This is a genomic window from Mycobacterium triplex (assembly GCF_000689255.1).
GTDB classification, from domain to species: Bacteria; Actinomycetota; Actinomycetes; order Mycobacteriales; family Mycobacteriaceae; genus Mycobacterium; species Mycobacterium triplex.
In genome coordinates this window covers 55582-113252 of the sequence record NZ_HG964447.1, presented here as the reverse complement: position 1 = coordinate 113252, position 57671 = coordinate 55582, and the positions used below count along the sequence as shown (strand labels likewise).

50 protein-coding genes and 1 pseudogene (2 of these 51 only partly in view) are annotated in these 57671 nt (G+C 65.4%); 22 read left to right on the top strand and 29 right to left on the bottom strand.

The annotated features are described in order from the left end of the window. Positions 1-623, bottom strand: partial view of a ParB/RepB/Spo0J family partition protein gene (locus tag BN973_RS28010; RefSeq protein ID WP_036474044.1) — the 5' end (the start) only. It extends 1018 nt beyond the left edge of the window; 623 of the gene's 1641 nt are visible here — the first part of the coding sequence; the start codon lies at positions 621-623; the stop codon falls past the left edge of the window. A gap of 576 nt (positions 624-1199) precedes the next feature. Here BN973_RS28010 and BN973_RS30830 point away from each other — a divergent pair. The 10 genes from BN973_RS30830 (at position 1200) to BN973_RS27965 (ending at position 14314) form a co-directional block, all read left to right on the top strand. Further along, the gene (locus tag BN973_RS30830) at positions 1200-1430 is read left to right on the top strand and encodes a hypothetical protein (RefSeq protein WP_081284089.1); all 231 of its coding nucleotides are present in this window, start codon (positions 1200-1202) and stop codon (positions 1428-1430) included. After that, the gene (locus tag BN973_RS28005) at positions 1405-2253 is read left to right on the top strand and encodes an ESX secretion-associated protein EspG (RefSeq protein WP_225337319.1); all 849 of its coding nucleotides are present in this window, start codon (positions 1405-1407) and stop codon (positions 2251-2253) included. Before BN973_RS30830 ends, BN973_RS28005 begins: the two co-directional genes overlap by 26 nt. Before the next feature lie 33 nt (positions 2254-2286). Beyond that, complete coding sequence (locus BN973_RS28000) at positions 2287-3864, top strand: MinD/ParA family ATP-binding protein (protein ID WP_036473488.1); 1578 nt, start codon at positions 2287-2289, stop codon at positions 3862-3864. Positions 3865-3867: 3 nt separating this feature from the next. Then, complete coding sequence (eccD, locus tag BN973_RS27995; RefSeq protein WP_036473487.1) at positions 3868-5283, top strand: type VII secretion integral membrane protein EccD; 1416 nt, start codon at positions 3868-3870, stop codon at positions 5281-5283. Then, entirely contained in the window at positions 5283-6662 is a 1380-nt protein-coding gene (gene mycP, locus BN973_RS27990) for a type VII secretion-associated serine protease mycosin (RefSeq protein WP_036474042.1), read from the top strand. The genes eccD and mycP overlap by 1 nt, the downstream gene beginning before the upstream one ends. Then, complete coding sequence (locus BN973_RS27985; RefSeq protein ID WP_225337320.1) at positions 6643-8253, top strand: hypothetical protein; 1611 nt, start codon at positions 6643-6645, stop codon at positions 8251-8253. The genes mycP and BN973_RS27985 overlap by 20 nt, the downstream gene beginning before the upstream one ends. Positions 8254-8605: 352 nt before the next feature. After that, positions 8606-10000: a site-specific integrase gene (locus BN973_RS27980; protein WP_081285079.1), complete on the top strand. Its 1395-nt coding sequence runs from the start codon at positions 8606-8608 to the stop codon at positions 9998-10000. A gap of 71 nt (positions 10001-10071) precedes the next feature. After that, complete coding sequence (locus BN973_RS27975; RefSeq protein WP_081285078.1) at positions 10072-11760, top strand: hypothetical protein; 1689 nt, start codon at positions 10072-10074, stop codon at positions 11758-11760. A gap of 320 nt (positions 11761-12080) precedes the next feature. Continuing rightward, entirely contained in the window at positions 12081-13904 is a 1824-nt protein-coding gene (locus BN973_RS31865; protein ID WP_051641679.1) for a hypothetical protein, read from the top strand. Next, a complete protein-coding gene (locus BN973_RS27965; protein WP_036473482.1) occupies positions 13901-14314 on the top strand; it encodes a hypothetical protein in 414 nt (137 codons plus the stop codon). Before BN973_RS31865 ends, BN973_RS27965 begins: the two co-directional genes overlap by 4 nt. Before the next feature lie 24 nt (positions 14315-14338). On the opposite strand, the gene BN973_RS27960 is transcribed toward BN973_RS27965, so the two are convergent. Next, a complete protein-coding gene (locus tag BN973_RS27960) occupies positions 14339-15034 on the bottom strand; it encodes a TetR/AcrR family transcriptional regulator (protein ID WP_036473479.1) in 696 nt (231 codons plus the stop codon). 781 nt (positions 15035-15815) lie between these two features. On the opposite strand from BN973_RS27960, the gene BN973_RS27955 reads away from it, so the two are divergent. The 3 genes from BN973_RS27955 (at position 15816) to BN973_RS27945 (ending at position 20324) form a co-directional block, all read left to right on the top strand. Continuing rightward, positions 15816-18893: an MMPL/RND family transporter gene (locus tag BN973_RS27955; RefSeq protein ID WP_081285076.1), complete on the top strand. Its 3078-nt coding sequence runs from the start codon at positions 15816-15818 to the stop codon at positions 18891-18893. 79 nt (positions 18894-18972) lie between these two features. Continuing rightward, the gene (locus tag BN973_RS27950) at positions 18973-19374 is read left to right on the top strand and encodes a PaaI family thioesterase (RefSeq protein WP_100882369.1); all 402 of its coding nucleotides are present in this window, start codon (positions 18973-18975) and stop codon (positions 19372-19374) included. Positions 19375-19430: 56 nt separating this feature from the next. Further along, complete coding sequence (locus BN973_RS27945) at positions 19431-20324, top strand: alpha/beta fold hydrolase (RefSeq protein WP_023870467.1); 894 nt, start codon at positions 19431-19433, stop codon at positions 20322-20324. 116 nt (positions 20325-20440) lie between these two features. Here the strand turns inward: BN973_RS27945 and BN973_RS27940 are convergent, their stop codons facing one another. Both BN973_RS27940 and BN973_RS27935 read right to left on the bottom strand, forming a co-directional pair. Next, the gene (locus BN973_RS27940) at positions 20441-20863 is read right to left on the bottom strand and encodes a DUF6188 family protein (protein WP_036473472.1); all 423 of its coding nucleotides are present in this window, start codon (positions 20861-20863) and stop codon (positions 20441-20443) included. A 74-nt stretch (positions 20864-20937) separates the two neighbouring features. Continuing rightward, positions 20938-21543 (bottom strand): TetR family transcriptional regulator, encoded by a 606-nt coding sequence (locus BN973_RS27935; RefSeq protein ID WP_225337321.1) that lies wholly within the window; start codon positions 21541-21543, stop codon positions 20938-20940. Positions 21544-21877: 334 nt separating this feature from the next. On the opposite strand from BN973_RS27935, the gene BN973_RS27930 reads away from it, so the two are divergent. The 3 genes from BN973_RS27930 to BN973_RS27920 all read left to right on the top strand — a co-directional run bounded on the left by BN973_RS27930 (position 21878) and on the right by BN973_RS27920 (position 24814). Beyond that, positions 21878-22477, top strand: coding sequence for a TetR family transcriptional regulator (locus BN973_RS27930; RefSeq protein ID WP_023870462.1), 600 nt, complete (start codon positions 21878-21880; stop codon positions 22475-22477). 268 nt (positions 22478-22745) lie between these two features. Further along, positions 22746-23330, top strand: a complete 585-nt coding sequence (locus BN973_RS27925; RefSeq protein WP_036473470.1) for a hypothetical protein — start codon at positions 22746-22748, stop codon at positions 23328-23330. After that, positions 23327-24814 carry a coiled-coil domain-containing protein gene (locus BN973_RS27920; protein WP_036473468.1) on the top strand — a complete coding sequence of 496 codons (1488 nt, stop codon included), beginning with the start codon at positions 23327-23329 and terminating at the stop codon, positions 24812-24814. The genes BN973_RS27925 and BN973_RS27920 overlap by 4 nt, the downstream gene beginning before the upstream one ends. 141 nt (positions 24815-24955) lie before the next feature. Here BN973_RS27920 and BN973_RS27915 read toward each other — a convergent pair whose 3' ends face one another. From BN973_RS27915 to BN973_RS27805, 23 genes are all read right to left on the bottom strand, one after another. Further along, positions 24956-25243, bottom strand: a complete 288-nt coding sequence (locus BN973_RS27915) for a WXG100 family type VII secretion target (protein ID WP_036473467.1) — start codon at positions 25241-25243, stop codon at positions 24956-24958. A 56-nt stretch (positions 25244-25299) separates the two neighbouring features. Then, positions 25300-25590, bottom strand: a complete 291-nt coding sequence (locus tag BN973_RS27910) for a WXG100 family type VII secretion target (RefSeq protein ID WP_036473466.1) — start codon at positions 25588-25590, stop codon at positions 25300-25302. Between the two features lie 97 nt (positions 25591-25687). After that, positions 25688-27007 (bottom strand): PPE family protein, encoded by a 1320-nt coding sequence (locus BN973_RS27905; RefSeq protein WP_036473464.1) that lies wholly within the window; start codon positions 27005-27007, stop codon positions 25688-25690. Positions 27008-27034: 27 nt separating this feature from the next. After that, positions 27035-27352 (bottom strand): PE family protein, encoded by a 318-nt coding sequence (locus BN973_RS27900; protein WP_036473460.1) that lies wholly within the window; start codon positions 27350-27352, stop codon positions 27035-27037. Between the two features lie 205 nt (positions 27353-27557). Next, the gene (gene eccCa, locus BN973_RS27895) at positions 27558-31721 is read right to left on the bottom strand and encodes a type VII secretion protein EccCa (RefSeq protein ID WP_051641677.1); all 4164 of its coding nucleotides are present in this window, start codon (positions 31719-31721) and stop codon (positions 27558-27560) included. Between the two features lie 15 nt (positions 31722-31736). Continuing rightward, positions 31737-33260 (bottom strand): type VII secretion protein EccB, encoded by a 1524-nt coding sequence (gene eccB / locus BN973_RS27890; protein WP_036473459.1) that lies wholly within the window; start codon positions 33258-33260, stop codon positions 31737-31739. Continuing rightward, positions 33257-35197 (bottom strand): type VII secretion AAA-ATPase EccA, encoded by a 1941-nt coding sequence (eccA, locus tag BN973_RS27885; RefSeq protein ID WP_081285072.1) that lies wholly within the window; start codon positions 35195-35197, stop codon positions 33257-33259. Before eccA ends, eccB begins: the two co-directional genes overlap by 4 nt. Further along, a complete protein-coding gene (locus tag BN973_RS27880) occupies positions 35194-35502 on the bottom strand; it encodes a YbaB/EbfC family nucleoid-associated protein (protein ID WP_036473458.1) in 309 nt (102 codons plus the stop codon). Before BN973_RS27880 ends, eccA begins: the two co-directional genes overlap by 4 nt. 176 nt (positions 35503-35678) lie before the next feature. Continuing rightward, positions 35679-37283, bottom strand: a complete 1605-nt coding sequence (locus BN973_RS27875) for a PPE domain-containing protein (protein ID WP_036473456.1) — start codon at positions 37281-37283, stop codon at positions 35679-35681. Between the two features lie 13 nt (positions 37284-37296). After that, positions 37297-37530 (bottom strand): hypothetical protein, encoded by a 234-nt coding sequence (locus BN973_RS27870; protein WP_036473454.1) that lies wholly within the window; start codon positions 37528-37530, stop codon positions 37297-37299. 10 nt (positions 37531-37540) lie between these two features. After that, a complete protein-coding gene (locus tag BN973_RS27865; protein ID WP_036473453.1) occupies positions 37541-39439 on the bottom strand; it encodes a hypothetical protein in 1899 nt (632 codons plus the stop codon). Positions 39440-39460: 21 nt separating this feature from the next. Next, positions 39461-40339 carry a hypothetical protein gene (locus tag BN973_RS27860; RefSeq protein WP_036473452.1) on the bottom strand — a complete coding sequence of 293 codons (879 nt, stop codon included), beginning with the start codon at positions 40337-40339 and terminating at the stop codon, positions 39461-39463. Further along, complete coding sequence (locus tag BN973_RS27855; protein ID WP_036473449.1) at positions 40339-40533, bottom strand: hypothetical protein; 195 nt, start codon at positions 40531-40533, stop codon at positions 40339-40341. The genes BN973_RS27860 and BN973_RS27855 overlap by 1 nt, the downstream gene beginning before the upstream one ends. Next, a complete protein-coding gene (locus BN973_RS27850) occupies positions 40533-40946 on the bottom strand; it encodes a hypothetical protein (protein WP_036473446.1) in 414 nt (137 codons plus the stop codon). Before BN973_RS27850 ends, BN973_RS27855 begins: the two co-directional genes overlap by 1 nt. Positions 40947-40963: 17 nt before the next feature. Beyond that, positions 40964-43708, bottom strand: a complete 2745-nt coding sequence (locus tag BN973_RS27845) for an FtsK/SpoIIIE domain-containing protein (RefSeq protein WP_036473444.1) — start codon at positions 43706-43708, stop codon at positions 40964-40966. Next, positions 43708-44355, bottom strand: a complete 648-nt coding sequence (locus tag BN973_RS27840; RefSeq protein WP_133259259.1) for a hypothetical protein — start codon at positions 44353-44355, stop codon at positions 43708-43710. The genes BN973_RS27845 and BN973_RS27840 overlap by 1 nt, the downstream gene beginning before the upstream one ends. 28 nt (positions 44356-44383) lie before the next feature. Continuing rightward, entirely contained in the window at positions 44384-45520 is a 1137-nt protein-coding gene (locus tag BN973_RS30160; protein ID WP_051641675.1) for a C40 family peptidase, read from the bottom strand. A 16-nt stretch (positions 45521-45536) separates the two neighbouring features. Further along, complete coding sequence (locus BN973_RS27830; protein WP_225337322.1) at positions 45537-47366, bottom strand: hypothetical protein; 1830 nt, start codon at positions 47364-47366, stop codon at positions 45537-45539. A gap of 15 nt (positions 47367-47381) precedes the next feature. After that, positions 47382-49880 (bottom strand): ATP-binding protein, encoded by a 2499-nt coding sequence (locus tag BN973_RS27825; protein ID WP_036473441.1) that lies wholly within the window; start codon positions 49878-49880, stop codon positions 47382-47384. Between the two features lie 36 nt (positions 49881-49916). Next, positions 49917-50417: a hypothetical protein gene (locus BN973_RS27820; RefSeq protein ID WP_036473440.1), complete on the bottom strand. Its 501-nt coding sequence runs from the start codon at positions 50415-50417 to the stop codon at positions 49917-49919. A 15-nt stretch (positions 50418-50432) separates the two neighbouring features. Further along, positions 50433-50750, bottom strand: a complete 318-nt coding sequence (locus BN973_RS27815) for a hypothetical protein (protein WP_036473439.1) — start codon at positions 50748-50750, stop codon at positions 50433-50435. 3 nt (positions 50751-50753) lie between these two features. After that, the gene (locus tag BN973_RS27810) at positions 50754-51776 is read right to left on the bottom strand and encodes a hypothetical protein (RefSeq protein WP_036473437.1); all 1023 of its coding nucleotides are present in this window, start codon (positions 51774-51776) and stop codon (positions 50754-50756) included. Then, a complete protein-coding gene (locus BN973_RS27805) occupies positions 51770-51970 on the bottom strand; it encodes a hypothetical protein (protein ID WP_051641674.1) in 201 nt (66 codons plus the stop codon). Before BN973_RS27805 ends, BN973_RS27810 begins: the two co-directional genes overlap by 7 nt. A 570-nt stretch (positions 51971-52540) precedes the next feature. Here BN973_RS27805 and BN973_RS27800 point away from each other — a divergent pair. Genes BN973_RS27800 through BN973_RS27790 form a run of 3 tightly spaced genes read left to right on the top strand, consistent with a single transcriptional unit; the run spans position 52541 to position 55002 of the window. Next, positions 52541-53260, top strand: coding sequence for a hypothetical protein (locus BN973_RS27800; RefSeq protein ID WP_036473435.1), 720 nt, complete (start codon positions 52541-52543; stop codon positions 53258-53260). After that, a complete protein-coding gene (locus tag BN973_RS27795; RefSeq protein ID WP_036473434.1) occupies positions 53257-54624 on the top strand; it encodes a cutinase family protein in 1368 nt (455 codons plus the stop codon). Before BN973_RS27800 ends, BN973_RS27795 begins: the two co-directional genes overlap by 4 nt. 51 nt (positions 54625-54675) lie before the next feature. Continuing rightward, positions 54676-55002 (top strand): hypothetical protein, encoded by a 327-nt coding sequence (locus BN973_RS27790; RefSeq protein WP_036473432.1) that lies wholly within the window; start codon positions 54676-54678, stop codon positions 55000-55002. 993 nt (positions 55003-55995) lie between these two features. Here the strand turns inward: BN973_RS27790 and BN973_RS27785 are convergent. Next, the gene (locus tag BN973_RS27785; protein WP_036473430.1) at positions 55996-56292 is read right to left on the bottom strand and encodes a hypothetical protein; all 297 of its coding nucleotides are present in this window, start codon (positions 56290-56292) and stop codon (positions 55996-55998) included. 98 nt (positions 56293-56390) lie between these two features. Here BN973_RS27785 and BN973_RS32235 point away from each other — a divergent pair. Together BN973_RS32235 and BN973_RS30825 are read left to right on the top strand one after the other, a co-directional pair. Further along, positions 56391-56486 (top strand): annotated as a pseudogene (locus BN973_RS32235) (helix-turn-helix domain-containing protein); the annotation flags it as partial. Beyond that, positions 56468-56866, top strand: a complete 399-nt coding sequence (locus BN973_RS30825; protein ID WP_308012934.1) for a transposase — start codon at positions 56468-56470, stop codon at positions 56864-56866. The pseudogene BN973_RS32235 and the gene BN973_RS30825, both read left to right, overlap by 19 nt. 30 nt (positions 56867-56896) lie before the next feature. Here BN973_RS30825 and BN973_RS27780 read toward each other — a convergent pair whose 3' ends face one another. Beyond that, positions 56897-57388: a hypothetical protein gene (locus BN973_RS27780; RefSeq protein ID WP_036473429.1), complete on the bottom strand. Its 492-nt coding sequence runs from the start codon at positions 57386-57388 to the stop codon at positions 56897-56899. A 206-nt stretch (positions 57389-57594) separates the two neighbouring features. On the opposite strand from BN973_RS27780, the gene BN973_RS27775 reads away from it, so the two are divergent. Further along, a protein-coding gene (locus tag BN973_RS27775) for a type II toxin-antitoxin system Phd/YefM family antitoxin (protein WP_196771116.1) crosses the window boundary here: on the top strand, positions 57595-57671 show its 5' end (the start). It continues 166 nt past the right edge of the window; the window shows 77 of its 243 coding nt (coding positions 1-77); its start codon is at positions 57595-57597; the stop codon falls past the right edge of the window.

The window sequence follows — 57671 nt, the reverse complement described above, 5'->3', positions numbered from 1 at the left end:
CGCTCGGCAATGGCGCGTTGGGAAAGTCCAATCTCGGAGTAGCGCGCGTACAACTCGCCCTCGGCAAGGTCGGAGAGGTCTTGGCGGCCAAGGTTTTCGGTAGCCATCGAGTCCAGATCGCCGTCGTCGACCATGATGGCGTCGTCGACGACGGCTGGGACGGTGTCTCTGCCGGCTTCGATCGCCGCGACGCGCCGGCGGTGACCGTAGACCAGTACGTAGCGCGCAGTGGCAGCGATGTCGGCGGCCGATGGTCGCGCCGCCATGAACGCATCGCGGGTGACCACCAGCACGGGCAGCCGTACGCCGCTGGCACGTACCCCGTTGAGGAGGTCTTCCCATTTGGGATCGCCAGGCTGCGGCTGTGATCGCCGGGGATCGTTGAACGGGTGCGGTGCGATCTCGGCCACGTGGATCTGGACGACCCGGTGCGCTTCGTTGGCGACCATGGCTGACATGCCCGCGATAAGGCCGGTTTCTTCCTCCGACGCCGCGGAGTCGGTAGCGGGGGAGGGGTCTGTGCTTGGTGCGGCGTCTCCGCCGGCCAGGGCCGCGAATCGGTTGGCGGTTTTGCGTCCGGCTGGCTTGGCTCGGCGGGCGGGGCGGGCTGTCGTTTGGGCCACGAGCACTCCTTTCTAAATACCGGTATTAGAGTAATAAATCGCGCGGCGCCTCAGCAAGCCTTTTGGCGCCTTTGCACGCTTGACCAAAGTGCTGCGGCCGTGATGCAGCGTGCATCACCCAACCCTCGAAGGCCACCGCAAACAAATCCTTCGTGTCACGTGACGATTTGGGGAGCGGGGGATTGGATAGCACGCGGTAGGGGCCTGGAAGACTCTGACGGGTTCACTCGCGTGGTCCCCATCATGGCAGCTCTTCGCGACACTGGCGAGACATGGGCCGCGCGCCCTGCGGTCATCGGGGAAAACGCATAGCGCATACCGAGCGCATACCGGGCGATGCGCCTCGCGCATACTCGCAGACTGCCTACCGGCATCGGCGGCTCGCGCATTGTGCTTTGGTGCGCGCGGTTGTCGCGCTGACTTCTTCGCTTCCCGAATTCTGCGGGGTGCGAACCTTCGCGATGGCTGCGCGAGGGCATGATTGGCGAACGGGATAGGCGATCTATTTGCCGTGTCCGCTTTATGTGCTCTACTGCGAGCGCGCGGGCAAAAGACCCATTGCGAAAGGGGTGACCGATGGCTGAATCAGACCTGGTACGGGAGTTGAGTGCCCGCGTTCTCGCCCAGGACGACAAGGTCCCGACTACCTTCCGTCTCAACCGGCGGACCCTCAAACGGCTTCGGACTCAAGAGAAACGCTGGTCGACATCGATGTCGTTCATCGTCGAGCGCGCCCTGGAACCGGTGCTGACCCAATTGGAGGAAGCCAAGCTGCCCACCGATGGAGCCGGTGCCGATGACGAATAGGTACGACGCGGTCGAGGTCGATGCGCACCAGGCCTGGTTTCTCGCCGACCACCTGCGCGTGGGGGCCTATCCGTGGATGCTGGCGATCACCGCCCCTTATGTCGATCCAGCGGAGCGGGAACCATTCAACCAGCGCTGCCTCGCGGAGCTGGCTGAGGCCGGCGTCATTGACGCAGAGGGGGACATCAAACCGTCTGTCGCGCAGGCGGTTAAGACCGTATGCCAGCCGCGCCAGTGGCTGGAATGGCGCACGATGATCGATCCCGAGCAGATTTTGCGGGGGGTGCTGGCGCGCACCTCACCGCCAGATGCCGTGGTCGCGTTGCGCTACGCGCAGATGGTGACGCTCACGCCGCTGCAGCTGACCCACAGCGAAGCGATCGTGCCGATCATCACCGCGGGATTGCCCCCCGATCAGCCGCCGGCTCGCTTCGAGGAGTTCTCACTGCCGATGGACACCGGCAAAGCCATCGACGACCGTGTCGCTCGTGGCGCTGACTTGATGGAAGCCCTCGTCGAGCTGGGCATCCCCGAACGAGAAGCTGAGATCATGGAAGTGGCCCGTGCTGGCGATCGCATCACCGTCGAACTGACCGCCCATGAGGCCACCAACGGCGCTCACCATCACACCGATGTCAGTGTCAACATCATCAGCACCGAGGTCGGGCAGATCCTCGTCAGCCCCACACCGGGGCAGCCTCGTGCCGGCGGGGTGTCCATTTTCGCTCCCGCTGAACCGTTTTCGATCGCCATGGCGGTGCGCGACCTCACCGAACGCCTCCCCTCGGGCTCGTGGTTCCCCGACGAAAACTTCAGTATCTGACCCTCTACCAACCCGAAAGTAGAAACCGAAGCGATGAGCACACCTTCTGATTCCTTCCCCCAAGACGACACCCCCCACCACGAACAGCCCACCTCAGACCAGCGCTACCCCTATCCTTCTGGGGCCGCCCCCCAGGAGGACGGCAGGCAGCCCAGCAACGGGCCAGACACCGGGCCAGGGCAGCGTGTGCGGTGGCCGGCGGCACCGCCTCCGCAGCAGGGGTCTACTCCCGGCGGCGAGGCGCCGCATCAGCCGCTGCCTCCTCCGCCGACCCGCGCGCCAGTGCCGCCGCCGTCGCGGCCACAACATGCGGCAGCGCACGGAGCGCCAACGTTCAAGCTGCCTGAACCGGCGCGGCCCAATGCCGAACCGCGCCAGCCGGATCCCGCTTGGCAGGCTGTCGAGGAGACGTCTAACGACAAGACCGCCGAGATCTCACTCGACCAGATCGCCGCGCACCGCGGCCAGCCCCCGCAGCACGAGCAAGGCCTTGACGGCTTTTTCACTGACACGCCGCTGCCGCATGAGCAGCACCTGCCGGCGGGCTGGCCTTCGACCGGGCCCTCGCAGCCGCCGGCCGCTGACCCGCACCAGCCGCTGTTCGGAGACCAGCCAAGCTCACCGGCAGCCTTCGCGCCCAGCGGCTACGGCGCGCTTGACGAAAGCCAACAGTTCGTCACCTCGCGGCGCCGACCTGTAGGCAAGGGCTGGCGAAAGCTGGTGTCGCAAATGACCTTCGGGCTCATCACGCCCGGGCCCAGCGCCAAGCAAGAAGAGCACGACAAGCTCATCCGCAGTATCACCGCACCGCTGCTCGACGTCTACGTGGTGGCGTTTGTCAGCGCCAAGGGTGGCGTGGGCAAGACGACCATGACCGTCGCCGCGGGCAGCGCGATCGCCCGCGAGCGTGGGGATCGGGTGATCGCCGTGGACGTCGACACCGATCTCGGCAACCTCTCGTCGCGGTTCGAGCAAAAAGGCGGCGCCGACGCCAACATCGAGGCGTTGTCGTCGCTGCAGGACGCCAGCAGTTATCCAACAGTCGCGACCTTCACCGTGCAGAACAAAGACCGCCTCGAAATGCTTGGCGCTCAGAACAATCCACGCTCCTCGTACACGTTGAACACGCAAGACTTCGAAGCGACGATGAAGATTCTCAAGAAGCACTACAACGTCATCCTGCTCGATTGCGGCACGGCGATCACATCACCGCTGTTTTCCACCATCGCCAATCACGTCGACAGCCTGGTCGTGGTGGCCTCTCAAGCCCCGGATGGACTCAACGGCGCCTGGACCACCATCCAGTGGCTGCAGGCGCACGGTTTCGCGCGGCTGTTGCCCCGCACGGTGATCGCGTTGAATTCGACGTTCAAGAACAAGCCGTTGGTGGACCTCGATGACGCCGAACAGGAGTTCACCGCCAAGATCCCGGGTGTGAGCGTGGTCAGGATCCCCTACGACGTCCACCTCGCCGAGGGACGCGATGTCACCTTCGTGGAACTCAAATCGCGAGCCCGAAAGGCCCTGATGGCGTTGGCCGGCTCGATCGCCCAGCACTATCCCGCCCGGGGGCCGCATCAGCACCGAACGACTGAAACTGGGGGTTTCTGATCGATGGATCCGGCCGCCGCTACCGGCCAAGTCCGCGTCGCCATCATCGGTGAAGACGCCGCGGTGGACTTGGCCCTGCCGACCACACTCGCCATTCGGGAACTGATTCCGCGGATCCGGGCAACACTGGCCACGGGTCGCGACGACGACGACGTGCCAGCCGATGCCGTCAACGACGACGGGTTGCGCCCTTACTCGCTAGCGCCTCTCGGAGGAACACCGTTTAGCTTGGACGCCACCCTGGCCACGCTGAACATCGATGACGGTGAGCAGCTCATCTTGTGCAAGCTGCCGCCGGGCCCCACGGCGCCGCCAGTGGTCGAAGACATCGCTGACGCCTCGGCGATTCATTCGGCCAGCCAGTTCAAGCCCTTCGAGCACGCCATGTTGCGCACCGCCGCCCAAGCGGTGGTGGTCACCGCGGCGACCTTAACGTGCGGCCTGGCGATCTATGGCTGGCACCGCGGCTACCGCGTGTGGTCGGCTGCAGCTTTGGGTGCGCTCGCGGTGGTCTTCGTCGCCGTCACCATCTGGCTGTACCGGCGCGGCCTGCTTGCTACCGCCGGCCGCCTGGGTCTCGCGGCCGCGGCGCCGCTGGCGTTGGCCGGCGCCGCGGTAGTGCCGGGTGATGCCGCGGCGCCGCGGGTTTTCCTGGCGGCGGCTTTCCTGGTCGCCTGGTCGTTGCTGCTGCTGGCCGTCACTAATAGTTGGGTGGCCACCCACACCGCGGTCGTCGCCGTGACGGCCACCGTCGCGGCCGCGGCCGGCGCCCGCATCCTGTGGCACTTGCCGTACTTGTCCCTGGGGTGCGGAGTCCTTGCGGTGTCCTTGCTGTTGGCCTCCAACGCCCCCACGGTGTCAGCGATGTGGGCGCGCTTCCCGCTACCGAATGTGCCCGCACCAGGCGAGCCCACACCCGCCGCGTCGTCGCTGGCCGAACTGGAAGATCTGCCCCGTAAAACCGCGACCTGCAACTCCTACCAGAGCGGTCTGATCGCGGCCTCGGTGATCTTGTCGGTGATCGGATCGGTGCTGGTGGTGTGGTTGCCTGACGCACCGCCACTGTTGGCGTGGTGGCTGGTGGTGGTCACCACCACCGTCACCGTGCTGCGGATGCGGATCTGGGACTCAGCGATCCCCGCACTGTGGTTTCTGGCGACCCCTTTTCTGACCGCGATCGCGTTGACGGTGTCGTTCACCGCCGCCGGCCACCTGGTCTCGGGCCTGTACGCGGCAGCCGCCGTGGTGGCTTTGACGCTCGTGCTGCTCGGCGCTGCAGCCATCAAACCGCGCGAGCTTTCCATCCCGCAGCGCCGCTGGCTGGACCTGTTCGAAAACGCCCTGCTGATCACGATTCCGCCGGCCATGTTGTGGCTCATCGGCCTGATCAGCCTCATCCGCAACCGAGGAATACTGTGATGATCCGCCGACTGGCCTCACTCGCCGCGACCATCGCTGTGCTGGTGGTGTCTAGCCCCGTGCCTGAGGCCGCCGCGCTGGCATATCCCGTCGTCGACCCAGCTGCGCTGCCCCCTGACGGTCCGCCCGCTCCAGGGCAAGAAATGCGCCAGAACGGCCAATGCCAGGTCTACGGCGCAATGCCCGGGTTCGACCCGGCCGCGGTGCCTCCCAGCCAGGCCATGCTCAACCTGCCCGAAGCGTGGAAAACCTCACGCGGCAGGGGAGTGGTGGTCGCGGTGATCGATTCCGGTGTCACACCACAGCCACGCCTGCCCAACCTCGCCCCGGGCGGGGATTACATCGATCCACCCGCCGGGGGTTTGTTCGACTGCGATGGACACGGCACCGCGGTCGCCGGGCTGATCGCAGCCCAGCAAGGCCCTGACGGATTCGCCGGCGTGGCCCCCGAGGCCGCGATCGTCTCAATCCGACAAACCTCAGCGCAGTGGGCACCCAAGACACCCTCAGGACAAGATGCCCAGCAAGCAAAGACCGCCGGCGATGTCGCCACGTTGGCGCGGGCGGTCCGCCACGCCGCCGACATCCCCGGCGTCCGCGTCATCAATCTCTCGCTGATCGACTGCTTCCCTGTCTACAAGCAGGTCGACCAAGCAGCGCTGGGCGCGGCCGTGCGCTACGCCGCGATCGACAAGGACATCGTCGTGGTGGCCGCAGCTGGAAACACCGGTGAGAGCAACTGCACCAGCAATCCGCTCACCGATCCCAATCGTCCCGACGATTCCCGAAACTGGGCCGGCGCCACCACCGTCTCCACCCCATCGTTTTGGCAGCCCTACGTCTTGTCAGTGGGCTCCCTGACCCCCGAAGGGCAGCCGTCGAACTTCACTATGGCTGGCCCATGGGTGGGCGTCGCTGCACCCGGTGAACAGGTCGTCTCGCTCGGCAACGGCCCAAACTCGGGCATCATCAACGGTCTGCCATCCAGCAAAGAGCCGTTGGTTGCCATCAACGGGACCAGTTTCGCGGCAGCCTACGTCTCCGGCGCCGCCGCCCTGGTCCGCTCCAAGTTCCCCAACTTGACCTCCCGTCAGGTGGTCAACCGCCTGGTCGCCTCGGCGCACAACGCCGCCCGTGCACCGTCCAACCTCGTCGGGGCCGGCGTCATCGACCCGGTAGCCGCGCTCACCTGGGACATCCCTCAAGGTGACGCCCTGCCGGCGCAAATGCCGATCGTGCGAGTCGCCCCGCCAGCACCACCGCCACCGGATAATCGGCTGCCGCGCCTGATCGCCTTCGGTGCGGGCATCGCGGCGATCGCCGCCGCCGTCATCGCTGTCACCGTGATTGGAATGCGCCGTGGTCGCACCACCCGCTAGCCGCGAGTCGTCTCGATTCTCCCCAGCGTGGCCCAGCTGGCGGCGCCTGACAACACTGGCCTCGCTGCTGCTGCTCGGGTGGGCGACGCTGCTGCCGCCAGGGCGAACACCCCAGTGGTGGCACTACGCCGCGGCGGTCGCGGCGGTCGCCGCATTCGTGGGGTCCTGGCACGGCCAGCACGTGTCGACGACGGTGGCCCGCTGGACTCCCATGGCGTGGCATAACCGCCGTCAACGCTCCCAACGCACCGGTCACCGCAGGCGCAGCGCAACCCCGGCGCAGCCGCCGCCGACGCCCCGGGAGAGCGCGCTGCAAGCCCGCATCGTCATCCACCTGCGCACCCATCCGCATGCACTGAGCGCCCCCGGCGACCACAGCGACCAGCTTCCGTGGGAGTTCATCACCGCTTGGCTGGATCGTTATGGGGTGCGCGCCGACGCGCTGACCATCTGCTCGGTGACCCGCACCCCACCGGCCAGCGGATTGCGCAGCGACTCAGCGCCGCTGCTCAGCGGCCGCAACAGCCAGCACCGCGACACGTGGCTGAGCTACACATTGCGCGCAGAAAACAACGTGGGGGCCTTGACCGCCCGCCGGACCACACTGAGAACTCCTCCCGGCGTGACCTCCGACGACGACACCTCGCAATCACAACCGCATCGCGCGGCGCTAGCCGACACCGTGGCGCGCCGGCTTATCGCCGAACTGCGGGAACGGGGATGGCTGGCCACCCTCAGCGACGAGGAAGAACTTCCTCGGTTCGTACCGCCGTCGGCAACGGTGCGCAAGGAAACCTGGACTGGCACAGAGTATTCCGATGGCTTCCGCGCCGTGTACGCCGTGGATCCCGCAGCGCTGCCCGATGTCCTGGAAACCCTCACCACCCTGCACACCAAGGCCACCTGGGTGGCGGTCACCATACGCTCACGCGGCCGCCAACCAGCCACCGTCGAAGCCGTGGTCGGCACGCTGACTGCCAGCCGGCCGCCCCGGCAACTGCCGGGCCTTACTGGGTTTCACGGATTGCATCGACACATCGCGCCGGTGCTGGCAGCCACCGGCATCGATGCGGGCGCCGACGTCGAGCTGCCGGCGACCGAGGTGGCGCCGTCAACACTGGCGGCGCTGCGGTGGCCGACGGCGGCGATCGGTGTTCCGATCGGCTATAACCGCGCACGCCAGCCGGTATATCTGGGGCTGGCCTCACCGGAGCCGGTGCGGATCACGGTGACCGGCACCCGACAGTTCCACATCGGCATCATCGCCCGCCTCGCCTTATCAGGCCAGCCGGTTGCCCTCTACACCGCCGATCCACGCCAGTGGACCGCTCTGGCCAATCACGCGGCGCCGCAACAATTCTCGATACGCCCTACCACACCGCCGCCTGACGCGATTGTCGTCAGCGACGCCAGCAGCGATGCACCCACCGGTGCGATCACGGTGACACTGCGCCGCCCGCAGTCTGCTCAGGCTCCCGCCACGACGATCGTCATCACCCAGGACGGCCGGCACCCGGACCTGTTCTACATCACCACCGCGCATGGCCGTCAGTGGCTTAGCACGCGCCTTGTTCCCGTGCCCAACGAGTAAGCGAGGTCAAAGGTCATGTCGACTACCCCAGAGGAATTCCTCGCCGATACGGTCGAGCTGCCTGAGCGGATGCCGGCGTTACCGTTCCCTGCCGAGTCGGCGTGTCGACTAGGTTCAGGGTTTTTTTGAGTGCAGTCTGGGGATGGCGCGGTGGCTGGTCAGCAAACCAGTCGCGGGAGGGTTTCGCTTGGTGGGCTGGCGAGTTTTCTGGGTTCCGGGTGCATGCTCAGCTCAGGGTGTGCGACCGCGGCTGTTAGCCGGCTGGGTTAATCTCGCGAATCGCGAAGAATCGGTTGGGGTTCGGCCGGGTGACCCTATCTTTTTGTCACCGGAGCGGTGAGTCGACGCGCGGCTGTCCGCGTATGCCCAGACGAGAGTCTTTCGCGGTTACACCGCTGAGACACGGCGCAACCATGTGACCGACCTGCGCTTATTTTTGACCTTTCTGTGGGCAAAGAAGGTGGGTTGGTGGGAAGCGACCCGTGATGATGTCGAGGACTATGAGCATTGGCGTCGGTTCGCCGAGCACAATCCTCGCCGTATCGGCGGGGCGAAGTGGGATCGTGAATTGTCAGCGTTGGCAAGCTTTTACGCTTGGGCTTCCGAACACCGGCATGTTCCGCGTAGTCCCGTAGCGATGAAGCGTGTGATCGCTCGTGATGGCGCGGCGGTCACGGTGCCCGCGGCACGGGCGAAGGATGTGCGCCGCAGTAATGTGCACTGGCTTACGCCTCGCAGCTGGCGGCGGTGGATTGATGTCGGGCTACGCGGCTATACCTGCGACGGTGTGCTTGACCGCGGTTGGGGTGGACGTTTAGAGGACCGCAACGTCGCTTATGTGCGGCTGATGGTGACATCGGGTCTTCGACGAGCCGAGGGTGGTTCCCTTCTGACAGTTGAAGTCCCGGCCCGTCGCGGGGATACGAGCCGCTACTGTCGAGGACGGATCGCCGCCGAGGTCACCAGGGCGAAGAAACCGAGAACGTTCTACGCTGCCGCTGATGCTGTCGCTGAGGTGGAGACTTACTGCGATTCCTCCCGCGCGCTCGCGGTCCGCGGCGCGCAGCAGGCGCGGCGCTATGAACGCCTGGTGGAGCGGCGTGTTGTCACTGAGATAACCCGCGGTCTTAGCCCGCTGGTGGTATGGCGGTGCCCGGATGGCTCCATCGTGCGACGTGAATTGAACAGCCTGACCGTCAATGAGCGAATTACCCTGTTTGTTGAAGGCGAACATGGGCTTGAGCCGTTGTGGCTGTGGCTGAATGAGCAGGGACTGCCGTTTCAGGTGCATTCGTGGGACGGTGTTTTCACCGCGGCTAATCGCCGATGCGATACGGTCCTGACTCCGCGGCAGCGGCTCGGGTTGGATCCGCACAAGGTGTATGCGCCTTATGCCACACCGCATTCCGCACGGCACAGCTTTGCCCTCTACATGCTGGTCGTGCTGAATTCTTTGATGGATCAACGGTATGGGCTGACACCTGAGGATCGTCGGGACTTCCGCCATCTCTACGGCGATCCGTGGTTCATGGTGCAAAATCTCCTCGGTCACGCTTCCCGGGAAACCACCGTTGAGCGTTACCTCGCACCGGTAGCTGATCTGCAACTGCGCTCGATGCTGGCAGATGCTGTCGATCCGGTGCCAGCGCCCATGCCTGAGCTGGATGCCGTATTCGCGCGTATTGCCCGGGAATCGGAAGGCATTCAAGACGTTGATGACTTCGGTTGGGCAGGCGGCGGCACATGACTGTGCGTGGCCGGCCCGCAGTGCTTCCGCCTTCCGATCACCGTCGACCCAAGGCGCTGGCACCGCAGGGCTTGGTTGTTTTCCACTGCAACGCTGCGGGCCGGGTCAAGGAATATGACTTCGCCACGTTGCCGGTTGACGAAGCTTTGCAGCGATCGTTAGCGGCGTTGTTCGCCCGCCGCTGCGTGCCACAAACCTGGACCACGCATAGGACCTCGCGCGGCATGTGGCGACAAATCGTGCGGTTCGCCGAATTCCTCGTCGAGCAACCAGAGCACGTGCGCGATCTCGATGATCTCAGCGCCGCCATGGTCAGACGGTGGCGCAATAGCGTGGTCATGCTCAACGACAAACGCCCCTTCACTGAGGTCGCGCTGCTGTTGCAAGAGGATCCGCGACTGCAGTGCGGGCCGGTGGCCGACGAACTTGTGCGCCGCTTCAGGCGAGCGCAAAGCGCCACACAGTCATACAGCCACGACGAGTTTCAGCTCATCAAGGTCGCGGCCCGACGGACCTTCCGCGCCGCGTTAGCGCGCATCGAACATAATGCTCGGCACTTGCACCGTTGGCAGCAAGGGGAATTCGTCGGAGACAGCCCGGATTGGCTGGTCGGGCACGCGTTGAGCGTTCTCGCCGATACCGGGTCCATGCCCGAGTACACGATGAAGAACGCCAGAACCAAAGAGGGAGCGCATCTGCTCAAAAAGCGATATCACGGACCGCTGGGTGGCACCAGGGCAGAGGTGACGTGGCAGCGGCTGTTTTTGTCCAGGATGGAGGCGGCAGCGCTGGGGGTGCTGATGATGGCCGAATACGGGTGGAACTTGTCGGTCATCGACGGGCTGGCGGTGCCTAAGGCATCACCTGATGCTGGCCACGATGGTCGGCCGACGTATCGGGTGGCTTTGGAAAAGCCGCGACGCGGCGCTGGGCGGTATCACGAATCCAGGAACTTCACCGATGACGGTGCCGCCTCGGCCGGGCGGTTGATCACGCAGGCCTTGCGGGCGACCCGTTTTGCTCGCGCGTTGGTCGAACAGATGGCTCCGGGAACTGACCGGCTCATCGTGTGGCGCACCGGCAACCGCGGTCATGTGTGGGTGCGCGGGGACCGTCATCCTCCTGTCGGGGATTTCCGTTTCGGGGTGTCGTCTTTTGACGCATCACTGTGGGCGCAAGCTCAAGGGTTGACCGGTTCGCCATTTCGTCGCGGTCGCAGAACGGTTGTCGCCCTGGGCCGCCGTGAGCCCACGCAACACTCTGAGCAGACCTTCGATCGTAGTTATGCCTTGGTGGACAAGCGTGTTCAGGCCGAAGCCGTCGAGGTGATAGCCGCGGGTGCTGAGGATGCGTTGGGTCGTGCTCAAAAGGGGGTTCTGGTCGCCGAATTGCGCGACCGGCCGGCAGCGGGCGATGTTGAGACAGCGACAGCCGATTGCGCCGACCCTGCGTCAAGCCCGTTCGCAACCTCACCCGAAGACGGCTGCACAGCTTCGTTTTTGATGTGTCTGGCCTGCCCCAACGCGCACGTCCATCCCGGACACCACGCGCGACTGGCGCATTTGCATCAGGCTTTAACGAATCTGCGCTCGGTCCTTCCCTCCAAGACGTGGCGTCGCGATTGGGCCGAACACCATGGCCGCCTTGAAGACCTCAAAACACGTCTTGGCGATCCGCTCTGGGAGCAAGCGCTGTCACAACTGACCGATACTGACCGCGGTCTGGTCGATCATCTGCTGGTGGGAGTGCTCGACACATGAGCACTGCGGCGCAAGATGATCCGTACTTGTTGCTGATGCCTGGGCCGCGTAGCCCGGTGGTGGCACCAGATCTGGTCAAACCTATTCACGCCCACCTCAACCCGTACTACGGGGATCCTGTGTGGTCGCTTGCTGCTCTGACAGAAAACCCTTCGGCGGTACGGCCCAAGATCCACTGGAGAAACTGCCCCGCAGCGTTCGAGAACGAACTGCGCCTTGCTGTCTGGTGTCTTATCAATGGCGAGCTGCGCCCCACTTTTGTCCGCAGCCGCGGTACCAGGATGCGAACGCGCCCGGCGGTCTCGACGCTCATTACCATAGTGCGTCACTGGCTAGAACTGGCCCAATGGCTCGACAGTCGCGGCGTCCGGGGGCTGGCCGATTGCGACACCACCACCCTTGATGGCTACGGTCGGTATCTGCTGGCGACCAAGGCCGAAGTCCGCTCCAGCGCGCTTCGGCGCCTGGTCGCACTGACTCGATTGTGGGCGCTCGACCAAATCAGCCCCGCCCCAACCGGTCTTGGGCAACCTCCGTGGGAAACCACCGGAGTCGACGACTATCTGCCAAGGCCAATCCCGTTGGGTAATGAGAATGCCGCTGCGCCGTTAGCTGAGGAAACGCTCGGGCCGCTCCTTGTCTGGGCCATGCGCGTGGTCAACGACCTAGGCGACGACATCCTTCGCGCGCACGCCGAGCATGCGCGTCTGCTCAATGCGATACCCGACAGTGCGCGTCCCGAGGGCCGACGGGCATTGTGCGCCTACCTTGATGCCCTTCTTGAGTCCGGTGATCCGTTGCCCGTTCATATCGAAGGGGACCGGGTCACGTTCGTGGCCGCCTACATTTGCGGTCGCGTCGGCGCTGCGAAGTCGCAGATGAAGGAATATCCGCGCCGCGACCAACTGCTGGCGGCCGCGACGCAACGCCTGTCGGGCTGTCCGCTTGGCATCCCGATCACCGGCCGCATCGACGGAAAGCCCTGGCGCGACGACATCGACTACGTGGAAGCGTGGCCCTTGTGGCGCCATCTCGGTACGGCGGCATTCATCGTGTGTGCCTATCTCACCGGGATGCGCCCCAGCGAAGTACTTGGTCTGACAACGGGTTGTTGCCCTGACCCCGAGCCTGACGCCGCGGGCACAGTCGGGCGACACTTGATCCGCGGCCGCGAATACAAAAGCGCGGTCGACGAACACGGCAACCATCTCTCCGCCGGGACGGACCGCGACGCGCCGTGGGTGGCAATCACCCCCGTCGTCAACGCCATTCGCGTTCTGGAGAAAATGGTTCCCGACGGGGGGCTTCTGTTCGACTCATCGGCCCACGATAGATACAACCAACCCACCGCGACGGGTTCAATGGTCCATAGGTCGATGCGTTCCAGGATCGATGAATTCGTTGACTGGGCCAACACTCAAGCCGCACGACACAACCTGGCCAGCGAGACAATCCCGCCCGACCCGCACGGCAGAATCGGGCTCAAACGCTTCCGCCGATCCCTCGCCTGGCACATCGCCCGGCGACCAAATGGACACGTCGCACTGGCCATCCAATACGGGCATATGCGTTCGGCCGTCGTCTCCGGACGCTACGCCTCGCGCGGCCGCGACGGTATCCACGACCTGCTCGACATCGAAACCGTACGCGCCGTAGCCGACACCGTCGCCGAACTTCGAGACCACCTCAACGACGGCGGTGGAGTCTCGGGCCCAGCGGCCCGCGACGCCATCAAAATCGCGGCACACGCACCCACATTCAGCGGGACAACGATCACCGCGAAAACCGCTCGCCGGCTCGTCGCCAACCCTGACCTGATGATCTACGACAACCCGCAAGCGTTACTGCTGTGCCGCTACAAGCCAGACCGGGCCCTATGCCAACGCGACGGCATCAAAGATGCCCCCAAGCTGGAAGCTTGCGATCCCCGCTGCGGCAACGTCATACGCACCGATCGGCACGCCGCCCAGCTACGCACCCGCGCCGACCAGCTCGAACAACAGGCCACCCACACCCCCCAACCGATCGGTGAACGGCTGCGCGCCAACGCCGCAAAACTCCGCCACTACGCCGACACCCACGACAACACGCGCGTCACCTCGAGCGGGGAAGACAAACACCACCTGACCGAGGAGCCCATGTGACCGCTGCACTCGACGAACGCGACCGCATCCGCGCCGCCATGGACCGCATCTTCGCCGGCACACCCCAGCGTTCCAACGGTGCACTGACGATCGTTGCCCTCGCACAAGAAGCCGACGTACCCCGCAACGCCCTAACCCAACGCCACACCGACCTGAAAAACCAGTTCTACCAACAGGTACGGGGAAAGGGCGGACCATCAGAACTGGAGACAAGACTTCGTAACACCATTGCAAAGCTTCGCAAGACCATCGTCAACAAGAACGGCGAGCTTAAACAACTCCGAACAGATGTCCCCGCCCTCGTACGCGTCGTCAACCAGCTCACCCTGGAAAACGATCTACTACGCAGCCAGTTAGCCCAATCCGGACGCACAGTCATTGCGTTTCCCAAGGTGCACCCGCCCATGTGAAGGCCCCCCAAAGGTTATGCCGCGTTACCTGGAACGGTTTGTGCCGGACGAGGATTTCCGGGCCGAGGGCCGCGACGGGGGTCTGTCTGTCGGGCGGCGGTGCGCGGCGAGGAAATCATCGACGATGCGTTCACAGTCGTGACGATCGATTGCGCGCAGCCCGGTGAGTCGAGCGAACGCCACCGGGCCGACGAGCTGGCACAGAATCAGTTCTAGATCGAAGTCGTCGAGATCGGCCCGGGCTTCAGGGCCTTCCAGAAGGCTGTTGAACGGCCGGCGATAATGGTCGATGATCCGCGTCCGCAGCGCGTTGCGATCGTAGGTCTCCTCTGTGCCGTCCGGTGTTGGCCCGAGCGCGACCCAGGCCAGCGTGGTGACATGCAGCGGCGCCTCTTGAAAGAGGGTCGCCTGTCGGCTCAGCAGCTCGATCAGCTGGTCGCGTAATGTTCCCGTGGCAGGTGGTGGGGTGACCTGCGGTAGCAACCGTTCAAATGTTGCGGCCAGCAGCTGAGTAGAGCTGCTGAAGTGCCGATACAGCGTGGTGCGTGCGACCTTGGAGGCTTTGGTGACCGCGTCTATGGTGACGGCTTCGATGCCACCGGCATTGAGGAGTTTCGTGGCCGCATCCAGCAACCGGGTCCGTGACCGAAGGCGGCGGGGATCGACGTCGTCGTCGACATCGACATCGACATCGATCGGGATTTCAGCGTCACGCTCCACGTAGTCACCGTAAACCCCCCACGGACCTGGCCTACAGCGAATCGCATCGGGGAAGTCGTTCAATCCGACGAACGGTACTAGTAGTATCGTAGCGATACTACTAGTACACTTCGGCGGTGTAGGCCAAGCACCGAAGGAGGATTGGTGATCAGGCAACCGGTCGAGCGGTTCGGGACCCGGGGGAGTCGACGGCGCTGCCCCCAATCGGCCGGCCGCGTGGCGATCGAAAAATCCAGCTTCTGCCTCCGCGCGGCGACCTCACGGACGAAAGACGTCAAATCCTGATGAATGTGCCGATTTCGCTGACTAAAACCCACCTCTGGAGACGTGCGGTTCGGGATATCCGGCTGGCCAGTCGCGGTATTGCCAAGCGGCTGCACCCAGCGCCGCCGGTCCACCAGGGCCGCGTTCGTCCACGTCACTATCCCCCTCGCTCTTGCTCGTACCTGGACGACGATCTGATGAGTCGGGAAATGTACGATCATGTTCGCGATGAGCCGATCAGGCTCAGTTCCCGGCTGGCATTTCGCCTACGGCGTTCGTGAGATTGTCAGCAGCCAGAGATGACCCATGGCCAACGTCAAATAATCTGCATACCAATGGATTACGCAATGACGTACCCGATACGGAACCGGCAACAGGACATCGAGGTCGAGCGCAAGGGCCGACGCGGCGTCGCGGCGTGGGCGGGCTGGCGGTAGCAATTTCGCCGACACCATGAAAGGGTACCGATAGTACTGTTGCGATACCATTGGTTTCTTTCCAGTAGTGGAGACGGGGGATGGTAGATACCGGGTGGGTTTCGTCGGGCGTGGCGACGTTGAGTCGGCCGGTCCGGGAAAGACTCCGTAAGGTCACCGCTGGTGAGGGCGTTTACAGCGATCGATTAGCCCGCGTGGCGCGGTTTAGTATCCGGCACAAGGTGCTGGTCATCGGTGCGTGGGTGGTGGCTGCCGGCGTCCTGGCCGCGGTGTTTCCGCAATTGGAAACAGTCGTAAAGCAGCAGTCGGTGAACCTCATTCCCTCTGATGCGCCGTCGCTCCAGACCGTTGAGCGGATGGGGATCGCATTCGGCGAGCAGGGGTCCAAGACGACCGTCTTTGTCGCGGTGGAGGAACCGACGGGCCTGAGTGCGCCGGTGCGTCAGCGTTACAACGCGATGGTTTCGCGGTTACGTGCCGATTCCAAGCATGTGCGACTGGTTCAGGATCTGTTGGCCGACCCGGTTACTGCCGGTCAGGCGGTGAGCCAGGACGGCAAGGCATGGTATCTGCCGGTCGGGATAGCGGGCACGCTCGGCGATCCCCGAGCGGCCGAATCCGTCCAAGCGGTGCGCGCTATCGCCGCCAATTCGTTTAGCGGTACCTCCACGACCGTCCGCGTAACCGGCCCTCCCGCGACGTTCAGCGATCAAATTGACTCGGCTGAGCAGGATTTGATTGTCGTCTCCGTCGTGACCGCGGGGCTGATCGCGCTGATTTTGCTGGTCATCTACAGGTCATTGTTTACCGCGTTGCTGCCACTGTTGGTTATCGGCGTCAGTCTGGGGGTAGGGCGTGGAGTGCTCTCGGGGCTGGGCGAAGCGGGAATGCCGGTATCGCAATTCACCATCGCGTTCATGACGGCGATTCTGTTGGGTGCCGGCACCGATTATTCGGTGTTTTTGATCAGCCGGTACCACGAGCAACGCCGCCAGGAGGTCTCGGCCGACCTCGCGGTGATCAATGCAACCGCCACCATCGGACGCGTGATCCTGGCCTCCGCGGCCACTGTGGCGTTTGCATTTTTAGCCATGGTGTTTGCAAAACTGAGCGTTTTTGGCGCGCTGGGCCCAGCGTGCGCGATCGCCGTCTTCGTCGGAGTCGCGGCCACCGTGACGTTGTTCCCACCGGTTTTGGCGCTGGCCGCTCAACACGGCATCGGCGAGCCCAAAGCCGACCGCACACGCCGCTACTGGAATTGGATCGCGGTGGCCGTAGTCCGCCGGCCCGGCCCATTGCTGGCCGCCAGCCTGGCTCTCGTGTTAGGGCTAGCGGCTGTGGCGCTGACCATGCGCATGAGCTACGACGACCGCCAAGGCCAGCCGCCCTCGACCGCCAGCAACGAGGGTTATCACCTGCTGGACAGACACTTTCGCAAAGATATTGTCATCACGCAGTTCATGGTCGTCGAATCACCGACCGATATGCGCACCGGTAAGGGCCTGGCCGACCTTGACGAAATGGCGTCTCGCGTGTCGCAATTGCCGGGTGTCACCAAAGTTTCCGGCGTCACCCGGCCCACCGGTGCGCGACTGGACCAGGCGCAGCTTTCTTGGCAGAACGGCCAGATCGGGACCAAGATGGCCGATGCCGTCGCCAAAGGAGACGCCCACAAGACCGATCTCACCAAACTCACCGGTGGCGCCGACCAACTCGCGGGCGGCTTGGCGCAACTTGACACTACCCTTCGCGCGGCGTTGACTCCGCTGACCGGGATCCTCAGCCAAGCCCAGTCCAGTGGGGCACAATTTCAGCGCTTTCGCCCGCTGCTGCAGCAGCTTTCGGCTACCACACCGACCATCGACCAAGCTATCCGAAGCGGGCCCGGCTTACGCCAAGAAGCTCAACAAGCCCAGAATGCGATCGCCACCATCGACCCGTTGGTTAATGCGCTCAATACATCCCCTTGGTGTGCCACCACACCCGAGTGTGCCCAGATCCGCGACCAGGTACGGATTCTAGTGACCTTGCGCGATGGCGGCTTTTTCAACCAGCTCGCCAACCTCGGCGACATGTACCAGCCGGGCGGCGATACGGCGGGGGGCACTATGGCAGACCTGCAGAACACGGTCACCTCGCTGAACAACGCGTTCGGAGCGCTCGGCGACCCCGCCGACATGGCCGGCAACATCCGCCGCCTCCAAAACGGCATCAGCCAGCTCGCGTCGGGCGCACAAGCCCTAGCTACTGGTGTGCACACCCTCGCCGACAGCAACATCGAAATGTTGTCCGGCATGGGTCAGATCGCCACGCAGCTACAGAATTCCGCGCGGTCTAGCGCCGGTTCGGACAACTCTAGCGGCTTTTACCTGCCCGCTAACGCCTTCGAGAATCGCCAGTTCTCCGATGTGGCGAAGCACTTTCTGTCTGCTGACGGCAAGACCGCGCGCTTTGCCATCGAATCCAGTTACAACCCCTACAGCAGCGAAGCGATGAATCTCGCGCAGAAGATCACCCGCGTTGCTGATGCCGCACGCCCTAACACCTCGCTGGCCAACGCACGGATTTCGATGGCCGGCTTCCCCGCCGTCAATTCCGATATCCAGCGCTTGCTGTCGGCCGACTTTCACCTACTGGCTTTCGCCACGCTCGTCATCGTCGGTTTGATCCTCGTCGTTCTGCTACGCGCCTTGGTGGCCCCGCTCTATCTGCTCGGTACAGTGGTACTCAACTACGGGGCCGCACTGGGCATCGGCACACTCGTCTTCCAATACGGCCTAGGCAAGGAAATCGCATGGCCCGTACCGCTTTTAGCGTTCATCATCTTGGTCGCGGTGGGCGCCGATTACAACATGCTGCTAATCTCGCGGTTACGCGAGGAATCTGCTCACAACGTTCGCGTCGGCGTGCTGCGCACGGTCGCGAACACCGGCTCAGTCATCACTTCGGCCGGGCTTATCTTCGCGGCCAGCATGTTCGGCCTTATGGTCGGTTCGGTCGCGATCATGATCCAAGCCGGACTCATCATCGGCTGCGGCCTACTCTTGGACACCTTCGTGGTCCGCACTCTCACGGTTCCCGCGATCGCCACATTGCTCGGTGAGGTCAGCTGGTGGCCTCAACGGAAGTCCTTGGCCCCACGCGGTAGAGCACGCTGACGATGACCTGTCACCCAAGGGACTGCATAGCGTGACCGGCGTGGACTTCGTCCGGTTCGACGAGCGAATCGCCGAGCAGATGCTCGGTGCGGCGGCGACTGCGGGTGGGCTGTCGACCTACCTGAACTTGCGCCATACCCAGCTAACCGCGGGACGATTAGTTGCCGAAATGGATGCCCGCGAGGACCTGCTTACACCGTTTGGGAATCTCCACGGCGGTTGTCTGTCCGCCATGGTTGACCACTGCCTCGGGGTGGTGTTCTATCCGGTCATGCCTGCAGGATGTTGGGTCGCCACAACAGAATTCAAGGTGAATTTGGTTCGACCTGTCTCGGGCGGAGTGTGCGTCGCCGTCGCTAACATCATTTCGTTGGGCAAGCGCAGCGGTGTAGCACGTATCGATATCACCAACAGCGGGATGCTTGTGTGCGCCGCTCAAGGCACCATTACCGTCATGCCGCCGAAAGAAACCAGGCAATGACTAAGGCCGTACATGCCTCTCATTAGGGGGCGTTCCGCCCGAGGGAAACGAACTACATGACCATTACTCAGGAGCGCATCCGCACGCGCGACGGCATCACCCTCGTGGCGGATTGTTACACGCACGCCACGACTGGTCCTGTGGTGTTGCTCCTCCATGGCGGCGGCCAAAACCGCCACGCCTGGGCCACCAGCGCGCGTCGCCTCCACGCCCATGGCTACACCGTCATCGCGTACGACACCCGCGGCCATGGCGACAGCGACTGGGACCCAAGCGGACAGTACGACGTCGAAAAGTTCGTATCCGATCTGCTCTCGGTACGAGACCACGTCAGCCCCGACGGTCCCCCCGCCGTCGTTGGCGCGTCGCTGGGCGGGCTGATCATCCTCGCTACCCACCAGCTGGCCTCACCCGACCTCTGGGCAGCCGTTGTCCTGGTCGACATCACCCCGCGAATGGAATTTGATGGGGCCCATCGCATCGTGTCATTTATGGCCGCACACCCCGACGGATTCCGCACGCTCGGTGATGCCGCCGATGTCATCGCCGAATACAACCCACGCCGCGCGCGACCCGAAAATCTCGATGGCCTGCACAAAGTTCTGCGCCAACGGAGCGACGGCCGATGGATCTGGCGCTGGGACCCCGCCTTCATCAGCTCCAACTTCGATGTCCTGCAAGGCAATCTCATGACCGGAAGCGAGGCATTCGACACCATCAGCGGATTTCTCGCCGAAGGAGCACGTCGAATCACGGCCCCAACGCTGCTCGTGCGCGGCGCACTTTCAGACGTCGTCTCCCAGGACACCGTCAACGAATTCCTCCAGCTCGTCCCGCACGCCGAAGCGACGGACGTCACCGGGACCGGTCATATGGTTGCCGGCGACAACAACGACGCGTTCACCGGCGCTGTCACCGACTTCCTCGACCGCACAATGGGGATGGCATGAGGATCCAAGCGTTGGACGCGACCCGCACTGCTATTGATCCTCGTTGAATTCGACGAATCCGGCCGCCATTACGACTAAGAGCCCTAGATGGTTCCCTACGTCCTGCATGTAGCGAATTACGTATTATCCGAGTCGTCCTCTTCGGCAGAAAGGTCGTGCCGAACCGCTCGGACTCGGCCCCGAGGCAGACACGCCATGTAGCCGTGCCGTTTGCCATAGAGTTCCCACGCGGTCGCTGCCGCGTCTGGGGGGACATCGATGCGGTGTCCACCGGAGAACCCGAGATGGAGCGACCCGTCATCATCGAACCAGGCCCGCGTGCATACCGCTCCGGCCAGGTCCAACAACGTCCGCTCTTCAGGCGAAAGGTGGGCAGGGTCGATCAACACCTCTTCCTCGGGCCAGGCTCCTACTGCAGGAAGCGTCAACCGCATCGGCCGGGAGATTACGAGCTCGCTGTAATCGTCGAGGTCGAGTACCAGGCCTTCTTTCAGTGAGACTCGCTGGACAGTGCACTGCTCGATCCATTGTGTGTGCATAGCCGCTCCCTTCGACACGTCAGCGGAGCCACACTTATAATACTGATCGTATCGCAGCGATACGATCGGTATCGCTATAGGTTGCCAGCACCCTCCCATGCATCCAGAACACGCCGTGTAGCTCTGTTGATGCACTTGCGTGTCTGCTCCGCTGTCGCCCGGCCGCCGACGAAGGCCATCAGGTTGGCCAGCCAGATATCAGCGATGAGGCTGGCAATCTGTCGCTCGTAGATTCCTTCCGTGCCGCCACTGAGTGCCCGTGCCAGCATGCTTTCGATCAGGTCGGCGGCATGTTGCGCCCCCAGAGCTTCATCGGTGTCAGCAATAATGAATGCGCGCATCACGGCCTCGGTGAGCTTCGCATTTTGCTGCCATTCGTCGTGAAGTCGGCGAGTCAAGGATTCCACTCGCCGAATCGGGGATGCCGCACACGTGCTCCAGTCGCGTTCTTGATCCAGCCGCACAAATTCACGGGCGAGTAGCGTCACCAACAGGTGGGTCTTCGACGTGAAATGGTCACACACCGACCCGACCGTGACGCCGGCCTGCTTGGCGACCGATTTGAAGTGGACCGCCTTGAAGCCGCCCAACGTTGCGACCACCTGGGTGGCATCGAGGATTGCTGCGTTGCTCGCGGTGTGCCTCCCAGGGCGTGACATCGCGGCCTCTGACTCAGCCAACAAGACACACACACCTCTCCTCGAGGATGGACCTAGCAACCTGAGGCTTGCGACGTGCCATTTTCCAGTGGAACGCCGGCAACCGGGACAGCGCCGTGAACGGCAGGCGCGAGCGCACTGTCTGGCGAGGGATTTAGCGGGCGCCTGGGGCCGCGGCTGCTCGCGAATATTCGTGGGGCAGCCGCTATTTCCCATGCAATCCGCGTCACCTGCCACGGTCCCCGACATCGCGACACCAGCAATAGATCCCCTAGTACTGTTGGTTTCGCTACGCTACTGTTCGTACAGTAACTCAGGAAGCAGCCTGGAATGTCGGATTGACGAAGGCGATGTCATGCCCTCCGCAAATACTGGCTCGTTAAGGGACCGGCGCCGCGCCGAGCTGTTCTCGCAGATCCAGGGCACCGCACACCAACTTTTTGCCGAACGTGGATTTGCTGCCGTGACCACCGAGGACATCGCTGCCGCTGCGGGGATATCCATCAGTACTTACTTCCGCTACGCGCCTACGAAGGAAGATTTGCTAATCGCGCCGTTGCGGCAAACGGTCGCCGAAATCGTTGCGGCCTACGGCGCTCAGCCATCGGACCAATCGGCAGCCGACGCGCTGATCGCGTTGTTTGCCGAAACCGCCTGGGACAAAACCAATCCGAACCCGCACTACTGGCAACAAGCCATGCTGACCGCCCCCCACCTACTGAGCGAACCGGCGCTGATCAGCGACAACGATGACCGCAAGTTCATCGAGCTCGTCGCTACAAGGATGGGCATCGATGCGGGATCCGACATCCGTCCCTCGCTGCTGGTCCACACGGGGTTGGCCACCGCACAATTCATACTTCGGCGCTGGCTGAGCGCAGACATTAAGACACATCCACCGCTGCACGTTCAGTTGGAACAGGCCTTGAGAATTACGCTGGCAGGATTCGACTAGGGCAGACTACTTTGAACCCCGGGGCATACGGTTGGCCAGGCAGACGGAATCTGATCCCGTCACAATCTTTGCCTGGGGCCCCACGGACACCGCTCGCCACGACCGCCCGCAGGGCGGCAACCAACTAGCCCAGCGACCCAACACGCTCACCCGATTAAACGAACCCAGCAAAGCCATAATCGCGATTAAAGAGCGCGACGTATCGCTAGTGTGAACGCTATGCCGAGCGCAATCGATGACACCCTTACCACCTGCGCCAACACGCACAATGAATAGGGAACTGCCCCCGGCGCGCGACTTCCTGGTCTCAGGCGGGTTCGGTGGCGCGGCAGCACTAGTCGCCGTACTCATCTTGGCCCTGATCGCGGTGGTGGCGCTGCGCCAGGCTGCCAAAAGGTTCCGCCTGCTATCCGAACAGCGGGAACGCCACCACCAGGAGCTTCGGGACGACGAACGGCACGCGGCGGCGATCAAGGAATGCCGTGAGCGCCTGGCGTGGGTCGTGGACAAAGGCAGCATGGAGCCGGCCGCGGCCGCGGATGCCACCGTGGGATTCGGGCCAGAGCTGGCGCTGACGGTTCTACAAGGCCTGCTCAGTGAGGCACGCCAGCTCGAAGACGCCACCTTGGCGGCCGCCGCAGCGGTGCAGCTCAAGCAATTCTCGCGGGTGCTGGCTCAACAAGGCAGCGCACTGCTGGCAACCGCCGACGCCGCGGCACCCGCGGCCGCCACTGGCGCTGACGAACCATCCAGCCCTGAGCCGGATCACCCACCGCTTGAGGTTGCCGCAGATGAAACGCCCAGCGCTTCACGCCAGCAGGCCAGCACGGGCGGCAGAAGGCGGCGCCGATGACCACGTTGCAGCAACACATCGAGGACCTCGATATCGAGGAGTGGGCCGCGTTGACCAAACGCGCTGCCATGGCCGCGGTGGCCGCCGCTGAACAGCTCGGGATACCCGCGTCCGAAGAGCTCGCCAGGGTCGCGGCGATGAGTGAACGTGAGCTCGTCGACCACCGCAACCGCTTCGGCTCGAGCCCCAAGCGCCTGTCCCCGCTGATGCGGCTCGTCCAAGCAGACCAGCTACGCGTCTCGGCCGAGCGTCAGGCCCGCCAAGCCGAGCAGGACAAGCAGGATGCTGATGCGGCCGCGCAGATGGCCCGAGATGAAGCTGCGCAGTCCGCCCGTGTGGCTCAGGACGCCCGGGAACGCGTGCGCGCAATCCAAGCTGAGGCCGCACGCAAGGACGCAGAGCGCGCCGATCAACGGCTGGGCGAACAGCAGGCCTTGCAGCAGTTGCGCGGCGAACTCGAACAAGCACACGCCGACCACGCCAGCGAATTAGCCGCAGCACACGAACGGACCCGCGCCGCAGAAGCACGCGCACAACAACGCGCTACCGAACGCGCCACCGAACGCGCGAGCACCCAACAAGCCCTCGAGGAGCTCCGCGGCCAACTCGAGCAGGCACACGCCGACCACGCCAGCGAACTGGCCGCAGCACACGAACGGACCCGCGCCGCAGAAGCACGCGCACAACAACGCGCCACCGAACGCGCCACCGAACGCGCAAGCACCCAACAAGCCCTCGAGGAGCTCCGCGGCCAACTCGAACGTGCCCAGGCCGACCACGCCACGGAGTTGGCCGCAGCACGCGGTCAGGCCGAGGGGCAGGTAGCGGCGGCCCGCCAAGCCGCTGATGAGCGGATCGCGCAGGCGCTCGCGGACGCCGAGGCTGCGACAGCTCAGGCGCAGGCAGACGTTGAGCGCATCGGCGCGGAGGCGGAGTCGCGGGTGGCCGCGGCGCATGAGCATGCCGAGCGGCAGGTCGCGGCGGCCCGCCAAGCCGCCGACGAACGAGTCGCGCGGGCACGAGCGGACGCCCAGGCGGCTGTTCTCGCGGAACCGGGACAGCTGGGGCTTGCCTTGAGCGTCCCTATTCCGACAGCGGAGCTGCGGGCGCACACAGGGCCGATCGAAGAGGCGTTGGCCGCGGTCCGCGAGATCGACTATCTGCTCGAAGCCGGTGTGGCCGACCAGCAAGCGCGTCAACCGTGGGACATTGAGCGAGTGCGCGTCTTGGTGCACACAGTCGCGCAGCAAGCCTGGGATTTGGCTCAGCAGTTGCGCGGTCTGCCGGCGCGGTACAGCGCTGCACCGCAGGTGCAGGCCGCCGACAGCTACGCCAGCGCTGCAGCCAGTGTCTATAGCGCGTTCCTGCAGCGCATTGCTGCCGCTAACGAGCGCCTGGCCAGCCGCGGTGACAGCCGTGATTCCGATGTCGTGGACGTGGTCGCTGCCATGTTGGACGACCACCCGTGGCGAACCGCCGGCTAACAGGTCGTAGCGGGAGCCGCCTTCAGCAACGAGCTGCCCACGTGGGCGAGCAGTCGCCGGCGCCGCATAACACGCAGGTGGGGCGGCCACCTTGTATCGGTGACCGCCCCACCTGTCTGTGTTGGAGCTAGTTGCGCCGGGTCAGACCCACTTGGCGGCTTCGTTCTGGTCGTAGTTCATCATGTTCATCGTGTTCTGCTCGTGGATCTCGACCAGGTTGTTGTGGCGCTGAGCGAGCTCCTCTTGCGCCTGGTTCCACTGGCTCAGCCACTGGTTGGCGGTCTGACCGGTGTCGCCTTGCCAGTTGGCGGCCAAGGCGGCCTGCTCGGTGCCGATGGTGGAACCGATCGAGCGCAGAGATGCGTTGTGGGTCCGCATCTCGCCGACGTGCGCGAGCATCGCCGGGTACTGGTAAGTGATTTGGCTCATGAGATGTACCTTTCGCTTCGTCTAGTGGATGTGTAGCCGGGGTTACCCCCGGGCTGCTACATGACGTATTCGCCGGCCGCGTTGGAGTCGGCGGTGGTGTAGGTGGTCGCGCCTTCGTGCACGTTCTGCTCGGCGATGGCCAGCAGCGCGTTGACCTTGTTGGCGCTTTCGACGAAGCGGGCGTGAGCCGCTTGGAAGGCCATCGCCGAGTCGCCCTTGTGGAAGGCCTGGGCGGCCTGGGCGGATTGCTCAGCGGCGGCCAGGGTGCTCTTGTAGATGGCCACGTTCTGACCGAAGCTGTTTCCGGCAGAGACCATGGCTGGAACGTTGGTGTCAAGCAGTCCCATTGTCGGTGTCCTTTCTTGGCGTACCGATGTTGATTTTTCGGTGGTAGTTGGGCTTGTCGTGAGTTGATGCGATCCGCAGTGCGTGGGTGAAGGCGTCCTAGCGGGTCATTGCGTACGCCTCCTTTTCGCTGTCGGCGTCCTCGTCGACAGCGTCGTCGGCGTAGGTGTTGACCCGTTGACCGCGGGCTCGGGTGTTGTGGACGCCGCCGCCCATCATGCCGCCGCCAGCACCACTGCCGCTGGAGCCGGCGGCGCCGGGGAGTCCGGTGGCAACAGGGGTGATGGCACGCGCGCCATTGGCCAGCGACGAGGTGGTGCTTGGCGCCGCACCCCAGGTGGAGGGCATCAACGGTCTGCTGGGCCCGCTGCCGAATGCACCGCCGGCCAGGCTGGTCATCCCGGCAGGGTTGAACCCTGCGAGGGCACCCGTGCCGGCGAAGCCGACCGGCACCGACTGCTGTCCCAGGGAGCTGCCCCCTCCGCTGAATTGGCCCAGCAAGCTGCTCAATTGCTGGGGTGCCTGCAACAGTTGTTGGGGGGCTTGGGTCAGCAGTTGTCCGGGGCCTTGGGTGAGCCCCTGGGCGGCTTGCGGGCCGATGGATGCGGCTTGCTGCAGGAAGCTGCCGGCCATGTTTTGGGTCAGCCCCTGCTCGGCGGTGCCGTCTTGGTTGCCGACCCCTTGTGCTTGATTTTGCGCCGGTGGCAGTTTGTCCGTGACCGATGCCGGGCTGCTCGCGGCTTTGCCGGCGAGCAGCTTGTCACTGGCAATATCGGAGCCGGTTGCCGCGCCGCCACCGGTGGTGCCACACCCGGCGGTATGGAATCCCGCTGTGACGGCGGTCGCCAAACCGGCTTCCCCGGTACCGACGCTCAAGGTGACCGGAGACATCGGGGTGGGGGGTATGGAGGTTGCGGCGGCGCTCGAGGCGCCATCCCAGGTGCTCATCACATCGGCGGCCAGCTGCCACATGCGCTGATAGTCGGCCTCATTGAGTCCGATCGGAATGGTGTTGACGCCCATGAAGTTGGTGCCGATCAGCACGCCGTGAACGAAGTGGTTTTCGAACAATTCCCCTAGGGTCGGCATCGCGCCGACAGCGCCCTCGTAGGCTGCTGCGATCTCGCCGTGGGATGCGGCCGTGAACGCCGCCTTGGCTGCGACGTCGGCCAGCCACAACAGCATCGGCTGGTGAGCGGCGACGAACTGGGTGGCTGCCTCGCCTTGATACTGGGATTCGACCGCCGCGATGATCCCTTCGAGTTCGGCCAGGGCCGCCATGTATTCCGCACTCAGATGCGTCCACGACGTTCCCGCGGCGGTGATTCCCGCCGCGGTCGCGCCGGCGTTGAGCAACGCCGAATGGACTTCGGGCGGCGCCGCCACCCAAATCTGGGCTAGGACCGTATCGAAGGACATGGGTGCACGCTTCGCAGATAACCGAAGTTAGACGCTGATGCCGGCGTTAGCCGCGTAGGCGCCGGCCTGGATGCCGTCGACGAGGGTGTAGCCGATACCGGATTCGCCGACGCCTTCTGAAGAGGCAGCTAGCTGGGTGTTGCCCATGCCAGCCATCGCCTGGTGCGACACGCCCTCAGCGACTAGGGATGCAGCGGTTTTCACCGACACCGCGTCTGCGCCAGGCGGCAGAATGGCCCCGGTGGCCACAGCATGGGCGGCGTTGGTGCCCAAAAGACGAGCGGTCAGTGCAGCCACCTGAGCTGAAGCGGCTGCCAGCGCTTCGGGTGTGACATCAACAAGCATGGAACAACATCCCCTCTGGTTTCACTATGTGCGATTGTTCCTGTAGTAATTGTCGCTGCCCCGCCTCAGTGCGGCCACCGACAATTCGCCTCCCCGTGGCGGTCCGGTTGAGAGCACGGTACCGCCAACACATGACAACTGCCTGTTATTGCATCAGGTGCAACTAACACGCTAACACCTCTATCGTGCACATTTAACATTCCGGTTACATTCGGTCGGGCATCGCCAACTGCGCATATCCCTCGTTTTGACCGCCGCTGGCCAGGACATAGCCGCGGCCTGGATCGAGGTCCTGGAATTTCATTCCACCGACCTTGTCGTTGACCGCTGTAGAACCCAGCATGATGCGGACGGCGTTTTGGTTGGCCAATTGACCCGGCACTGAATTGGGCGACATTTCCGCAGCAGCGGCTCCTTGGGCCCGGTGGGTCATGATCACCCGCAACCCCACCTCGTTGGCAGAGGCGAAATGGCGCAGCATCGGCTGCCAGGTCTGCACCATCCGACCTGATCCACTGGCCGGGACACCGCCGGCGGGGACGTGGTCATAAATCTGCTGCTGGGCGGGAATGGCGTCGAGGTCGTCGACGAAGAGGTAGATCAGCGCCCCTTGCAATTTCCAGGCCCGCTTTTCTTCCCAGGGCAGATCCTTCGGCGGTGTCCTGCCGTCGAGGACGTGCGCCATCTGCTCGAGGCGTTGGGCCATGGAGGCGAAGTCGGTCTCGTAGTAGTCCTCGCCCTCGATGAGCCGGGCGGTCTCTGCGCTGAGCCCAAGCCCCCTGTCGAAGACGCACACAATCGCTTGCTCGGGGCCCGAGCGGCGGGCGACCACGCTGCGTAGCAGGTGGGTGAGGAACGTCGTCTTGCCCTTCTCGTCGTCGCCGTAGACGCCCACGAGGGGGCTTCGGGTGAAGCCGTGCACCAAGGGCTGCAGGTCTCGGCCACGCAGGCCCAGGGCGAACTGCTCTCCGTCGAGCCGATCTTGACCGAGGCCGCTAACGGTGACCACTGCGGGCAGCAGTTGCGGGCACGGCACCGCGGGGTGGCCTGCGTAGTGCTGGGACACGGTGGCCACGGTTTCGCGCACCTTCTCGTCCAGGTTGTCCATGCTGGGCTGGCCGTCGAGGCGACCCACCGCGAAGCGGATGACATCACCGACACCGTTGATGCCGCGACCCAGATCGTGCTTGGGGATGCGGTCTTGCGGTCGGATCATCTCGTCGGTCTTCTGCGGCTTGATTTGGGAGTCCGACGCTTGGGAGAGTTTCAGCTCGAAGCGGGTGTTGATGTGGTTTTGCACCTCGTTGCCGAACTTCAACCAGCTAGCCGCCGAGATCAGCACATGCAGGCCTCGCCCGGCGGTGGCCAACCGTTCCACGCTCTTGAGGTGCGGGTTCTTCGGATTCAGCAGCGTGGTGTTGTCGTCGAGGAAGTTGTCCCAGCCGTCGACCACCAAGAACAGGTCGGTGGGGTAGCCGTCGTCGAGTCCTGGCTCATCGCCTTGGCTTCGGCGCCGCCGGAACTCACCGAGCGAGCCGATGTTGTACTGGTCGAAGATCCGCCGCCGGCGCGCGATGACGGCCTCGAGGTCGCCGAAGATCCGCAAGTTCAGTTCATTGCGCTCGTTGCCGCCGATCGCGCCGATATGGGGCAGGCCGTTGAGCGTCCCCACCGCGGGCCCGCCGTAGCTCATCACGTAGAACCCCACGTCGCGCGGGGAGTGGCGGGCGGCTGCGGACAAGATGAAGGTCTGCACCGCCATCGATGCTTCCTCTTTGCGCATTCCCAGGATCGACACGTTGCCGTCATCGACGCTGTAACTGAGCAGGCTGTGGGTCAGCTGGCGAGGCCGATCGATTTTGCCCAGCGGCCAGCACGGGGCCGCTGACGGTGCGGCCGCGTCGGCAGCAGCGGCCTCGGTCAGCACGGCGTCCAGCGGGATCGGCTCATCTAGCGGCGGTGACCACAGCTGCGGTGAGGGCTTACCGTAGGCGGCGGCCAGCTGCGGCCCGACGGTCAACACCAGCGACCGCGGCGGCCCCTCGATCACCGATTCGCCGGCGATTTCCTCTTCGATCACGGTGTCGGGGTCAGGCTCGACCCGACCGGCGGTGAACACCCGCGCGCGGGGCTTGGCGTTGATCACCTTGCGGCTGATGGTGGTCGGCGGCTCGTAGCGGGCAGGGAGCATGAAGCCGCGGTATTTCATCGGCTCGGCACCAGGCGCGCGCACGAAATAGCCTGTCCCTTTGACGTTTTTGCCGTCGGGAATGTGGTAGGCGTCGCCGTTGCCGATCACTTGCCGCGAGATGGATTCGCTGGCGACCTTCAACCCGATGCGGTAGTTGGTGTTCTTGTCGATGTCCTTGATGTGGCCCTGGTCGAGGGTCTGGCTGGCAAACAGAAAGAAGATCCCTTGCGAGCGGCCTTTGCGGCACACGGTGTCGAACACCTTGGCCATCTCCGGATGCTCCCTGAGCAGCAGTGAGAACTCGTCAATGATCACGAACAAGAACGGAATCGGTGGGAGGTCTTTGCCGGCGGCGGTGGCCCGCGCCTCGTTGTATTCTCGCAGCGACTCAAACGCCGCGCCTCTGATTCGGCGACCGGCGTGAGCAAACGCGACACCGCGCTGGTCGAGCAGTCCCAGGCAGGTCTCACCGAACCGCTCGACGTGGGATCTCTTTTCCTCGAGGTTGGTGATGACAGCAACCGCGTGCGGGTAACCGGCGAAGCCGTCGAAGCCGGCACCGTCTTTGAAGTCGACGAGGATGGCCTGCACGACGTCGGGGGAGTGGTGCGCAAAAAGGGTGAACACCAACGTTTTCAGCGACGTGGACTTGCCTGAACCGGTCATGCCGATCATCAGCCCGTGCGGCCCGTTGCCGCCGTCGGCTTCGTCTTTGAGGTCAAGCATCTGCGGTGCTCCGCTGGGCTGCAATCCCAGCGGAACCCGCAACATCGGTGACAGATCCACTGGCTCTCCGGTGCCCACGGGCAGCATCCGTGGTGCCCACAGCGACTCGACGTCCAGCTTGGCGGCGTTGGTGATCCCCAGCAACGCCAGCAGATTCTGCGCGGCTGCCGATTCGGCATTTTGCCGGCTGGTCGGCGCCGCGTCCCACTTCGACATTTGCCGAGCCACGTGCCGGGAGACGTGCGCGTCGAGCACGTCTGGCTCGGCGCAAAAGGTCTGCCAGCGAAAGTTCTGCCACGTGTCCATTTGCACCGCGGCGGCGCCGTCGTGGGCGTCACGGCCTACCCGCAGCAGCAGCTCGCGCGAGTGGGGCGCGTAATCGCGGTCTGGGCCGGCGGTCGCGCGATAGACGATCACCGTGACGCCGTCGCGTGCGGCGATGCGCCGCACGACCTCGTGCGGGGCGCCGGGGTCATCGACGACGACCACGACGTGTTTGTGCGATTTGCTCACCGCCGCCGAGTCTGTGTTTCCTTTGTCGTCGACGACCTTGTCGCGATCTTTGATCAGCGGGCTCAGCATGGTCTCGACGTCACGCAACGAGATGCCGAGCAACCGTGCTGGTCCGGCGCCGTCGATGTCGTGGCTTTCGGTGTGCGGCAACCACTTCGCCCAGTTCCATTGCGACTCCAGCCGCGGCGAGGCCACCGCCAAAGCGATGTCGTTGGGGGTGTGCCAGCACACCAGTTGCGCGATCCAGGCCCGCAGGATCGCCCCGAAAACAACCTGGTCACCGTAGACGGTGATCATGCCGAAGCCGGCCAGGTCAATCGCCTTGGGGCAGTGGGGAATCGATTGCTGCACGGCCCGTAGATGCTGCAGCGCCGTGTAGGTGACCGGTTCCAGATCGAGTTCGGACTCAACGGGTTTGACCTTGATTTTGCTCTGCAGGCGCACCTCGTCACGTCCGACGCGCACGTGCAGATAGTCTGGGTCTGTAGCGCCGCGTTCCCACATTCGAGGTGATCCAATCACCGCTTCTAGCACCTCGGGGTCTGGGTGTGACCACTCCGCGCTAGCTTTCTGTGTGGCCGCGACCTCCCGGATTTCTTCACCTTTGCCCGACAGCCAGCGCAAGTACTCCGCGCGTTCGGAATTGACTTCGGGCGTCGACATTTCGCTGGTGCCGCCCTGGGCCTGCATGGACTGAAACAGCGCGATCACCATCATGGCGACAAAGAACAGGTACATCGGCTGCATCTGCCGGTACCCAGTCATGAACATGAAGATCACCATGACGACCATCGACGCGCCGAAAACCCAGGGCAGCGCCTTCTTGAGGGCGCCGACTTCCACGGTGCGTGGCAGCTCCGGCGGGGGGTTGAGGGTGAAATCCTTGGCCTTGTGCTGGGGGCCGGCCACGCGGCGCCGATGGGGGAATCGTTCTCGCATCAGGGCTCTCCATTATCAGTGCGCAACCAGCGCATCGGCTTTGGACAGGGTGGGGCCGGGGGCGAACAGGCTCAGCACCGACCAGGGAATCGGCAGTGGAGGCGAGCTCAAGCCCAGCACTTCTGCCGTGGATGTCGTTGACTGGCCGGCTGCTGGGTCCTCCAAGCCGTAGCGCACGCCGAGGTCAGAGACCCAAAACAGCGACTCTTTGGTCGTCGCCTGCGGTTGCTGCCCGGTGACTTGCACGTAGTAGCCGTTGCCCCGGGGCAACACGACGCGCGCGGCGGTGGTGGGCCCGGCGCCAGTGAGCCCGACGGACTTGGCGTCGGCGGCAATGGGCAGGCTCTGCCCGGACAGCAGCGTCAGGCTCGACGTGGGCGCGCCGCCCAGTTTCACCCATTGCCCACAGGTCACAGGGTCGGTGTTGGGATCCATGATCCGCAGCGCCGATGACGGGTAATCGTCGACCGAAATCGGCGTGGCTTTGGGCGCTTTGGCGACCTGGTCTGGCGTCAGGGCGGGCGGCTCGACAAGACCATAGGCGTCGTTGGCGCGCAGGATCGCCGCCACCACCGGGGAGATGGCCTGTAGCCCGTCTGCGGTCACGACGTAGTAGCGGATCTGGTTGTTGGTGTCATGGTCGATCACCACCGAGGCGACCGGCGGGGGCGTCTGTCCAGGGACCGGCCACACAAAGCGGGGCGGATCGCCGGCGTTGGCGACGAACGGCACCACCAGCGGCGCGGATTCGGGAATCAGATTCAGCAGTGAACGGTTGATGGTCCGCGGTGCGGGTGTGTCGGCGTTGATCCCCACTGCCGCGGTGACCGCGGCGTTGTGCAGGTCGATTTGACTGCGTTTGCCGCCCCAGATCAGCCAGGCGGTCTTGCCGCCGTCGCTGGTGGCCAGCACCGCCGAGGACGCCGGCAGCGCCGCCGCATGTCCTGGGCCGGCAACCGGATCGCCGAAGATAACCGTTGCGCCGCTTTCCGCGCCGCCGATGGCGTCACACACCATCCAGCGCGCGTCGCGGACACTCGACTGCACCATGCGCGAGGGCGCATTGGGGATGCCCAATGTGTTGCCCAGTGGGAACTTGTCGATCTCGCTGGATTTCACCACGGTCGGGGTGTCGGGATGGCCCGAAATCAGGCGGGCGCTGGCCAGGTTGAGCACCGGATGCAGTTCATCGTTGACCACCACATACAGCGCGTTGGTGGATCGGTCAGCCAGCACGTGCTTGGTGCCGGTGACGCCGGCGGGTTTGAGGATCGACAGCACCAACGCCCCGGCCACCAGCACGGCCGCGATCAGCGTGCCCACGCTTAGCGCGCGGCCCTGCCGGCGTAGCGGATCGGTGAGCATCCGCGTGTCACGCAGCGCGACGCCGTTGCTGATCCGGCGGATCAGGAACCGCCAGCCCGAAACCTGGTGGCGGGTAACGAATCCCCAGGGCCGCTTGCGCGCCGCGGTCGGGCCTAGCTCGACGCTGCGGGACTTAAACCCCCGCCGCGGACGTGGGGTGACCGGTGCGCTCATCGCGCGCCTCCGTCGGCTTGGGTACCGCCGCGGCGCCATAAGTCGGGTTCAGCCGAACCCACCGGCTCTGCGCGCTGCGGGGCCGCCGTCCCTGCGAGCGGTCCTTGATTGCGGTCGTGGCGCGATAACTTGATGTTCTGTTCCTTGTCGGCCCGCTCGAGTTCACGCGCCACTGCGGTGCTCACGTCTTCGGCGGTGATGGTCTGCAACTCCTCGGCGGTGGTGTCGTCGTGGTCGAGTTTGCCGGTGACGTCGAGGCGGTGGTCGCGCTGCTCCTCGGCGAACTGGATCAGGTTCTCGCTGAAGCGGGCGTTACCCAACACGTCCATCGCCGGACGGCGCCGCCCGCTGGTGTCCACGGCGGTGGCAGCGGCGAGCTCGGCGTAGGCCGCGCGCAGCGGCTCGGTATCGGAGATGATGCTGCCGCCTTTGGCGGCTTTGCGCACCGTGATCTCCACCAGCTCGTCGACGGTGTAGGACGGCAACCTGATGCTGCGTGTAAACCGGGACCGCAGCCCCTCATTGGAGTCGCGGAATTCCTGCATCTTGTCGGCATAGCCGGCCGCAATCACCATCAGCTTGCCGGCGTGATTTGTCATGGCGCGCAACAGTTCAGCGATCACCACCCGCCCGTAATCTCTCTCCGAATCTGATTCGGTGAGGGCATAGGCCTCATCGATGAACAGCACCCCGCCGCCGTCGTCGATGATGCGGTCGATGATCGCCTTGATCTTGGCTTCCGAGCCGCCGATAACCCGGTCCACCAAATCTGAGCGGCTGACTTCGACAAAGGTGTCCGACGGCAGCACATCGGCAGCACACAGCAGCTTGGCGATCACCCGGGCGATCGTCGTCTTACCGGTGCCCGGTGGGCCTTCAAGTATCAGGTGCAGCGATTTGTTGCGCACCGGCAGCCCGAGAGCTTCGCGTCGCTTGTCTCCGCGCACGCTCGATTCCAGCCGCGCGATTTGGTCTTTGACGTCGACCATGCCGACGAAGTCGGCGAGCTCGGCGGCGGCTTCGGCCTTGAGCTCTTCGCGGCGAGCCGCTCCGAGCTGGCGCGCGAAGTCACGTTCGCCGGGCTCGGTGTCGGGATCCCAGTAGTCGTTGCGGGCATCGATGCGCGCCGCGGTGGTGGGGTGGATACCGAAGCCCGGATCGCTCAGCGCGGTCGCGATCGTCGAGCGCACATGGTCGGAGACCCCCACCACGGCGTAGGCCTCGTTGAGCAGCGCGGTAGCCGCCTCGGCGCGGCCCAGCGCTCGAGCGCACAAACCCGCACCGAGCAGCGCCTCAGCGCTGGCCGCCGCGATCGGCCCCTGCCCCTGGCTGCTCAATTGGTCAAATCCCTGCTCCCACAAGCCCAAATAGGCGCCGGACAAACCGAGGGCCACCTGGACTGCTTGGTGCAGGAACGGATCGTTGCGTACCTGTGCGGCCAGCGGCGCCAGGACCCGGCGCACGTCATGCCAGCGTTTTGCCCGGAAATAGACCACCGCCAACACCCAGCCGGCAGGGCCGGGGACGGCCGAAAGCACCCGGTCGGTAAGCAGTTCGCCGGCGCCGGCGTAGTCACCAGCGGCGGCGCGCGCGGCCGCGCACGCCATGATGACGCCGTCGGCGCCGCGCGCGTGCAGCTGGATGTACATGCCGGTATCGAAGGCGAAATCGATTGCGTCCGCGGCCACGTCACCGGCCGTGATCAACTCACCGCAGGTGTCCAGGGCGCGGTAGGCGTTTTCCAGGACGGCGCGGCTGACGTCTCCGCTGGCCGCCAGGCCCAGCCATCCGTCGCACTGATCGGGGTACTGCGCGGTCAGGCGCTCGAATCCGCTGCGCGCGGCGCGCTTGTCGGGTACCTGCCGGCGTCCGTACACCTCGGCGCCTAGGGCTGCGCAGCTGCTCAGGAAGAGGTCCAGCGCGTCGCTGCTTGTCATCGCTGCTCCACGACCGCGGCGACTTGGGCGCTGACGTGTTGTGACACCTGGGAATATCCTTCCTCTGACATGGCCAGCAGCAGTTCACTGAGCTTGTCGCCGGGGTAGCGGTCAAACAGGTCCGCGGCGAACGACGCCTCGACGATCATGCCGTCGCCGTCGAAGACGAGCGTGTTGTCGCCGTCGGGGCAGCTCACCGTGACCCGTAGTTGTTCGAGGTTTCGGCGCGCCGATCGGATTCGTTCGAGGAATTGCTGGCCGCGCGCCATTTCGGCGACCACAGCGGGGTGCAGGGGGATATCCATCAGAAGATGTCGCCTAACACTGGTGGGCTGATGGGATCGCACAGCGGGTGCGCCACCGCAGCTGACCCCAAGGGGGTCGCACTGTGGTGTGCGGCGGCTGGCCGCACCGGCTGATCGGTCATGCCATTAGCGTGGCACAAAAGTGCGACAGCGGGGGGTGCAAGGGTAAGCCACCGCTAGGCGTCGTCGCCGGTCGCGGTTGCTTTCTTGCGGGCAGCGATGCGCGCCTTGACGGCGTTGTGCGCTTCGGGTTTGACCACGGGCTCAGCTTTGGCGGCAGCCCCGACGACTCCGGGCCTTCCTTCGGGTTCGACTTCGGGTATTGGCTGCTCGTAGCTGTGCACCTTCTTGGAGTCGGTGCCTTCAGCGTGGCGCCCCATCGGCATCATGCCCATGCCGCCGGATCCGCTGGCGCTCGCGGCGGCGGGGGCCGCCGGCTTGCTCGGCGCGGCAGGAGGCGAGGAGGCCGGGGTTCCGGTCAGCCCGGCCGAGTGGACCCCGCCCAGAACGGCAGGTTTGATCGGGCTGCCACCGCCTCCACCCTTGTGGGCTCCACCTCCTGCCGGATGCGCGTGAGTTAGCGCGGCGGGCTTGATCGGTGGTTTGGTGGCCTTGGCCAGATTGCCAGCCTGCTGGCTGAGCTGCTGGCCGAGTTGGCCCAGCGACTGTAGAGGATTGGCTTGGCCCAGTGACTGCATCAGCGGACCGAGTGCCCCCATGAGGGAGCCGAGCATGTCCTGGAAACCCGATCCTTCCCCGGACGTCGCTTTGGACGTCTGCGGGGTGCCATCACCTGATGTCGGCGCGTGGGGATCGTCTTGTTGATCGGTTTGGCCCGGTTTGTCAGCGGTGTTGGGCGTGGGTGAGCCGGGAGCGTTTGGGGTGGTGGGGGCCAATCCGGGACCGGGGGGAAGTGTGCTCGGCGGTGTGCTGGCCGCGGTTCCGGTGGTGGTATAGCCGGTCAACGTGACTCTGGCGGTGTGCTGCATCCCGGTCAACTGGGCTTGGTAGGCCTGCGCTCGAGGCGCCCCGAACGGGTCCGCGCGTGCCTCGGCCAAGTTCGTTTTCGTGGTGCGCCACACCGTGGGGTGGCCGACTGCGGTCGTGGCGGTGGTGTGGGCGCCGGCGGCGGTGCTGTAGCCGTTGGCCAGTGCGCTGGCGTGGGTGGCGACCTGCTGAGTCCAGCCGATGGCCCGGTCCAGCCGTGTCACCAGCGGTGCGCTCAGCGCGGCGTGACCGGAGGCGAGCAGCTGGGTTCGGGCCCCGGTGAGTGCGGTATGCGCGGTCACTGCTTGGGCGGCCACGCCTTCCCACTGCGCGGCTTTGGCCAAAGCCGGCGCGGGCCCGGCGCCGGAGTGCAGCGCCAGGGCGAGCTTCTCACCGTCGCGGCCGCTGATGTCCGGCACGGGTGAGTTGGCCGGGGGCCCGGTAGGTGCAGCGCCCGCCGCGCCCGGTCCGCTGTGGGCGGCAGCCGGCGTGGCCACTGGTGCGTGGCCGCCGGCGCCGCCGTAGGCCGCCGCGGCCGCAGCGTCGTGGGTGTCGAATCCGCCGGCCGCGTTGTGGATACCGGCCGCGGCGCTAAATGCTTGCTGGGCACCGGCTTTGAGGTGCGCGACCAGCCAGCGTTGCCAGGCGTTGAGGTTGTCCATCAGGGCCTTGGACACTTCATCGTCCCCGCAGGGCGGCGCGTCGGCGTCTAACTGCTGGTGTAAGACCTCACCGGCGGCGTGAACCAGTTCGCCGGCGCGGCGCAGTCCACTGGTGTCGATATCCAAGCCCATGACGACCCTGCCGCTACTCGGACAACAGTGGGTCGTAGCGGTGGGCGAACGCCGCCTGCGCGCAGGCCAGGAACAACTCGGTGAATCCCTCGACACCCAGCGGACGCAGCGTCTTGACGGCAGCGTCGACATCGACGATCGCGCCGGTGGTGCACACCGACACCGACAAGGCAGCCGGGTCGGTCTCGGCAGTGGTGATGACCTCGTCGTCGTCGTCCTTGAATTGCGTCACAGTGATGGAATGCATGGCGGCCCCTTTATCCTGCCTGTCGCGTGAGATCGAAGACCACCGGATCCCGATCGGGTCCGGCGACGGTCGCGAGGAACTGTCCGCGCAATGCGCGGAACGCGTCCTTGTCGTGGCCCTCGAGAGCCGCCGCCAGCGCGACCTGCCACAGGTCCTGTCGAACGCTGTCATACCACAAGCCTTTGCGCGCGACTTCGACCGCGGCCCCGAACCGCTTGGCGTCGTGGTGCCGGCGCGCCAGGGCCACCGCAGCTGCGGGAACTCGGTCACGTAACTCTTCGCGCAAGTCTTTGGTCCAGGCCCATTCTTTCGGCGGGATTCTGCTCAGCGGCGGCCCGGTGACCAGATCCATCGCTGCGATCAGGTTCGGGGTGGGGGTGGTCTCGACGAGGATTTCCACCAGCCGCTCGAATTCCATCCAGTCTGAGCGCACCGCGTTGTCGAGGTGATAGCCACCATCGCTCATGGGCGGCAACGCTTTTGGCCCACCGGGGCGCACGACTCCCAGCCGTGCGCGCAGCAAGGAGAGCTGCTGGGTCACCGTTTTTTCTGAGGCCGCCCCGCCGTAGACACAGGCGATGATGTCATCGGCCCTGGCCCAGGGGCGGTGCTGAAGGAACACGGTGAGTTCGTTGAGCCGCTTTTCCCGGGGCCCGGGCTCTTGGGTGCTGTGCGGTGGTTGCAGTACTACCTGGCCAAGGATGCGGTTCCACATCGGCGCGATCACCGGCGCTGGCCCATCGGTCTGTTGCCGGCTTTCGGTCGCCGCGGCAACAGGCAGTGCAGCTGCCGGCAGGTCGGCTTGTGCAGCGTGCGGGGCCGGGCCCGGAGCGTGGTGCTCGTCTGCGGGTGCCGCAACGGGGGCGCGTTGGGCGGCTTGGCTGTCATCGGGGTGGTCGGCGACCAGGAACGTCGGCGCCGCGGGCGTCGAGGTTGCGTTCCCGGGGGCGAAGAAGTCGATCGGGCCCTGCTCGCCAGGCGCGGGTTCAGGCCGGGGCGCGCTGTCGGCAAGGCCTGCAGTCCCAGTGGTCGGGCTGTCCTCGTCGAGGCCGGTCGTATCGAGGGCCGAGTCATCCCAGTGCACTGCGCCGGCGGCGGCGCCGCGTTCGGCCGGCACCGCTTCAGGGGTGGCGACCGGATGCTCAGGCTGGTCGGTCAGCAGTTCGGCGCAGCGCTCGACGACCTCGGCGCTGGGAACGATCAGTGTGGCCGTCATCGGCCGCGACGAGGAGCCGCGACTGATCTGCCCGAGCCGATCGGGACCACAGTTGATCACCCAGGTGCTCGACATCGCCGCGTCTTGACCGAGGTCAATCAGGATCGGGCTGGTCGCCGCGGCCACGATCTGGGCGCGTTCGGCATAGGTCAGCCCGGGACCACACACCAGCACGTCGACGCCGGGAACAGACCCCGGCGCCACTGGTTGCACCCGGGTGGTCCATGGCCCCGTCCACACGTCGTCGGTGATCCCAATGCTGATGGCGGGATGGGTAGCCACCAGTTCCAGCACCCAGCGGCGGATCAATGCGGCAGCGGTGTCGGGATCTCCTTCGACGCGCAGCCGGGGAAATGCGGCCAGGTTCAACCCCACCAGTCCACCGTCATCGGTGGTCCCGAACACCACCAGGTAAACCGGATGGTTGGGGTCCGGTGGGTACCCGGGGTCGACGGCTTCCCAACCGATGCGGGCTTCGCGGCCGGCGGGCTGCCACGGCTGGGGCAGGGGAGCTTTGAGCCCTTCGACGAAGGTCACCGTCAGTTCGTCGCGGCGGGCGGTGATCACCCCGGCGGGCCCCGGTGCCGGTGAGAGCCCCGACAGCGATTCCAGGCGCCGCGCAACGTCGCGCGCTCGGCTTTGCCCGTACCACCATGAGGTGACCGGGACGCTACTGACGGCGGTGGACACCATGACCTGCGCGCTGTGCCCGGACTACTTGCTGCCCGTAGCGCTGGTGGCCGGGTCCGCGGGAACAGCGCCGCCATCACCGCCGGAAAACGCATCCAGGTCCACACCCGAGGTGTTCGTCGCGCTCGCGCCTGGCTTGGTGCCGCCGCCGGTCGCCGGAACAGCCCCCGCACCGCCGCCACCGCCTTGTCCGCCGGGGTTGTCTGCGGTGGTGAAGGGGTTGGTGGCCGCGTTGGGGTTGCTGCCCGCCGGGGTCGCGTTGGTGGCGCCGGTGGGGGAGCTGGAGAACGGGTCTGAGGTGGCTCCCACGGTGGTGGCCGCCGGCGCGCTCGGCGAGGCCAGCGGGTCGGCGAAGGGGTTGGCGGCCGGGCTGGTCGCACCGGCCTGCTGCGCACCGTAGGGGTCGCCGAACGGGTTGGCGCCAGCACCGCCCATTCCTTGCCCGAACGGGCTCATGCCCTGACCCAACGGGTTCATGCCTTGCAGCCCTGAGCTCCCTGAGCCGAGCAATTGGCTCAAGATGTCCATCAGGCCGCTACCGCCTTTGGAGTCGTCTTTACCGTCGTCGTCTCCATGGTGGTGGTGACCGCCGTTGGCGGCGTCCTCGCCGTTGGCCTGCTGGGTGGCCGCCGATTCTTCAACTGTGCCAGCGCTTTTGGACTGGTATTTCTCGATGATCGCCAGGATCTGACGTTGGCCTTCGGGTGATTGCGGATTGGGGACTGCGGCGATCTCGGCGGCCTCGGCTGCGGAGTTACCCGCGATGGCGTTGCCGCCGTTGATGTTGACATCAGCACTGCCGTCCGCGGCACCACCGGCACCGGTGGCGTTTCCGTTGAACCCGTCCAGCGGTACGTGATCATGACCGGTTGACTGGGCGAAAGGGCCGCCGTGACCGCCCATTAGCCGAGCACCGCCGTGGAGAAGTTCGAATCCAAGACCTGTTGACGGATTTCGCGGGCCTGCTCGGCGCATTGCCGGCTCAGTTCGCCGACCTCACGCAGCCCGTCACCACGCACCGGGTTATGGCCGAACAGGTCGTAGTAGCGGCGGTGCTGCTCCTGAGACTCTTGGACCAGCGCGTCGATCGCACTCATCAGTACTCCCCTCGGTTGGCGGCGCCCACCGAGGCCAACGCCGGCTCGGCTGATACACCGTTGGTGTGTGAATCAGAAGATGGCTCGGGCCGCCCCGCGGGGGCATCCGGCTTGGACCCCGGCGAGCTCTGCGAGGTGGGGCCGGCCGGGGTTCTGGGCGGCGGTGTGGGCAACTTGGCGGTTTTCTTGTAGCCCATTTGGTCGAGTTGATCGTTGGTGACCGCACCACCTTTGACCGCCGCGGCGCGCGCCTCTTCGTAGCGCTCCCGTGCCGCCGCCGCGTCGTGGAGCTGGGCCACGTAGGCGTCCCAGGTTTCTCCGACATCACCGACGAGGGCGGTGTTGTCTTTGAGTAGGTTGGCATACGCGGCCTCCGCGGCAGCCCTGCCGTTTTTCCTTTTCCTGGGCGCCATACCCACCTCCGTTGTCGCTAGTGCATATGCAGTTTGCGAGCCTGCATCACCTCGTAGGGATCGACCTCGATGTCGGCGGCGTCGTGACCGTCATCGAGGTCCCGATAGGGGATCACCAGCCGGTCAAGACCGTCAGCATCTTCGGTGAGGTAAGGCTCGGCGTGAACGTACTTCCAGTCTGCGACACCGTCAACGGAAAGGTCCACCAGATCACCGTGGGTGATCTCGTTGGCCGCGACCGGGATCGCGGCAGCGTATTCGTCTTCGATGGTCGGTAAATAGTCGTCGTCGAAGCCGTCAACGGGCGCCCCGAATGACGCGGCCGCCGGCGCTGTGGCGCCCTGCCCATCGTGGCCGTGTGGTATCCCCGCGAGGTCGGCATGCTCGTCGTCCATGGTGGCCTGGCGGACCGCGCTCAACGGTCGCACGTACTGCTCGCTCAGGGGGTCCAGGTCGGGACGTTCGGAGGCGAGCACGATCGGTGATTGGCGGATGTCGGCGAACGACAGCGACTGGTCTTCGTCCTCGGGGTCGTAGCCGCGCAGCGCACTGTCGACCACCCGGCGCGGCCAGAAGCTGTCGACGTTGCGCAGCTCGGTGAGGATGGCGCGTTCGTGGTCTGTCAACGCCGCCCACTGCTCCTCGGTGGCCGGGATTTTCGGCGTGTAGAACGCTTGCATCTCCCGGAACCGGCCGTCGGGCAGCTGCACGGTGCCGCGGCCCTTGATGCCCGGTTGGATGCGGGTGCCCGCGACCGCGTCGTTGAACATCATGATTGCCGCGTCCTTGGATCGCAGGCGGCCCATCGCCACCCGCAACGCGGTGTTGTCGCGCGCCTCACCAGAGATGAACATCGTGTCGGGACGCTGGATGCCGATCGCCATATGGATGGCCACTGCTCGCGCGGTCCGCAGCAGGATCCCGACGTCTTTGGTGGTGGGCGGCGCTCCTTTTTCCTTGCTGGTCTTGTACGTCGCGTAGAACTCGGCCAACGCCACCACCAGGTTGGAGAACTCGTCGGTGATCACGATGATGGGGTCGAAGTCGTCGGCGCGGTTGGGATTGATCTTGACCTGCGAGAGCCGATCGCGCATGGTGTCGGCGATGAACCGCAGCGCGGCGGTGTGCCCGACCAAGCCGTCTTCGTCGGTACCGGCGGTCACCAGCGACACGTTCGGCCAATCCCGCATCCCTGGGGAGTCGAAGCCCTTCGGGTCGATTTCGACCACGTTGAAACCCCGCCGGGCGCACTGCGTGGCCACTGTCATCAGCGCCGACGTCTTGCCCGAGGAGGTCTGGCCGGCGATGAGCATGTGCGGGGACTGTTTGAAGTCCCAGCTGATGGTGTTGCCGTAGGCGTCGACGCCGAACGGGATGACCGTGTGCTTGTACAGGGAACGGATGGTCGCCCGGGTGACCGTGGGGAATTGCAGCGGCGGGTCGACCAGGACGGGAAGGCCGGGGCTGCGCACGAACCGCACCCGCCGCGAGGCCATGCTCCATTCGGCTTCCCAGGATCCTCCGAGCGCATCAGAGACCATGCCTTCGATGACTCCGCGGCGATAGGCCGAGCTGACCTTCAGGTTGTAGGCGAAGCCGACGGTGAATTCGCGGATCCGCGAGGCGATGGCGTCGTTGCCGGTGGCGGCCGCTCGTTGCGCCAGCTCCTCATCGACATCGGCGGGCGGGCTGCTGGCGGCCTGCCCGTCAGCCTCGTCGGTCACCGGGGCTGGGGTGTCCACGGTCACCGAGGCGATGTGGGCTGCCGCATCAAACCAGGAGGCGACCAGCGGAGCGAGCACCGTTTCGGCGTCGTCGACGGCGTCGTGCTCATCGACGGTCACGGTGTGGGTGGCGGTCAGTGTGCGGGTCAACGCCTCATGTTCAAGGGTGTAGGTGTGGCCGGTGACCTCGCGCAGCACCGCGCCGACTTCGGCGATGAGGTCGTCGCCGACTGCTCGGGGATGCTGGCTGTAGAGCAGCTTGACCACCTTGGGGAATGCTTTTTGCCGGCGCGGGTAGGCGCAGCGTATGACCTTGACGCGGCCAGCTCGCAGGTCATCGGTCCATCCCAGCGTGAACGACGCCAGGTAGGTGACCTTGTTGATCTGGCGGGTGATGGTGCCGCGCAGGTACGCCCACCAGGCGAATTGGGTGAACCCGTAGCCGGCCGCGACCAATAGCGCAACGACCACCAGCCGACCAGGCAGGGTGCTCGCCGCGGGCCCGGCCCAGCGCAACAGGGCCCCGGCCAGGGCCAGGGTCACACCAGCGCCTCCCACAATCAGCGGCACCGTGGGGTACTGCTCACCGGTCCAGGCCTGTCCGGCACGCAGCTGGCCCAGATGGCCGGTGCGGGCGCGGTGGTTGGACCACGCCAGCATGGCCCACCACAGTGCGGCCGCCGCCGCGGCGATCGCCGGGGCGGCGATGAACAAGATCCAAAACCAGCCCACGCCCACGCCGGCGACGACGTAGATCGGGTTGGCTGAGGGGGGCAGCAGGTAGTCGCGCACCGGTGAGGGCGAATAGAGCAGGTGCTGGGCCGCTGGCCAGATCTTGGTGTAGGTCAGTAGCGCGACCACAGCCAGCGCGGACAGGATGATCCACCGCCACCCTTGGGCGGCCTGCTTCTGCTCGGCCGCGGATTCGCCGGCGATGTGGGGGCGTTTGAGCTCGGCGTTGTTGATCGCGTAGGGCCGCGGCGGCGGCGCCGTCCTGGTGTCAGCCTTGGCGCCGGGAGCTGTCTTGTTCGCTGCCATCACCGCACCCCCGGGCCCGGGGAGGAGGAGGCCGGCGCCGGCGTGGTGTCGGAGTTGACCGGCACCACGTTGGCGACCTTCCAGCCGTCTGCTGCCAGCGCCAGACGGATTTCGATCTGGGACCCGTCGTTGTAGGTGGCGCGAAACGCCACGGCGCCGGGCAGCTCGTCGAGCGGCCCGTCCAGCGAGCTCACCGCGGCCTGGGGGACGTTGCGGATATCGGTGAGCCGGTATTGCTCGATCAGCTGCTGCGACACATCGGGGCTGATGCGGGCCAACCAGTCGTCGTGATTGTCGTTCGGGGAGGCGAAATTGGTGGCGAACCGCGCGGCGAGGGCCCGAGCGGCGTCGATCGAGGCCAGCTGCGGCGCCACGGTGGGTGCCGGCAGCTGGTCCACCGCAGGGTTGTCGCCGTAGTCAGCAGGCGGGGCCGCCGGCGCCGGCGCGGGGGTGGCGCTGGCGGCTGGCCGCTGCTGGTGGCGCTCGCTGGCGGCGGTCTCACCGTGGTGGGTGCTGTACTGCCAGCACAATCCCGCCACGGCGACGATGCCGGCGATCACTCCCAGGCGCAGACGCAGCGGGACCCGCCGCATCCACCACCGCAGGCGCCACCATCGGGCTCGCAGTGATCGCTGCTGTGTGCTCATGTTCATGTCAGCCTGCCTCTTTTCTCGGTCATAGGACGCGTTTGATGACGACGAAGCGGGAGGGAAACGGTGAGAGCTTCACCGGGATCCCGAAGTCTTGGGCTTCCACGATCGTGGTGGGGTTGACCACCATGGCCACGTGTCCGGGCCCGCGGGAGTCGGGGTTCAAAAACACCAGATCGCCTGGCTGCACGGCGGTACGTGGGACGATGCTGCCGTAGTGGACCATGTCGTAGGTCAAGTGGGGCAACACAATTCGGTGTCCTGAGGCTTGGTAGATGGCGTAGAGCACCAGACCTGAGCAGTCGAATCCGCCCCCGGTGGGGCCGTTGGTGTTTCCGCCGCCCCACACATAGGGCAGCCCGATCTGGGCTTCTGCGGCTCGCGCGGCGGCCACCCCGGCCGCGGTGCCGGGCCCCAGGTTGCTCGGCGCGCCGGCGTGCGGATCGCGTACCACACCGCAGATGTCGCGGCCGCTGTCGTCTTTGGTGGACTCCGGCGGGGTGGGATGACCAGAGCTGGCCATCACTTCGTGTAAGTGCTGGCGGTAGAACGCGGTTGCCTGTGTCACGAATGCGGCGTAGGCGTCGGGAAAGGCCGATCCTTGGACTGCTTGGGCGGCCACCGTGGGGGCCATGTTCTGCCAGCCGCCGACTTTGAGCAGCTTGGCGAAGAACTTTTGAGCCGCAACGCCGGGGGTCATCAGGTCACGCAGGCTGCCCCACCATGGTTGTTGCTGCATGATTCCGACCGACTTGTGGTCGTGTCCCACGCCCTCATGGGGAATGCCCATCGATTCGGGCACATTGGAGTTGGCCAGGTTCCGCAGCCCGGATTCCTCCATGCCCACCGCCAAGCCGATGATGATGCCCTTCTCGGGCACCTTCATCTGCAGGCCGGCGGCGATGACAGCTTTGCCGTTGTTGATCGGGCCCGGCCCAAACGACACCCCGGTGTCGGGGCTGATTCCCTGGGACTGCAGCTGGTGCTGGCACTGCGGGGTCAGCCCCGCCGTGGCCGGCGGCGCCCCGCCACCGAGGAACACCACGAAGATCACCAGCAGCGCGGTCAACGCGAACGGCGCCAGCAACGCCAGCGCGGCGTAGAGCTTGCGGCGATGCGCCCATACCGTGCGGGCGATCGCCACCCATTCCATCGGTTCCATCAGTGCCCGGCCCTAGTCAGGCAGCCTCAGACAACGCGTGGCGGCCCTCGCGGCCGCCCCCGCCCCCGCCGCGGCTGGCGCGGTAGATCCGGACCGCTTCGGCCAGCCGGTCGTGAACTCGGCTGGCATCGCTGACCACGACCGCCGGTTCGGCTGGCTGCGGCGCACGCTGGTGGCCGCCGGCATCCGAGGAGGTGTCGGCGTCGCCGCCGGCGCGGCCTGCCCCCGATGCGCCTGCGCCACCTGCTGCGGGGTCGCTGATGGATGCCGGCCCGGATCCAGGTCCGTCGCCGCCGTCTGGACCGGCGCCGCCACCGCCCCCGCCGGCGCTGCTGGAGGAGTCCGATTCTGGTTGGATGCGGCCCGGCTCGCGTTTGTTGCTCGAGGCGCCGCGCCCGCCGGGCGCCAGGTTGCCCTTCAGTGCAGCCAGGTCAGCGGACTTGGAAAGCCAGCCTCGGCCGGACCCGCCGCTGTTTCCGCCGCCGAGTTTGGCGGCCATGGTGTCGCGGCTGCGGTCGAACATGCGGCGCAGCGGCCCGAAGAACGCGAACCCGAACGCCAGGACCAGCGTGGTCAGAAAGATCGACTGGATGGCGTTGGTCGACTCCTTGAAGACTTGGTCGAGGATCACGTTGTAACCGCCGAACGCCGCGGTGTAGATGACCATCGCCGCGAACGCCATCGCGCAGTCCAGCAGGGTTTTCCACGCGAACATCTGCGGCCCGCCCGGTATCACGCCGATGGCGAACGCCGGCGGGGCCAGCGCGGCATACAGCATGGCTTGTACCGCCGCGCGCACCACATGCCACACGAAGTAGCAGGCGAAGGCGACAAGGATGCTGGCCAGGAAACCGCAGATGGACAGCGGCACCAGGAAGGCGGCGGGGTTACCCATAGACTTGTCGTGCATTTGGTCGCCCTTTTTGGAGTCGCACCCCTGAATGTCGTCTTTGAGTTTGTCGCCGTGCTGGTCTTTGATTCCTTTCGACCATGCTTCTTTGCATTTACGCGAAATCGAGTCGCTGACTTGCCCGAAATTGATCATCTGGGTGGGCGAACGCAAAAACCTATCGGCCAGACGTGACACCATGTCGTCGATGTTGGCCTTGCCGCCGTTGTCGCTCATGTGTCCGTCCGACACCGACGACGCGATCTGCAGACCGGTGTCACGCCCTTTGGCCAGCAGCCCATCGGGGCCGACGAGTTCGGCCAGCGGGTTAGCGAAAATCGTTGCGGCAATACCGATCATCACCATCGCCATGGCGATGTTGGACACCGCTTTGGCGGTGCGGCCGGCCAGCACCGTGCAGACCGCGATGATCGCCAAGACCGCCAGGGCGGTCGCGGCCAACCCGAACCGGTCCATCGCGGTATCCACGCCGTGACCGATGGTCTGAAACGGGCCGGTGAATAATTTCAACCACGAAAAGTCGAGCACGAATTTGATCAGCCACAGCGCGGTCGTCGTGACGCACAGATACACCTCGTAGACGACAGAATCGACGTAGGAAAAGATCTTCGCCGTGGGATCGTCCCAGCCGCCCTGATTGAGGGTCAAGGTGTATTTGGCGACCGGCACATTGTCGGAGTCTTTGATTCCCATCCAGGAAATCAGCACGTCCCCGGCCCCGGTGTCGGCGCCGGTACCTGGATCCGCGCTCGCCTGGGCCGCGCCGACCACGAGCAGCAGAAATCCAATCAGCACCGCCGTGGTCACCGCACGGTGACGTGCACACCACCGCAGCACGGCCGCGGGAGTCCAGGCCCGAATCCCTTGATCCCAACGCGCCAGCCGATCGGCGTCGACGAGCACCCGGCCGCCGCTGTTGGGCCGATGGTCCCTCACATGAACCTCCGTGGGCTAGGCGACTTGGCTGTGGTCGGGGGGAGTGGTGCTCATCGCTTCGCGCCGCAGCGGCGAGGAGGGGCCGAGCACCTTGATGCGGCCGATCGCGCCGCGGGCGTCGCGCATGTAGCCCTCGCCCTCGCGGCCGCGCACCACCTTGCCGTCGGCGCCTTTGGGTGAGGTGTTGGTCGTCAAGTCACGCACGATGTGCGGGTTCTTGTCGGGGTCGATCCCCAGCCATTTCAGTGACCGCCTGGCCAGCGTCTCGTCACGGTGGCGCATGACGATCCGCATCGGTATCAGGTCCAATGCGGTGCCCGCGGGATAGTCGTTGACCGGGTCGTGGCTTCCCAGGATCAACGAAATGTTGTCTTTACGGCCGTCGCGCGCCAGCCGCGCCGTACGGGCCAAACCGGTGGAGGTGGAGGTCACGTGGTAGGCCTCATCGAGGGCCACCGCGGCCGGTCGCGCTTTGTTGAGCTGGAATGCTTGGCGACCCAACTCCATCGACAGCCCATAGATCGCCCGACCGAACACCTTGCTCGGACTCAGCGCCTCGCGGCCCGCCACTTCCTCACCGGTGGGCACCTCGACCCTGTTGGTGCGGATCACGATGCCTTCGGTGTTGAGATCCAGCGACGGCAGATTCGGGTCGAACAGCGCCGCGGCATAGCGGCGGCCTGACCAGTAGGCCAGGTGGCGGTGCAGCTCATCCCATCCCGAAGGCAGCGGCTTGCCGTCGGCCAACTTGCCCATGTCAGCCCCGCGCTGCAGCACGGCAAGCAGGTCCGGGATCGAGCGCACCCCCCATTCCGGGCGCAGCACCTCACCCAGTGTCATTCCCATCGGGGAGTTCGCTTCGCACTCGAACAGCGGCGTGAGCAGTTCGACGGCGGAGTCGACCCCAATATCGGCCTGGAAGGTGCGCAGCGGATCCATCGACCACTGCGGCCGCATCAGGTCGATGATCGCGTGACTACCCAGGGTGGCCGCCGGGCGCGCGTACTCCCCGGAATCGGTGCGGTCGATCGCCAAGAACTGACCGCCGATGTCGACCAAATGGAACAGCATGTACATGATCAGCCAGGTCTTGCCCGCACCCAATTCACCGGCGATCGCGATCGCCGAGGACGCGTCTTTGAGCGGCTCACGCCACCACTCCAGGTGCACCGGCTGATTGCGCCGACCCGACAAATTCAGCGCGATGATCGGCCCCTGCGCATCACCGACGGCATTGGTCGCGAACGGCACGCTGGCGGCCTGGTACTCACTGATGGTGACGTGGGAGAAGTCGGCAACCACACGCAGGCCGGCACCGCCGGGATTCATCGCCGACCACAGCTCGCGTTGCCCGCCCAGCGGGGCGACCACTTTGATGCGGTTACGTTCGAAGGCCTGCACCAGTTTGAGCGCCCCGTCCTCACACTGGGCCCGCGAGGCGCCGGCGATGGCGAAGATCGGGCACATCGACACCTCGATCTCGTCGTCGTTGGTTTCCAACAGCGCGTTGTATTCGCCGAGATCGAGCGCCTGCTGCGACAGCATGTCTTGGGCGAAGGACACCTCGGAGTCGCGCTCACCGACTTGCTCATTGAGCCGCCGCAGGTTCTTGGTGTTGCGCGCGATCGCCTGCTCGCGGCTGGTCTTGCTGATCCGCGCTGCCCAGTCGACGTCGAATCCATCGACGCGGTCGGCGATGGTGAAAAACTCCGACCCCGGAAACTGCAACCCCTCGAGGGGAAGCGATTCGATCGCCAGCAGCGTCTGCCATGAGGTGGCCGCGCCGATCCGGCCGGGCTGGCTGATCTTCACCAGCGGCGCAAAGCTGTCCGGCCGCCACCGCTTGCGGTCGCCACGCCGTTCACCTTCGTCGAATTCCGCTGCGGCGAACGCTCCGGCGGGGGAGGACACGTTCGACGAAATCGAGGGCGGAAACACCTCGCGGCGCGTCCCGCGTGACAACGCATGGTTCCACAGCCACACCATCTGCGCTGCCGTCAATGGCTCGAACGCAAACACCGACGGAAGACGCGCGACGATCGCGGCCGCTAGCGCTGCCGCCCTTGCCATCTCGACGCGGTCACGCTCCGCCGAGCGGCGCGCCACGCCGCCCCAGCCGGTGAGATCGGATACGACGTCGGCGTCGGTGACCGGAAATGACAGCACGAAAATCCGCTCGGCGGCGTGCACCGTGGACGAAAAGTACTCGTGCTTGCCCTCGCATTCCTCGCGCCACATCGGACGGGCGCTGAGGTCTGTTCCGGCGATCGCGCGCGCAAGGATTTCGTCCGGATTCATCGCCGCGATGACGCCTGCGATGACCGCGTTGTTCGGCAGCGCTCGGATCAGGTTTTTGTGGTGGATCAAGGTGTCGTATTTGCGTTCGTCGCTGGTGTATCCATACGCCAGTCCGGTGAGCCGGTAGTCGGCCCAGATTGCGCCATCGCGCATGCGGCGCAGGTTGCCCATCACCGACATCGTGGGTTGCAGGTTCTGGTCGAGCTGGTGAGCCATCAGAGCGTCCTTCTTCGAGGGTGTTTGAGGCGGTGATCAGGTGAACAGTTCTGCTGCAGTGCTGTGCGGCCGGTCGAACAGGTCGTCCCACCCGGAATCAGTGACTGTTGCGGTCGGCGCATGTGGGCGCGATTCGGCGCGGTGCGATACCGGCGCCGCGTCGATTGCGTCGAGAATGGTGATGGTTGGCCGCACCGTCGACACGGCCTCGACGCGGCGCTGTTCGTTGACGCTGCTGCTTCGGGGACTGGTGTAGAGGAGGAAGATTCGGTGCAGCCGAGTGCTGAATTTGACGGGGGAGTACGGCATGCGCCGCATCACCCCGACCGCGGCGACTGTGACGCTCACTCCCACCGCGCCGGTCAGTAAGGGATCGCCGAACCGGGGCAGCGCGAACAGGGTGATCAACAACCCACCGACGAGCGCGATCAGCTCGGGGATCGGGAAGGGTCCGCCGGGGAGCTTCCATCGCCCGTCGAACTTGGCGATGACGATGCGGACCCGCGAGGCTCGGGTGTACCACTTGGCGACAAACATCGGCGCTGTCCCGGCTCAGCGGGTTCCGCTGTTGGTCAGGCTGTGGACGGTGTCTTTGGACACCACACCCAGCGAGGGCAGTGCCCCGATAATGCCGATGAGAATGACACCGACAGCGACGGTTTTCAGCGCGGCGGTCTTGTTCTTGACGACGAAGTATTCGAACACCGCCAAGACCGCCGTGCCGCCCATCGCCAAGAACACCGCGAAGCTGATGCCCTGGTTTTTGATGTTGGCGCCGATATCCCAAATCGGGGCTGCCACGGTTCGGACATGGGTGGCTGCTGCTGAGGCGGATCCGTCCGCGATGAACGAGGCGACGGTGGTGATCATTTGTTAGCTCCCTTCGGGGCTGTTGGTGGCGTAGCCGCGCGGTGATTTGGTGGACGTTGTGGCGGTGGTCGTTGGGGTCAATGACGGTCCAGACGGCCCTGCTTGGTTGGGCGGGATGATGCTGGGCGCATCGTTGATCCGGTCGACTTGCCAGTGGCCTGCTGCCACCGACATCACGAGGGGGAAATCCATCGGCATCAGCACGCCGCTGGCGGTTTGCATCACGGCCCGCACCGTGACCTCAATGCCGTCGGCTGCGGGAGGAACGTCCTGGGCGGTGGCAGCCTCGGAATTGGTTTGCACGCGCTCGATGGCCATCGTGGTGAAGCGCGGTGGTTGTTCGGCCGTGATTTTGGCCGCCGCAGAGATGTAGGGCGTCAGGTCTCCCTGCCCGGTGAGCATCGCGGCGAGGAACCCGGCGACGGTCTTGTACACCGGCCGGTCTTCGGAGACCAATGTTTGTGTGGCCAGCTGCACCGGCAGCCCCGGTTGGCGATCCGGTCGTGCGTGCGGAAGCGTGAACGCGCGGTACAAGTTGTGGGTGTCTGCTGAGATATCGACTTGGAGCTTGACCGGCACCATGGACGCGGCGTTGGCGGCCTTCGGGATCTCGGCGTCAACGACGACCGAATAGGTCTGAAAACCGTCGTTGAAAACACCCGGAAGACATGACGCGGCGCGCAGCGCCCGCCCGCCGGCCGGCAGCGCAGACGGGGGGATATCGCCGTCGTAGAACTGCTTGATCGCCGCCGTGTTCGACGGGTCTTTCAGATAGGCATCCACGTAGCGGGTTGCGTAGGACTTCACCGCCGTGAATTGGTCTTGTTCGGCCGCTGTATCGGTTGCATGCGGCCGATTCATGACGAGCAGCACAACCCCGGCTAGAAGCGGGATGTAACTGATCATGATGAACGCCAGAAACGACGCGCTCGCTCGGGCGCGAAGCTCATCGGCGCGGATGGTGTCCCCGCCACTGACGCGCAGAAAGAGCGAGTCCAGCGCACCGGCGATGGAGCGCGTCAACATACGGACCCCACCGCCTGGGTTTCCAGCACGTCAAGCAGCTGCAGGGCCGTGCTGCGGTTGTTGATGATGTGCGCGACCAGGGCCACGGACTTGGCCTCGTTGAGGGGGTCGGACCGCAGCTGGTCCATGAGCTCGCGCAGCTGGTCGCAGTAGGAGCGGACCGCAGCGTGGGTGCGGCGAATCGGCTGCGCCATCGGTAAGGCCTCCAAGAGGGGTAGATGCTCGGACGCCCTCTAATGCGGGCCAAAACACCGATTTGGCGACAACCGCATACATAACGAATTGGTAACGCATACGCGCGTATGACATCGCGATGTTCGCTCGATGCTTGACAGGGGGATTACGCTCGGCTCGGCTGTAGCCGCGAGGCGGAAGCCACGGACGAGCGCCTCCCCCTCCTGCATTAGCTCGTCAACGTATGCGCCAAGCGCATCACCGCATATGCGGTGACGACAGCCCGGACGAATCCCCGCCGCACCCCGGCCGAAGGCCCCCACGCATCGCTATGCCCAGGTGCCGCCCCGCGAACCGATGCGCCGGCCTCCGGGTACGCCGCGCTCAGCAACCTCCGACAGCGGCGCCCACCCATTTCCCGTCAACCAAGCTGACAACCACATAACCCAAGGTCACCACTCCAGGATGTGACGCACGTCACCTCCATGAGGACGGGTTGTCAACCGCTCTAAACACCGCTTCGCAAACCCCCGCAACAACGTCCCCGGATTCCATAAGCGCGTCACCTCCCCGCGACGCCAAGGAATCCAATGACCATCTGGGACCAACTCGCCGACCAGGCCCACCGCCTGCTCACCCAGCCCCGCCGCGGCGACCTCACGCCCGCAGTAACCCTCATCCAATCCCTGCACCCGCGCGCCCCGCACACCCCCAACGCCATCTGCGCGCACCTGCCCACCGCATCAACCGTGCTGCCCACCCTCGCGCGCTACGCCCGCAACGGCGACCGCCACGCCCTGCTCATGGCAGCCGTCCTGATGCGCCACGCCCTGCGCCGCATCGCCGAACTCGCCGACCCCGACGGCTACCTGTCCACCGACCGCGACGCCCGCGACAACGACACCCTGACCATCTTTTTCACCCTCATCCGCACCGCCGCAGAACCACAGATCTTGACGTCGCGCTACCTCTACAACGCCACCCTGCGCAAAGTCATGGCCGCCCGGCCACGCGCCGGCACCCCCACCGCGGCGGTGCGCGTCGACCCCCACTCCGCGATCCTCGACCGCAGCGACACCGGCACCGACGAAGACCACACCGCGCACCTGCTCTCCCAGGCCCGCGACCACCGCATCATCACCGCCCTGGAATACGAGACCCTCAAAGCGCTCTACCTCAACACCGACATCTACAGCCCCAGAAGCGCAGCACGCAGCCTCGGCGCCAACGTCGGCGCCATCGAACGCCGCGCCCAACGCGCCATCCGCAAAATCAGCAGCCACTTCGAGAGCGCGGCAGCAGCAGCATGACCATCCGCCACCGCTGCACTCCACTGGCGGTGTCGCTACCCCTCACCGCCACCCTGCTGCTGTCCACCGCTGCGCCTGCCCATGCCGCACCGGCCACCTGCCCAGCCATCGAAGCGATCGCGATCCCGGGCACCACGCAAACCACCCCGCAGGCCGACCCCACCAAACCCGTCGGCATCCTCGGCAACATCCTCGAACCGATCAAACGGATCGTTCACCTCACCGTCGACACCTTCTACACGCCCTACCCGGCAACCATCTTCGGCGGCACCGACGGCGGCGGCTACCTGGCCTCCAAACAAGCCGGCATCGACAGCGCCGACGCCCACATGAGAACGGTCGCCTACCGCTGCCCACATACCAACTTCCTGCTGACCGGCTACAGCCAAGGCGCCGACGCCGCCGGCGACATCGCAGCCGCAATCGGCCACAACAGAGGCGCCATCCCCGCCAACCGGCTCCTCGGCGTCGCCCTCGTCGCCGACCCCTCACAGTCCCCGGTAGGCCAGCCCACCATCGGGCTCAACCAGCCCGGCGTCGGCTTCGCCGGCGTACGCGCCGGCGGCTTCGGCGCGCTCACTCAACGCAACGGCATCCTGTCGATCTGCGCACCGCTGGACTACTTCTGCAACCTGCCCCAAGCCGACCTCGTCATGCGCTTCATCGGCCACCTCGGATCTCACCTCGACGCCTCGGATCCAGCCGGCTCCGCCCAAAAGCTCGCCACCATGTTCATGGCCGGCCTCATCGCCCCCGCCACCGCCGCCGTCAACCAAATCCTGCAGCTCGTCAAAGACCCCAACCTCATCCCCGACCTCGTCCACCGCGGCGTCGCTTTCGGCGTCGCACTGGCCCAACAGCTGTTCTGGCTCGCCGGACCACAGGTCGCGGCCACCGCATCCGAGCTGTTCAACGCCGCCGGCCAAATCATCAACCTCATCCAGGCACGCGCGTGGACCGCACTGCCCGTGCTCATCACGGCCATCGCAACCAAAGCCGCCAACGTCGCCAACGCGCTGTCGAAAATGCAGGAGCAGACCAACGCCATCAACGTCAGCGCCTTCGGCCCTGTCGGGGCCGGCCTCGCCCACCCAGGCCCCGGCCTCGGCGATCTGGTCACCGCAGTCATCAACGCCATCAGCGTGGCCACCGGCGGCATCGGAACCCAGGCCACCGGCATCTTCGGCCCCACCTTCGCCCAGTTCAGCGCCGCCACCGTCGCCACCGCACTCAAACACTTCGCCGAATTCATCAAGGGCGACTACCACAACGACTACGACACCGCCCGCCTCGACCCCGCCGGCCACACCGGCACCCAGCTCGTCCAACGCTATTTCGTCAACCAACTCAACAGAATCGTCTGAAAGGCACCCCGGACACCCATGACCCCAGACACCCCCGCCCAGAGCTCGTAAATGACCGTCTACCAGGAGACCACCCACATGGATTACGGGCTTTGGCTGCTGCGCGAACCGACCGGCGCAATCACCCTCACCGGCTGGTCGGAAACCCCCGGCGCCACCAGCGCCGTCGCCGCGAGCAAGACCGAACACTGGCCCGTCTATACGCTGTGCCGCGAACCCAGCCAGCTCGCCGCGCGCCTCACCGAGCTCGGCCTCGACCTGGCCGCCGGCCACGACCTCAGCGACCTAGACAAGAACTGGGATGTCTACGTTCGCCACCCCGACATTGCCGCGCTACGCGCCGCACTCGACACCGACCGAGCACGCGACCGCCGGTAACCGACCGACCGCTCCAGGCCGCGCCAACCCACCTCCAAACGCCCACCGGCGGGCCCCGCCGCTCGCGATCAACCAGCAGCCCCACCGCCACCAAAACGCCCTGCCCCGGCCGGTGCTGGGATGCCGCTCCACAGCGCGCCACCACGCACCAATCACGGGTCGCACAGTCCCCGTCATTGGTCACTCAACCCGCCCTCCGAGCCCGCGCCCAGACCTTCCGCCAAGGCTCTGCAGGCGCCCCGACCGACCCCGGCACCAAGCCGCCGGCCACAGCCCCGCAAGCACCGGCAGACCGCGGTTCATCCCGACGCTTCACCGCCCTCAAACACCCTCGATCACCGGATGCGCGCCAGCCCGCGCCAACGTGCGCCACGGCGTGCCGAGCCGCCCGCGCCGGTACCGCGCGACCGGACCCTTCCGCACGGGTCACTGCGTGAGCCCCCGGGGCCAGGGAGTGGCAGAACACAGTCCGTGGGTGTGGCAGATGCGGCAGTTGGGTTGTCGTCTCCGCGTCGTGGTGGTGACCGCGGATAACGTCGCCGCAGGGACAACGATTCGACCTCACCAAACGGGACGTTGGGCCTCAAGTGCAACGAACAAACTCGCCGCCGCCGGGGCATAGTCGTGGGCACGTTGACGTCCTCCTCTGGTCGGAGCCAGGGGAGCCCCACCTGTCCCTGCCCTCCAGAGGGACGTCAAAGCGGCCATTTCTCGACGAGTCCCCAAACCGTTCCCGCTGCACCGAGGCTGAGGACGGTAACGCCCGTCACCTTATCGATGAGATGCGGGTGATCCCATGTGATCCATAGACCTAAAAGCGCCAAGACGATGGCCACAATCGGCCACCGCAGTTTCGCGTTGTGGTTCACCGTTTCTCCGATCCGAGTCGGTTCTCATGCGTCAGGCTGAGTACGCCGACCCGTGCTTCACCCTGCTGCCGTCCGCCGCCGCGTCTCGCTCGTTCGACTAACGGTTGGCATCGACTAGTTTCCGTCAGAGGAAGTCGTCGCCGTCGCGGATCCGCTGCCGAAGCGGGTCCAGCGGCACCTCGATCAGGTAGTCGTCGTCGAAGAAGCGCTGCCGATAGGCGTGCAGCGCGAATTTCAGCGCGTGACGGTTGGCGTGCTGGCCGAGGAACTGCGGGCCCGCCGTAAGCGGCACCATACCCGCGGTCATCCAGTACTTGTTCAGGCGTTCGACCGTCTCCAACTGCTCGACGGACGGTGCCGGATCAGCCTCGGAATCCCAATGCGGATGCATCAGGATCAACCCGTTGGACGTGGGGATCATCGGTTTGTCGCGGCGTGGAGACCCGTAGCTTTAGCCGCGGGAGGAAACGCCGCTTCTCCTTTCACTCTGGTGTCGGTGGTGGGGGTTAGGTTGCGGGGGTGTCGCGTTATCGGTTGCTTCCCGCTGCTGGTCAGGTGGTGGGGTTGGCTGAGCATTGCCGGCACGCCCGGTATGTGTGGAATTTGGCGGTCGAGCAGCAGCAGTTTTGGCGACCGGGCCGTCGCGCGCCGGGCTATCACGAGCAGTGCGCCCAGCTGACTGCCGCGCGCGCCGAATCAGCCGCAGCGGTTGGGGTTTGCTCGCCGCGCGGCTGCAGCACAAAGCTTACGGTCGGGTCGAGCAGATCCCGGCCGCATTCACGTCGCAACGTTGCTCGGCGTGCGGGCACGTCGCTGCCGGAAACCGCAAGAGCCAAGCGGTATTCGACTGCGAGTCCTGCACCACAGGTCCGTGCAACGCCGACGTAAACGCTGCACGCAATATCGCCGCCGGACGGGCGGTGACAGCACGGGGAGACCTCGGCGCTAGCCGGTCTATGAACCGTGAACCTCAACACGACTCTCCTGCCGCATAGGTTGTAGGGGAAGGTTGGAATCCCCTGGCTTCAGCCAGAGGAGGACGTCAACGTTTCGATGCATTGGCAGCATAGGGACCACGCGCCAAGGCGGTGGCCCTGCAGCGCGGGGTCCACGACGATCCACAGCGCGATCATGACGACCTCGACACAGTCGGAGAACTGTTGTGCCAGCTCGGGTCCGATGCAGTGGTCGTCGAACAGTGGGGCGAACCGGTCGGTGCGTAGGTGGTGGAACTCCTCGCGGCCGAGCAACTCCTGGGCGAGACCTTCGACGCCGGTGCGGGCCATGACAAAGTAGCTCTGGCCGACGACCACGTCCGGGTCCCCCACGTGGGAGTCGACGTGGGTCATCGTGATGTCGGCGCGCCACAGCACCGTTCCGGAGTCGTAGACGGCGTCGATGGTTTCTAGGTGCAGGGACGGGCTGAACATCTCAACAGTCGCGCGGGCCGGGTCGAGGGTGTTGACGAAGTCGTCGAGAGAGATCCTCGTCGTCGTCTCCTCCGCCGCAGGCCGCACGCGACTGGCCGCGCCTGATCTTTGTCAAGGCTACTCAGCAGCCACCCAAGGCGTACGAATCGTTGGTCGGAGACCAGGCACTTTGAGGCGAGTTGGGCACCTAGCCGTCGGAGAATCGTTCGAGGTGTGGGCAGCCAAGGGAGGCAACTTGAAACAACGGTCCAGATTGTGTACCTCATGTAGCACGCTGAGTTACGATGTGCTACATGAAACGGGTTGGTGTCCGTGAATTGCGCCAGAATGCGAGTGTGCTTCTGCGCGCGGTGGCCGACGGCCACACCAT

Excerpts from the sequence above, each read along its gene's own strand:
- BN973_RS27820 (WP_036473440.1), bottom strand. The coding sequence starts at position 50,417 with ATGTTTGTCGCCAAGTGGTACACCCGAGCCTCGCGGGTCCGCATCGTC.
- BN973_RS27800 (WP_036473435.1), top strand. The coding sequence starts at position 52,541 with ATGACCATCTGGGACCAACTCGCCGACCAGGCCCACCGCCTGCTCACC.
- BN973_RS27860 (WP_036473452.1), bottom strand. The coding sequence starts at position 40,339 with ATGGGCGGTCACGGCGGCCCTTTCGCCCAGTCAACCGGTCATGATCAC.
- BN973_RS27840 (WP_133259259.1), bottom strand. The coding sequence starts at position 44,355 with ATGAGCACACAGCAGCGATCACTGCGAGCCCGATGGTGGCGCCTGCGG.
- BN973_RS27795 (WP_036473434.1), top strand. The coding sequence starts at position 53,257 with ATGACCATCCGCCACCGCTGCACTCCACTGGCGGTGTCGCTACCCCTC.
- BN973_RS28000 (WP_036473488.1), top strand. The coding sequence starts at position 2,287 with ATGAGCACACCTTCTGATTCCTTCCCCCAAGACGACACCCCCCACCAC.
- BN973_RS27920 (WP_036473468.1), top strand. The coding sequence starts at position 23,327 with ATGACCACGTTGCAGCAACACATCGAGGACCTCGATATCGAGGAGTGG.
- eccB (WP_036473459.1), bottom strand. The coding sequence starts at position 33,260 with ATGAGCGCACCGGTCACCCCACGTCCGCGGCGGGGGTTTAAGTCCCGC.
- BN973_RS27855 (WP_036473449.1), bottom strand. The coding sequence starts at position 40,533 with ATGAGTGCGATCGACGCGCTGGTCCAAGAGTCTCAGGAGCAGCACCGC.
- eccD (WP_036473487.1), top strand. The coding sequence starts at position 3,868 with ATGGATCCGGCCGCCGCTACCGGCCAAGTCCGCGTCGCCATCATCGGT.
- eccA (WP_081285072.1), bottom strand. The coding sequence starts at position 35,197 with ATGACAAGCAGCGACGCGCTGGACCTCTTCCTGAGCAGCTGCGCAGCC.
- BN973_RS27845 (WP_036473444.1), bottom strand. The coding sequence starts at position 43,708 with ATGGCAGCGAACAAGACAGCTCCCGGCGCCAAGGCTGACACCAGGACG.
- BN973_RS27865 (WP_036473453.1), bottom strand. The coding sequence starts at position 39,439 with ATGGTGTCCACCGCCGTCAGTAGCGTCCCGGTCACCTCATGGTGGTAC.
- BN973_RS27930 (WP_023870462.1), top strand. The coding sequence starts at position 21,878 with ATGCCCTCCGCAAATACTGGCTCGTTAAGGGACCGGCGCCGCGCCGAG.
- BN973_RS27805 (WP_051641674.1), bottom strand. The coding sequence starts at position 51,970 with ATGGCGCAGCCGATTCGCCGCACCCACGCTGCGGTCCGCTCCTACTGC.
- BN973_RS27880 (WP_036473458.1), bottom strand. The coding sequence starts at position 35,502 with ATGGATATCCCCCTGCACCCCGCTGTGGTCGCCGAAATGGCGCGCGGC.
- BN973_RS27940 (WP_036473472.1), bottom strand. The coding sequence starts at position 20,863 with ATGCACACACAATGGATCGAGCAGTGCACTGTCCAGCGAGTCTCACTG.
- BN973_RS27870 (WP_036473454.1), bottom strand. The coding sequence starts at position 37,530 with ATGCATTCCATCACTGTGACGCAATTCAAGGACGACGACGACGAGGTC.
- eccCa (WP_051641677.1), bottom strand. The coding sequence starts at position 31,721 with ATGCGAGAACGATTCCCCCATCGGCGCCGCGTGGCCGGCCCCCAGCAC.
- BN973_RS27955 (WP_081285076.1), top strand. The coding sequence starts at position 15,816 with ATGGTAGATACCGGGTGGGTTTCGTCGGGCGTGGCGACGTTGAGTCGG.
- BN973_RS27850 (WP_036473446.1), bottom strand. The coding sequence starts at position 40,946 with ATGGCGCCCAGGAAAAGGAAAAACGGCAGGGCTGCCGCGGAGGCCGCG.
- BN973_RS27790 (WP_036473432.1), top strand. The coding sequence starts at position 54,676 with ATGACCGTCTACCAGGAGACCACCCACATGGATTACGGGCTTTGGCTG.
- BN973_RS27910 (WP_036473466.1), bottom strand. The coding sequence starts at position 25,590 with ATGGGACTGCTTGACACCAACGTTCCAGCCATGGTCTCTGCCGGAAAC.
- BN973_RS28005 (WP_225337319.1), top strand. The coding sequence starts at position 1,405 with ATGGAGCCGGTGCCGATGACGAATAGGTACGACGCGGTCGAGGTCGAT.
- BN973_RS27825 (WP_036473441.1), bottom strand. The coding sequence starts at position 49,880 with ATGGCTCACCAGCTCGACCAGAACCTGCAACCCACGATGTCGGTGATG.
- BN973_RS27925 (WP_036473470.1), top strand. The coding sequence starts at position 22,746 with ATGAATAGGGAACTGCCCCCGGCGCGCGACTTCCTGGTCTCAGGCGGG.
- BN973_RS27915 (WP_036473467.1), bottom strand. The coding sequence starts at position 25,243 with ATGAGCCAAATCACTTACCAGTACCCGGCGATGCTCGCGCACGTCGGC.
- BN973_RS27905 (WP_036473464.1), bottom strand. The coding sequence starts at position 27,007 with ATGTCCTTCGATACGGTCCTAGCCCAGATTTGGGTGGCGGCGCCGCCC.
- BN973_RS27950 (WP_100882369.1), top strand. The coding sequence starts at position 18,973 with ATGCTCGGTGCGGCGGCGACTGCGGGTGGGCTGTCGACCTACCTGAAC.
- BN973_RS30160 (WP_051641675.1), bottom strand. The coding sequence starts at position 45,520 with ATGGAACCGATGGAATGGGTGGCGATCGCCCGCACGGTATGGGCGCAT.
- BN973_RS27815 (WP_036473439.1), bottom strand. The coding sequence starts at position 50,750 with ATGATCACCACCGTCGCCTCGTTCATCGCGGACGGATCCGCCTCAGCA.
- BN973_RS27875 (WP_036473456.1), bottom strand. The coding sequence starts at position 37,283 with ATGGGCTTGGATATCGACACCAGTGGACTGCGCCGCGCCGGCGAACTG.
- BN973_RS27785 (WP_036473430.1), bottom strand. The coding sequence starts at position 56,292 with ATGATCCCCACGTCCAACGGGTTGATCCTGATGCATCCGCATTGGGAT.
- BN973_RS30830 (WP_081284089.1), top strand. The coding sequence starts at position 1,200 with ATGGCTGAATCAGACCTGGTACGGGAGTTGAGTGCCCGCGTTCTCGCC.
- BN973_RS27810 (WP_036473437.1), bottom strand. The coding sequence starts at position 51,776 with ATGTTGACGCGCTCCATCGCCGGTGCGCTGGACTCGCTCTTTCTGCGC.
- BN973_RS27900 (WP_036473460.1), bottom strand. The coding sequence starts at position 27,352 with ATGCTTGTTGATGTCACACCCGAAGCGCTGGCAGCCGCTTCAGCTCAG.
- BN973_RS27945 (WP_023870467.1), top strand. The coding sequence starts at position 19,431 with ATGACCATTACTCAGGAGCGCATCCGCACGCGCGACGGCATCACCCTC.
- mycP (WP_036474042.1), top strand. The coding sequence starts at position 5,283 with ATGATCCGCCGACTGGCCTCACTCGCCGCGACCATCGCTGTGCTGGTG.